The organism is Mesorhizobium sp. P2_F5 (assembly GCF_056403715.1).
The window spans coordinates 1-57,671 of record NZ_JBFUEY010000037.1 but is presented as its reverse complement, the minus strand read 5'-3'; the positions used below and the strand labels follow the sequence as shown (position 1 = coordinate 57,671).

Sequence of the window (57,671 nt, the reverse complement as noted above, 5' to 3'; positions counted from 1 at the left end):
CTGGCCGGCCTCGTGCTGACGGATCTCGATTTCGCCTCCAAGGCGGCGATCTCGGAAATTGCCGCGCGCGTCGGCGTCAGCGAACCGACGGTCACCCGCTTCTGCCGCAATCTCGGCTGCGAGGGCTTGCGCGACTTCAAATTCTATCTGGCGCAGGCGATCGCCATCGGCGGCCAGTATCTGTCGCCCGAGCCGCTGAACCGCGACGCACGCGAGCAGCGCATCGCAACCGCCATCACCGAGGCGGCAATCGCCGCCATCCAGCGCGCCAGCGAAAACCTCGACATGAAGACGCTGGTCGGCGTCGCCGCGCGCATCGTCAATTCGGGCAATGTGCTGTGCATCGGCTCCGGCGGCATTTCCTCGATGATGGCGACGGAAATGCAGAACCGGCTGTTTCGGCTGGGCGTGCCGGTGCTGGCGCAGGTCGATGGGCAGTTGCAGCGCATGTATGCCGCGGTCGCCACGTCAGAGACCACGCTGATCGCCTTTTCCGTCTCCGGCTATGCGCGCTCGGTCATCGACGCGGTGCAGGTCGCCCAGCAATATGGCGCCACCACAATCGCCATCACCCCGCCGGAATCGGCGCTGGCCAAAGCCGCCAACACCGTCATCCAGTTCCAGTCGCTGGAGGACGGCAACATCTACAAGCCGACCTCGTCGCGCTATGCGCTGCTGTCGATCGTCGACATGATCGTCACTTCGGTCGCCGAGACGCGCGGACCCAGGGTTCTGGAAAATCTGCGCCGCATCAAGCAAAGCGTGAGCACGCTGAAGGTCGACGATCCCAAGCTGCCGCTGGGCGACTAAGGCTAGCTGGCGAAGTTACCGATCTCCCCCCGCGTGGGGGAGATGTCCGGCAGGACAGAGGGGGGCGCTGTCCCGCCGACAGGTCTCCTTGCCGCACAAGCGCTGGATCTTCGATCAGCCGCTGAGCGCCTCAATGCCCCTCGCCAAAACCGCCGGCTCACCCTCGATACGCAGCGTCTTCAGCCGTGATGTATCGCCCGCAACAACCGACACCGCCGATGCAGGAACGCCCAGTGCCTTGGCGACAAGTCTTTGCAATGCTTGATTGGCCGCGCCGTTCTCCGGCACGGCGCGCACCCGGGCTTTGAGATGGCAGCGCCCGTCGGCCGCCATCTCCGCGCCTTCAAGCCTGTCCAGCGCGGCCTTGGGCGTCAGCCGGACAAACAGGTCGATGCCGTCGTCACGCAGACGGAACGGCGCGTCGCTCGCCCTGGGACGTTTAATTGAAGAGCGACCTGACCGTGCTGTCGAGGAACCGTTCCAGGAAGAACAGGATCACCAGCGCGACGATCGGTGAAATGTCGACGCCGCCAAGATTGGGCATGTAGCGGCGGATCGGCCGGTAGACCGGCTCAGTCAGCCGGTACAGCATGTTGCCGACGCTGCCGACAAACTGGTTGCGCGTGTTGACGACATTGAAGGCATACAGCCAGGAAAAGATCGCCGACAGGATGACGATCCATCCATAAATGCTCAGCGCGTAGATCAGCGTATCGATAAGCGCGTTCATTCGAGGCTCCGTTGAATTGCGCGACATGTAGCCATTGAACGCCGAACCGGCAAGGCCCGCCTTGTGCCGCATGCCGGCAGGCGACGGCCGCCGACACGCGGTTTCAGCAAAACCGCGCCTTGACAGGAAAGCGCAGCCTTCGATAAATGCGCCATCCGCTGGACGGGGCTGTAGCTCAGCTGGGAGAGCGCGTCGTTCGCAATGACGAGGTCAGGAGTTCGATCCTCCTCAGCTCCACCAGCGGAATTTTTCCCATTCCTCGCGCGTCCCGAAGAGATCCGGACTCTGCGCCTGCGTCAAAGGCCGAGCCTGGGGGCGAGATAGGGCGCGAGCGCAAGCGAATAGGTGGCCGTCAAATGACCAGTGTCGCGCCAGACGATCATATTGCCGACAACCGCCGGGCATAGTTCGGGCCCGCACAAGGCATCGATCATATCGACGACGCGCACGTTTTTCTGACCCTCCGCCGCAAGCGCCAATACGTTGCTGACCTCGGCGTCGCTTCTTTTGGTGAAGCATTTTGCAGGCGTCGCGCTCAGGCAATCGCCGGGCTCGAATCCCATCATGGGCGTGTTGCGGATGACGATGATTTGGGAGCCCGCTTCCGTCAGTCTGCTCCAGACCTCGCGCAGCCCCTCGACCATCAGGTCATCGGGAACGGACCCAGCATTGGACTGGCTGGTGACAACAGCGAACGGTTTGAGTTTTAAGATCTCAGCCAGCACTTTCTCTCGCCACTCGTAGCAAGATGGATACGGCTTGCCGTCCGACATGGTGGGCGCACGCGCGAATGCGCAGGCGGATTTCGAGAAAGACACCAGTTTGAATTTGCGGTCCTTGGCGATCTTGTTCAGGGCTGGACCCCACTGGGCAGCGTGAGAATCTCCGACGAGGACGATGGTTTTCGTGCCGGCAGGGTCGCCCAGCACGCATCCCACTGGTTTGGCGCCTCTCAGATTCTGCTGACATCCCGCCGAGAACAAACCCGACACGTCCCGCCTTAGCCGGGCCAGCGGCGGCAGCAGGTCCACATCGTCCGGAACCGCGGCGCCGGTCAGCAAGGCGGCTGGCCCGGGATAGGCAGCCGTGCCGATCAGCGTGATGTCGGTGCGTTGCGTCGTCACGAAATGCAGCAGCCCCTCGGATGCCGCCACGCATGCCAGGACCGCGACGGTGCCGTATCCCAGCGGCTTCCACCACGCGCCACCCCGGATTTGCCGATAGGGTTGTTCAACATAGCGATAAGACAGGTCCGACAGGACCAGGGTCAGCGCAATCAGGCCGACACCACTGGCAAATGTCAGCGAATAGCCCTGCCCCAGGAAGAATGTGATCAGCGGCCAATGCCATAGATAGATCGAGTATGACCGATCGCCGATGAAGCGAAGCGGCCACAAATCGGGCCCACGAAATCGACCGGCTTGGACTTCGCCAGCCAGGATGACGAGCACGGTGGCCAGGGTTGGCAACAACGCACTAACGCCAGGGAACGGCGTCGCTGCGGAAAACAGAAAAGCGGATGCGAGGATGCCGGCGATGCCGGCAAGCGCCAGCAGCCGCCTCGCACCCGTGGCCAATCGAAACCGGTGCTCGACAAGCACCAGCAGGCCGCCCAGCGCCAATTCCCACAGGCGTGTATGACTGACGAAATAGGCTTGGGCGGGTTCCGTTTTCGTCAGGACAACCGAGGCGACCAGAGATGCCACGAAAGCGAGCGACAATGTCGTCGCCAGGCATCGTCTCAAGGAGAGCTGCCATCGCCGCGCCAGCCAGATCACGCCGATCATCAGCACCGGCCAAACTATGTAGAACTGCTCTTCGATGGAGAGCGACCAGTAATGCTGCACCGGGCTCGGCAGGCTGTCGGCGTCGAGGTAGCTGACAGCCTCGTGGGCCAGACGCCAGTTCTCGACATAGAGCGCGCTGGCCAGGATCTGCTTGGCGGTTTCCTCCCAGCGCGCCTTGGAAATGAACAGCAGCGTGCCGAGCAGCGTCACCAGAAGCACCAGGATCGCAGCCGGCAGAAGCCTGCGGACCCGTCGCGAATAGAATTCTATCAGCGAGACGCGGCCGTCGCGCAGCCCCATCTGCGCTAGCAGGCCGGTGATCAGATAGCCCGAAATGACGAAAAAAACATCGACGCCGACATAGCCGCCGGGAAGCACACTGGGCCACAGGTGATAGATGACGACCAGAGCGACCGCCAGTCCACGCAAGCCCTGTATTTCAGGCCGAAACCGACGTTCCTGATCGATTGTCACGGAAAATCCCTAATTGTTTCAGCCGACCTGAATCAACAGGGCATTTCTGGCCGCGATCTTCATAAGAGCAGAAATCGGCGAGGCAAAGAGGCGATCGCCGCAGCTCATTCTCTTTCCGTCTCCAGCCCGCTCACCATCGTGTCGACGAAACCCAGCAGCTCGCTTTCTAGATCGGTTGGCGCCAGGCCGATGAAACGGTCTTCGAGCGAGATGGCGACGATGCCATGCACGGCGGAGAACAGCGTGCGGGCGCGGGCCAGCAGGTCCGGCGTGTCCCGCGCGGGAAGCAGTTGGGCAAGCGGCTCGACCAGATGCTGGATCAGCACCGCATGTTCGGCCAGGTGCCATTCGGGCACCGCCACGCCTGGCGCCATTCGGTGTTCGAACAGCGCCTTCCACGCCATGCGGTTATCGCGCGCGAAGCCGAGATAGGCTTTGGCCAACGCCTTCAGCTTGGCCCTTGGCTCGGCCGCGCCGATCGCCTCCTGCTGCAAGGCCGCACCCAGCCTTGCCAGCGTGATCGAATTGACGTGCAGGATGATCTCGTCCAGATCGGCGAAGGCGGTGTAGAGCGCGCCGAGCGCGCAGCCGGCATCCGCCGTGATGTCGCGTGCACGCAGGCCGGCGAGCCCCGAGGCTTGAATGCGCGCCTGCGCGGCCTCGATCAGCCTGCCCCTCAGATCCTCGCGTTTGGCGTCCCGTTTTGCCGTCATTAACCTTCCTTGCGCGAAATTTATGAACATCGTTCATTTTTCTATTGAACGCCGTTCACGATGTGTTACGTTGCATTCGTGAACAACGTTCATAGAGGAGAAACGGAAATGTTGAAACAGTTTTTTGCCCTCGTCCGCGGCCGAAGCTACGAAGCGGCCGAGACGGTCGTCGACCGCAACGCGCTGGTGATCCTGCGCCAGCAGATCCGTGATTGCGCCGACGCCATCGCCGCTGCCCGCCGGGCGGTCGCCATTGCCATCGCCCAGAACGAACAGGAAGTCTCGCAGTTCAAGAAGCTGGTCGTCCGCATCGACGATCTGGAGAAGCGCACGATCGCCGCGATCGAGCAGGGGCAGAATGAACTGGCCCGCGAAGCCGCCGAAACGATCGCCATGCTGGAAGCCGAACGCGATGCCTCCAGCGAGGCGCAAAAGAGCTTCAGCACCGAGATCGAGCGGTTGAAGCGGATTATTCGGGTCTCTGAAATGCGGCTGCGCGAATTGCAGCGCGGCCAGCGCATCGTTGCCGCCGTCGACTCGACCCAGCGCCTGCGCGAAAGCGCACCCGGCTCCAGCCTGTCGGCGCTCAAGGACGCCGAGGAGACGCTGCTGCGCCTGCGCACACGGCAAAAACAGATCGACGCCACCGCGGCGGCCATGGCCGAGATGGAGCAATCGGGCGATCCGGCCGCGGTCAGCGAAAAACTTGCGGCCGCCGGCTGTGGCGCGCCGTTGAGAAGCAGCGCCGACGCCGTGCTCGAAAGGCTCACGAAGACCATGACCAAGTCGGCCTGATTGTATCCAGCCTGAAACAGACCCACGCCCAACCAACCTAACCCTGAAACGAAAGGACCATACCGATGACCCCGAACGCCTATTCACCCAAGGACTCAAGCGCCTGGAAGACCTTCACCATGGCCAGTTTCGTCGTTGCCGCAGCGATGATGGCCGGCGGCATCTACTTCATGGAGGCAAGCTTCGCCGCCAAGGGGTTCTACGCCATGGCCGCCATCATGCTCGTGCACACCTCGATCACCATCACCAAGACGCTGCGCGACTCGGAAGAAGCAAGCCGTTTCATCAACCGGCTGGAAGACGCCAAGACCGAGAAGTTGCTGATGGAAGTCAGCCGCAGTAACGAAGTGTAATCGGGTTCCCGCTAAACAAGGATCAAACCGCGCAAGACCGCTGATCAATCCAGCCAGGATTTTCAACGGTCTTGCCCAATGGAAGCCGCCGCTATGGAAATCGCTCCGATCAATCGTCCCACAGCTCATCTGATGACGTCCCGGCGCTTTGCGCCTTTGTTCTGGACGCAGTTCCTGTCCGCCTTCAACGACAATTTCCTCAAGAACACGCTGGTGTTCCTTATTCTGTTCACGCTGGCGGCGGATCAGGCGGCGTCCCTGGTCACCCTGGCAGGGGCTGTGTTCATGGCCCCCTTCCTGCTCTTGTCTGCCCTTGGCGGCGAGATCGCCGACCGCTTTGACAAGGCCCTCATCGCCAAGCGTCTGAAATTCGCTGAGATCGCCGCCGCGGGTGTCTCCGTCGTCGGCATCGCGCTGTCGTCCATTCCTGTGCTGATGGTGGCGCTGCTGATGTTCGGCATCATCTCGGCCCTGTTCGGGCCGATCAAATACGGCATCCTGCCCGATCACCTCGAGCGTAAGGAACTGCCCAAGGCCAACGCCTGGATCGAGTCCGCCACGTTTGCCGCAATCCTCGGCGGCACCATTGCCGGCGGCATCGTTTCCGCCGATGGCATCGGCGTCACGGTGTTCGGGCCGATCATGATGGCCTTGGCCGTCGGCTGCTGGCTCGTCAGCCGCTACATTCCGTCCACCGGCTCGGCGGCGCCCGACCTCGTCATCGACAAGAACATCTTCCGCTCGACCTGGCGCCAGGTCTCGGAATTGCGCACCGACATGCGCATCTGGCGCGCCGGCCTGATGACCTCCTGGTTCTGGCTGATCGGCGCCATCGTGCTATCCATCCTGCCGACGCTGATCAAGGATTCGCTCGGCGGCAACGAGATGGCGGTCACCGTCTATCTCGCCGTGTTCGCCGTCTCGATTGCCATCGGCTCGGCCATCGCCGCCTGGATGTCGCAGGGACGCATCGTGCTGTTGCCGGCACCTGTCGGCACGGCGCTGCTGGCGCTGTTCGGCCTGCATCTCGCCTGGACGATCTGGAGCATGCAGCCTTCGCCCCAGGCAGCAACCCTTGGCGCATTCTTCGCTGGCCCGAACACGATCCGAGTCGCGATCGACCTCGCCGGCATGGCCATTGCAGCAGCCTTCCTGGTGGTGCCGACCTTCGCTGCGGTGCAGGCCTGGTCGCCCGAGGCGCGCCGTGCCCGTGTCGTTGCTGCCGTCAGCATCGTCAATGCCGGTTTCATGACTGTCGGCGGTATTATTGTCGCCTTGATCCAGACGAAAGTCTCCACCGGTGGCATTCTGTTCGGCCTCGCCGGAGCCAATGCGATTGCCGCCTGGCTGATGTTGAAATTCCTGCCGACCAATCCCTTCCGCGATTTCGTCTCCATCCTGTTCCGCGCCTTCCTGCGCCTGGAGGTCGAGGGCATGGACAACCTCAAGGCGGCCGGCAAGGCGCCGATCCTGGCGCTCAACCATGTCAGCTTCCTCGACGGTCCGCTGGCGCTGACGCTGACCGACGAGGAGCCGGTCTTCGCCATCGACTACTTCATCGCCCAGGCCTGGTGGATGAAGCCATTCATGAAACTTGCCCGCGCTTTGCCGCTCAATCCGGCCAAGCCGATGTCGACCCGCACGCTGATCAAGGTCGTGCAGGGCGGCGACCCGCTGGTCATCTTCCCGGAGGGCCGCATCACCGTCACCGGCGGCCTGATGAAGGTCTATGACGGCGCCGCCATGGTCGCCGACAAGACCGGCTCGATGGTTGTGCCGGTGCGCATTGACGGGCTGGAGAAGACCTATTTCTCGCGGCTGAGCTCGCAGCATGTGCGCCGCCGCCTGTTCCCGAAGGTCAAGGTGACCATTCTGGAACCGGTCAAGCTCGAAGTGCCGCAGGAACTGAAGGGCCGCAAGCGCCGCGCCGCAGCGGGGTCTGCCCTCTACCAGGTGATGTCGGATCTCGTCTTCCGCACCCAGGACATCGACAAGACCGTGCTGGAAAAGATCATCCAGACAGCCAACGAACGCGGCATGAAGCAGCTCGCCGTCGAGGATCCGGTCACCGGTTCGCTTAGCTACGGCAAGCTTTTGACGGCCGTTGCCGTGCTCGGCGAGAAGTTCCAGAACATGTATGCCGACCAGCAGACGCTGGGCATCATGCTGCCCAACGCCAACGGCGCCTGCGCCGCGCTGCTCGGCGTCATGTCGGCGGGCAAGGTCCCGGCGATGATGAACTTCACCGCAGGTGCCGCCAACATACTCTCGGCCTGCAAGGCGGCCGAAGTCCGGACTGTGCTCACCTCCCGCGCCTTCGTCGAACAGGCAAAGCTCGGCGCTGTCGTCGAGGAGCTCGGCCGCTCGGTCGAGATCGTCTGGCTCGACGATCTGCGCAAGACCATTGGTCTCAAGGACAAGCTGCTCGGCCTGTTGCGCAAGTCGACGCCACGTGCACCGCGCAAGCCTGACGATCCGGCGGTGATCCTGTTCACCTCGGGTTCGGAGGGCACGCCGAAGGGCGTCGTGCTGACCCACCGCAACATCCTGGCCAACGCCGCCCAGGCGGCGTCGCGCATCGACTTCCATTCGGGCGACAAGGTGTTCAACGTGCTGCCGATCTTCCATTCCTTCGGCATGACCGCGGGCACCGTGCTGCCGCTGATCTCGGGCGTGCCAGTCTATTTCTACCCTTCGCCGCTGCACTACCGCATCGTGCCGGAACTGATTTACGCCTCGAACGCGACGATCATCTTCGGCACCGATACGTTCCTCTCGGGCTATGCGCGCACCGCGCACCCTTACGACTTCCGCTCGATACGCTATTGTTTTGCCGGCGCCGAACCGGTCAAGGCAGCGACGCGCATGACCTATATGGAGAAGTTCGGCGTGCGCATCCTCGAGGGTTATGGCGTCACCGAGACGGCACCGGTGATCTCCATCAACACGCCGATGTACAACCGCTCCGGAACCGTCGGCAAGATCATGCCCGGCATGGAATATCGTCTCGATCCGGTGCCGGGCGTCGACGATGGCGGACGGCTGTTCGTGCGCGGCCCCAATGTCATGGCCGGCTATCTCCGGGCCGAGAAGCCCGGTGTGCTCGAACCGCTCGAAGACGGCTGGCATGATACGGGCGACGTCGTCGCCATCGACGAGGGCGGCTTCATCACCATTCGCGGCCGCGCCAAGCGCTTTGCCAAGATCGGTGGCGAGATGATCTCCCTGGCCGCCGTCGAAGCCTTGGCCGGCGAATTGTGGAAAGGCACGCTTTCGGCGGTCGCCACCGTGCCGGACGCGCGCAAGGGCGAAAAGCTGATCCTCATCACCGAGGCGCCCGGCGCGACCCGCGCGGAATTCCTGGCTTTCGCCAAGGCCAACGGCGCCATGGATCTGATGGTGCCGGCCGAAGTGCGGGTGGTCTCAAAGGTGCCCGTGCTCGGCTCCGGCAAGCTCGACTTCGCTGCCGTCACCAAAATGGTGCGCGACGAAGAGGCCCTGAAGACCAAGGCCGCCTGATCTGGAAATGACGAACGGGCTGGCGCAAAACGCCGGCCCGTCTTCTCCTTAAGTCATCGCTTCCCGTTGCGCGATCAACATGGCCATGCGCTGGACGGCGCGCAGTTCCATTTCCACACCCGGCGACGACGCCAGTGCCGGCATGTTGAGCGCGACCACGGTCAACGGATTGAGCGTCGCCAGCAGCACATGGGTCGCCTCATACTTCTCAAACAGCCATGCCAGCTGTTCACGGATGTCGTGGTCGACAAGCGATTGTGGCTGCACATCGGCGATGGAGCGCACGGGGGCCTGTTCGAGGGCCCGGGTCAAAACGTTCAGGTCGAAATCGCCAAGCTCGGCCGCCGGCAGGATCAAGGCGCCGTCGACAAGGATATGGTTCTGCAGGCCGCGCAGGAAGCGCGCCGAATCCGTCAAATCGCCCTCGGCCATGTGCCGCAGCAGCGAGTCGCGACGTTTTTCGGCGGCAAGGCTGACGCTGTCATTGTAGATGACCGCTAGCAGCGTGGCGGACAGCACGATCACCACGCCCTGCACGCTTCCCCGCCAGCCGATATGATCGATGCCGCCCAACGCAAGACCGGCAAAGACCGAACTCAGAGCGATGACGGCGAAGGCGCCGATCGTGTCGCGATGGCTAGGGCTCGGCCGGCCAAGGCCGATCGTCAGCCAGCACAGGAACAGGATGGCAATGCCGCCAAGCCGCACCGGTACCTCGAACAGGCCGGGCCGATAGTCGGTGATCATGAACGGAATGATCAGCAGCAGCGAAAGCGCCATCCGCTCGACCGTGCGGTTTTCGGCAGCCGACAGGCCGGTCCGGTCGCGCATCACCACCAGCCAGCCAATGGCAAGAAAGCCACCAAACTGGAAAAGCAGAAGTGCCGCCATTCGCCACGGCTCGGCGAAGCGTTCCGGGATCATCGCCAGCAGCAGGAACGCTGCGGCGCCGCCGGCGGCGAGAAACTTGAGGAAGAAGGGAGCGTGCCGGCGCAGCAGGCCCTCGGTCAGCAGCAGCGCCGCCAGCGGCAACAGCCCTGCGGCCACGATTGTGACGAGCCGGAAGATGCCAAAGCCGCTAACCCAGTCGAGGATCCGGCAGGCAAGCAGCACGGCCAGCACCCTGAGGCCAAACAGAAAACGCCGCGACAGCGGATCGCCGGTGTCGCGCCCGCCGACGACCGCTATGACGATCAGCAACCCGGCCAGCGCCGCCAGCGAGGTGATGGTGTCGGCGACAAGCGTGTTGTCAAAAGTCATGCACTCTTGTCCATCAGCTTGAATCGGCGCACGGGAACAAAATAGCTAGCGTGTCCATGGTCGCAACACGTCCCATTGCCGGCCAGAGTCGGCCCAGTGAACCACCGGCAGGATGAGTCGCTGCAAAGTGGCCGCTGTGCCCGCAACCGCCAGGGCAGCAAGTGAGCCACGCGGAACGGCATCGGCGAGATAGATGCGCGCGGCCTGAAAATTCATCTGGCCGATCTGCAGCACGTCATCGCCGCGCCCGTAATCGAGCTCTTTCTGACAGAATTCGCTATAGGTCTCATCCCGATGCTTGGCCGCCTCGTTGAAGGTCTTCTTCAGATCGTCCGAACCACCGGTATAGGCATTGGTGATGACGAAGCGCTCCTCGTCGAAACCCGCTTCGGGGCCGACGCCGAAGACATGGCGGTGACGCACCATGATCTGCCGCGCCAACAGCACATGGGTGAGCGAGCGCCGCGCGCCGGCATGCGGCCCGGGAAACACATTGCTGAAGGCTTCCGCGACCATGCCGACGACGGCCGGCACCTGGGTGACGTTGGAGATCCAGATCGGCCGCAGCTGATTGCGCAGGAACATCAGGAAACAGGTCAAGCCGTAGAGGATCCAGCTGAGGCCGCGGCTGCGCTCGTCCGGATCGACCATGACGAGACCCAGATGCAGCACCTCATAGGGCTTGCCGGCCAGCGAAATCTCCATCAGCGCCAGCGCGTTGAAGGCGATCGGCCGCCCGTCGCTGCGGCGGTAGACGATGGTGATGATGGAATGTTCCAGCCGGCTGCGGTCGCCGGAAAAGACGCCATAGGTCAGGCTGCCGTCCCTAAGCGTCTTCGACGCCACCAGCCGCAGATCGCTGCTCAGCTGCTCCAGTTCGGCAGCCTTCATCCAGCGCCCGGGCCGCTCGACGACCCGCGTCTCATAGCCGTCGGACGCGCGCATGCGCACATCCATAAACCGACCCGGCAGCAGCTGCAGAACCGCCTTGAGCACTGTTTTCCCTCGAGGCAAGAACGCCGACCGTATAGTGGTCGTCGTCCACCTAAGACGCGGTAAACCCGAGACGACAAGTCTTGGTTGTGCTTAACAAGGTAAAAGAACAGCTGCAATCGCCAGCCCGTGCGGGCTCAGCTTTCTGCAGCCACGAGATGGCCGCCGCCGACATCGTTCAGCGCCAGCTTCAGCGGCGCCTCGCCGATCCTGCGGGTCGCACTCGGGATTTCCTGGTCGAGGCGGGCGAAGCGGCTTCTGCGCTGCGCCGGATCGGGCACCGGCACGGCTTCGATCAGCCGCCTGGTGTAGGGGTGGCGCGGGTTGGAAAACACCTGGTCGCGCGTGCCCATTTCCACGATCTGGCCGAGATACATGACGGCGACGCGGTCGGAGATGTTTTCCACCACCGCCATGTCATGCGAGATGAAGAGATAGGCGACGCCGAATTCGCGCTGCAATTCCTTCAGCAAATCGAGCACGCGCGCCTGTACCGAGACGTCGAGCGCCGAGACGCTTTCATCGGCGATGATCAGTTTTGGTCGCAAGGCGAGTGCCCGCGCAATGCAGACGCGCTGGCGCTGGCCGCCGGAGAATTCGTGCGGATAGAGCTCCATCTGATCGGCCGACAGGCCGACGCGCTCGAACAGCACCGCCACACGGTCGCGGCGCTCTTCCTTCGAGGCGATGCCATGGATAACCAGTGGCTCGGCGACGAGGTCGCCGACACGCATGCGTGGGTCGAGCGAGGCGAAGGGATCCTGGAAAATCATCTGCACGTCGCGGCGCACCGCCTTGCGTTCGTCGCGGCCAAGCCCCGACAGATTGCGCCCGCCGATGACGATGTCGCCGCTGTACGGCACCAGCCCGGCCAGCGCCTTGGCCGTGGTCGACTTGCCGCAACCGGACTCGCCGACCAGTGCCAGCGTTTCGTTGGGCGCGATGGAAAAGCTGACGCCCTCGACGGCATGCACGCGGCGGGTGACCTGGCCAAAGATACCGCCGCGCAGATCGAAGCGGACATGCAGGTCGTTAACCTCGGCAACGCTGGCTGGCTTCGAAAGTTCGGTCGCATCCCTGGATTTCTGCCGGCCGACACCGCTGCCGATGCGCGGCACGGCGGCCAGCAGTTCGCGCGTGTAGTCGGCCTGGGGCTGAGCAAAGATATTGGCGGTCGTACCCTCTTCGACCATGCGGCCATGCCGCATGATAATGACGCGGTCAGCCATTTCGGCGACCACGCCCATATCGTGGGTGATCAGGATGACGCTGGTGCCGTGCTGGCGCTGCAGGTCGCGCAAGAGTTCCAGCACCTCGCCCTGCACAGTGACGTCGAGTGCTGTCGTCGGCTCGTCGGCGATCAGCACGTCGGGCTCGAGCGCCAGCGCCATGGCGATCATCACCCGCTGGCGCATGCCGCCGGAGAGCTCATGTGGAAATTGTTTGAGCCGGCTTTCGGCTTCCGAAATGCGCACCGCCTTCAGTGCCTCGATAGCGCGCTGGCGGGCCTCGCTTTGTGACAGGCTGGTGTGCGCCTCGATGGATTCAGTCAGCTGCCGGCCGATCGACAGCACCGGATTGAGCGAGGTCATCGGCTCCTGGAAGATCATGGCGATGCGATCGCCACGAATGCGGCGCATCTGCCGCTCGTCGAGCGTCGCCAGGTCGGTATCGCCAAGGTGGATCTGGCCTGATGATATGCGCGCGGCCGGCTGCGGCAGAAGCTGCATGATTGCCAGCGCGGTCATCGATTTGCCGGAGCCGGATTCGCCGGCAATGCAGAGTGTCTCGCCACGCGCCAGCGTCAGCGACAGATTGGAGACGACCTCGCGTTCACCGTCCTCGCCGCGCACGCTGACGGAGAGGTTGGCGATGGAGAGGATGGGTTCGGGGGTCGAGGTCATCGCGGGAGCGGGGTTCTGAGAAGTTTATTCCGGCACACCCCCCTCTGTCCTGCCGGACATCTCCCCCTCAAGGGGGGAGATTGGCTGTCACGCCGCGCGGCATTTCTCTTTGCGGCATTGAAGATTGGCGAACGCCGATGTGACATCTGATCTCCCCCCTTGAGGGGGAGATGCCCGGCAGGGCAGAGGGGGGTGCAGCGTCGACCTACGCTCATTCAAACACGCAGCGCGGAAAATAGAACGACACCACCCAGTTCGGCATATCGACGATCTCGCTGATGCGCAGATCGCCGCACACCGAAGCCAGCATGTAGGCCTCGACCGGATCGATCTTGTAGCGCCCGGCAAGCAGATCGACCATCTGCGCGACCGCCTCCTTCGCGCCCGCCATCAGGTCCGGCCCGATACCCGTCGTCACCTCATAGCCTTTGGCGTCGAGATGACGCGCGACCGGGCCCGACGTGGTGAAGCGCGGCGTCTTCAGCCTGGCGTCCTTGACCAGGTCGAGCTTGAGCACGACGTCCATCGGGCTTTCGATCGCCGTGCCACAGACCTCGCCATCGCCTTGCGCGGCATGCGTGTCGCCGACCGAAAGCAGCCCGCCCGCCACCTCGACCGGCAGATAGAGCGTCGTGCCGGCGGCGAGGTCGCGGATGTCGAGATTGCCGCCGACGCGCCGCGGCGGCACCACCGAGTGAAGCCCCATCTCAGCCGGCGCATTGCCGATGGTGCCGGCAAAGGGTTTCAGCGGCACCCGCGCGTTCTTGCCAAACAGCGCCGGCTCAAGCGAGGCGGCGTCGTATTTCCAGATGTGCAGCGCCGGCTCTTTAAAATCGTCGGCGAGCAGGCCGAAACCCGGAATGTTCGCCGTCCAGCCGAAGCCGGACGGTTTGAACATCTCGATCGTCACCTTAAGCGCGTCACCCGGTTCCGCGCCCTCGACGAAGATCGGCCCGGTCACCGGGTTGACCTTGGCGAAGTCGAGCTTGGCGACGTCGGCGACCGTGCTGTCGGCATTCAACTGGCCGCCGGCGGCATCGAGGCACTGGAACTCGATGGTCGAGCCGGGCGCCACCCGCTCGGCCGGGGCAAAGGAATTGTCCCAGCCGAAATGGTGATGGCGCCCGTGGATGGTGTAGTCGCAGTTATTGCACATCTTTTACGTACACATTGTCGTAGTTGATCGGGATATGGACCGGGTCGACATAGAGGTTGTCGGCGCCGCCCATGCGGGCGGATTTCATGGTGAAGCGCTGTTCGTTGAACACCGGCGCCCAGGGCGCATCTTCCATCACCTTGTCATAGATGGCGCTCCACATCTTGTCGCGCTCGCCGGCCTTGGCCGGATCGACCACCGAGTCGGCCGCGGCCGCCTTGGCGTCCAGGTCCTTGTTGCAATACCACGACCAGTTCCAACCGCCCGGCACAGCACCGGCGCAGCCGAGGATCGGGCCGTAGAAGTTCGATGGATCCGGGAAGTCCGCGATCCAAGCCATGCCGCCTGACCAGATCATCGGCGCGCCGGCCTTGTCGCCGCCAGCGGCAATGACATTGGCCTGCGCCAGCGACTGGATGCTGGCCTTGATGCCGATCGCCGCAAGATCCTGCTGGATCGCCTGGGCGATACGCGGATTGGGATCGGTGTTCATGGCAAAGAGCTGCGTGTCGAAGCCGTCGGGATGGCCGGCTTCAGCGAGCAGCGCCTTGGCCTTGGCGACGTCATAGGGATAGCCCTTGTATTCCTTGTCGTAGCCCGGCATCGACGGCGGCAGCGGCTGGTTGGCCGGCACGGCGCGGCCGTTGATGATCTGGATGATGCGCGCCTTGTTGAGGGCCATGTTGACGGCCTGGCGCACCTTCACATTGTCGAACGGCGCCATGGTGGTGTTCATGGTGACATAGCCGGTGTGCAGCTGGCCGCCTTCGACAACGCGCGCCTTCTGCTCGGGATCGGCCATCACCTCCTGGAATTTTGCCGGTGGGATGCCGTCGCCGGGCACATCGATCTCGCCCTTCTGCAGGCGGAGCAGCGCCACGATCGGCTCCTGGCCGATCTCGAAGGTGATTTTGTCCAGATGCGGCAGGCCCTTGTGCCAATAATCCGCATTGCGCTCGAAGACGATGCGCTGGCCCAGCGTCCATTCGGCGAGCTTGAAAGCCCCGGTGCCGACCGGATGCTTGCCGAAATCGGCGCCATATTTCTCGACCTCTTCTTTGGGCACGACATGGGCAAAGTTGATGGCCATGACGTGCAGGAAAGTGGCGTCGGGCCGGGTCAACTCGAACTTGACCGTGTAGGGGTCGACAACGGTGACGCCCGACAGGCCTTCGGCCTTGCCGGCGGCGACATCGTCATAGCCCTTGATCGAGCCGAAGAAGCCGGCGCCGGGGCTCTGCGTCTTCGGATTGGTGACGCGGTCGAGCGAGTATTTCACATCGTCGGCCGTCATCTCGCGGCCATTGTGAAACTTCACGCCGTGGCGCAGCTTGAAGGTGAAGGTCTGGCCGTCGGGTGCGATCTCGTAGCTTTCGGCGAGGTCGGGCTTGAGGTTGGTGGTGCCCGGCTCATAGTCCATCAGCCCGTCGAACAGGCTCTTGATCATCGACCAGTTCTGCCAGTCATAGCCGATCGCCGGATCGAGCGTGGCGACATCGTCCTTGTAGGTGATGGTGATGGCGCCGCCCTGCTTGGCGTTGGGGTCGACAGCGTCTTCGGCGCGGGCGCTGGCCATGCCGAGCATCAGCGCCAAGGCCGATGCCGCGACGGTGGATGCGAGAAACTTTTTCATTGTTATGTTCCCTTTCTCTGTTCGGTTTTCATTTTCATCTGAGCTTGATGCGGGGGTCGATGAACGGCGCGATGATGTCGGCTAAGAGATTGCCGAGCACGATGGCAAAGGCTGACACCAGCGTGACACCCATGATGATCGGGATGTCGACGCGCTGGATCGCCTGCCACGCAAGTTGGCCGATGCCGGGCCAGCCGAACACGCTTTCGACGACGACGATGCCGCCCATGAAGATGCCGATGTCGATGCCGATCATGGCGATGACCGGCAGGATGGCGTTGGGCAAAGCATGGCGGAAGATGATGGCGCTGCGCGCCAAACCCTTGGCGCGAGCGGTGCGGACATAATCCTGGCGCAACACGTCGATCATCGACGAGCGCATCATGCGGGCGTACCAGCCGGCGCCGAGTATGCCCATGGTCAGCGACGGCAGCACGAGATGGCGCCAGGTGCCGTAGCCGCCGATCGGGAACCAGCTGAGCCTGACCGCAAAGACGTAGAGCAGCAAAAGGCCGACGACGAATTGCGGCGCCGAGACGCCGACGAAGGAGGCGACCATCAGCGTCTGGTCGGTGGCGGTGGCGCGCTTGACGGCGGCAATGAGGCCCATGGAGAGCCCAATCAGCAATTCGCAGAGGATGGCGCCGACCATCAAAAGCAGGCTCGCCGGCAGCCGCGAGACGATGAGCTCGGTGACTTCGGAGCGCTGGATATAGGAGCGGCCGAGATCGCCACTGACGAGCTTCGTCAGGTAATGCCAGTACTGGACGACGAAAGGCTGGTCGAGACCGAGCTGCTGGCGGATGTTTTCGACCGTCTGCGGTGTGGCGCTGCGGCCGGCGATCTGGCGCACCGGGTCGGCCGGCAGGAGATAAAGCAACGCGAAGGTGATCAGCGAGACGCCGAGCAGGATAAGCAGCGACTGGATTAGGCGGCGACCGAGATAGGCGATCATGCCCGGCCCCTTTGCGTCGGATCGAGGATGTCGCGCAGCGCATCGCCGATCAGGTTGAAGGCCAGCGCCAGCGCCAGGATCGCGGCACCCGGGAAGAACACCAACCAGGGTGCGGCCTGGAAATAGGTCTGGTTCTCGAAGATGATGTTGCCCCACGACGCCGTCGGCGGCTGCACGCCGATGCCGAGGAAGGACAGCGTCGCTTCCAGCAGCACCGTGGTCGAAATACCGAGCGTACCCCAGACGATGATGGTTGGCAGAAGATGCGGCAGGATGTGCCGGAACAGGATGCGCGGCGCGCTCGCCCCGATGGTGCGCTCGGCATCGATGAACTCGCGCTCGGCGAGCGAGGACGTCTCGGTGTAGATGACACGCGCCGTCTGTACCCAGTTGACCAGCGCGATGACCATGGCGACGATCCACAGGCTCGGCTGGAAAACGGCCGCCAGGCAGATGGCGAGCAGCAGCGCTGGAAACGCCATCATCAGATCGGTGAAGCGCATCAGCGCGCTGCCGATCCAGCCGCGGAAGTAACCGGCGGTGACCCCGACCAGCGTGCCGATCAAAAGCGCTACGCCATTGGCAACGATGCCGATGATCAGCGAGGTGCGGGCGCCATAGAGAATGCGAGTCAACAGGTCACGCCCGAGCAGGTCGGTGCCCAGCCAGTACTGGGCGCTCGGCGGCAGCGGCGAGCCTTCGATGGTCAGGCCGTCGAACATCTGCTCGTTGGGATCATAGCCGGTCAGCCATGGCGCCAGCACGGCGCCGGCAACGACGATGGCGACGATGACCAGCCCGAGCAGCGCCAGGCGGCGCTTGACCAGCCGGCGCCAGACGCCGGCGCGCGGCTTGGCCGGCATGCGCACAGGCAAATCAGGCGCGATGGGACTGGTCATCACCGCCTTCTTCCTCGGTCATCGCCACGATCCGGCGCGCCGCATCCTCGACGCTGATCTGCCAGCTCATCGCCAGCGAGCGCAGCTGCGCGTAGGCACGCTCGTCATCCGAGCCTTTCGACAAGGCCGTCACCGCGCGCACGATGGTCTGGCGCTCGGCAACACGCTGGCGCAGCGACGCAATCTCGCCGGCTAAATGTTTTCGCGCCTCGAAACTCTGCCGCGCGATCAGCAGCGCGCTGTAGACACCGGCATTGCCGACCGGCTTCAACAGCTGGGCGTCGGCCTTGTGCGACAGCGCCCATTCGATGCGGCCCGGCGCCTCCGAGCCGATCAGCGCCACCAGCGGCATCGGCGCCTCGCCCGGCTTCCACGGAAATTGCTCATCGAAGCCGAGATCGGCGTCGAAGAAGACGAAATCGGCGGCGAGCGCCTCGGGCGGCAGTTCCGGCCAGCAGTCCAGCGTGATCAGGCCGATGGCCGACAACTGCCTGGTGATCGCCTGCACCGTTGGATGCGGGCGATGCAGGATGAAGGCCCTGGCGCCGCCGAGATTGGGGATGCGTGGCGTCCTCGTCACGACACCACCCTCAGGCGCGGGCGACCGAACGTCTTGGCGGGGTCGTAGCGCGACAAATACGGATCCGGCGCCACCTCATCCTCACGGCTGACGACCTCGAAGAATCCGTCGGCGATCCGTCCGATGATCACCGGCAGCGTCGCATGCTGGGAATGGGCATCGATGGCGATCGGCCCGAGCCGCGTCGAGAAGCTCCGCTCGGCGAAAACCTTGGAAAACTCCGCCGGACCGGCGTCGGCGTCGCGCGACAGCACGTCGGCCATCACCTGCACCGAGGCATAGGCGGAGGCCTCGAAAGACGAGGCGAAAGCGGCCGGCCGCGGCGCGAAATACGGCCCGACCGACAGATGCCCCTTGCCTGTCTCGCCGATCGCCGGCAGCTCACCCTCGGTGAGGTTGCAGGAAATGACCGGGCAGTTTTCCGGCCGGAAGGCGGCATCCTCGTCGCCCAGGTCGCGATAGGCGGCCAGGAAGGCATAGGACGAAGTGCCGATCAGATTGTTGAGGATGAAGTTCGGCCGCGTCGCCCGGATTTCCGCGATCAGCCGCGACACGTCGGTCTCGCCGATGCGCAGATAGCGCTCGCCCAGCACCTTGCCGCCGGCATCCGCAATCAGGTCGCGCGCCACCCGGTTCATCTCCCAGCCCCAGATGTAGTTGGACCCGAGCAGAAAACCGTTGGCGCCGAAGCGCGGCACGACATACGCCATCAGCGGCACCAGATGCTGGTTGGGGCAAGCGTGCATGTAGACGACATGCTCGTTGGCCTCGAAGCCTTCATAGGGGCAGGCATACCAGAGCATGCCGCCGGCCTTCTCCAGCACGGGAATGGTCTCCTTGCGGCTCCACGAGGTGACGCAGCCGACGACATGGCGGGCGCTGCTGGTCCTGAAAATGTCCTCGCAAAGCGTCGCGTAACGATCGGCATTGCTTTGCGGATCGCGCTCGACCGGCACCAGTTCGATGCCGTAGCTGCGGTCGGCATTGATGTCGGCGATGGCGCGCATGGCGCCCATCCTGCACGCATCGGAGACCAGCTGATAGCTGCCCGAGCGGGAATACAGGATGCCGATTTCGATGCGCCGTTTCAAACACAACCCCAGAAATGACAATGCCCCGCAGCCAGCGCCGGAGGGGCGAGGCATACGAGGCATATTTGCCGCCCGGCGATCAGAGCCGGTATTTTGCGCTAGCGTATTCGGTCCGGCCGGTCAGTCAAGCGAGAAAGTGGGCGCCGCCGCGAACGGACCGCGCACGAGGCAACGTCTTCAGTCCCGCAGGGTGAACACCAGAGGCGCGACGATGCTGGTGCCGACCTGGTCAGCAGGCGGTGTGGGCGCCGTTGCACCTTGCAGCGCGCTGAGCGCGGCGCGATCGAGATCGGCATCACCCGAAGATGCCGCCAGCCTGGCGGATGTCACCTTGCCCGAGGCATTAAGGACGAAAGCCACTCTTGCGGTCCCCACGGCCCGTCTCGGCCTCGCTCCGGGCGGATAGTGCGTACGCCGCTTGATCCACGCGCCCAGCTGAGACTTCCATCTGTTGGAATTGCCAGACCGCGCACTGGATTGGGACGCGTTCGGTGCCGACGCTTTTGCAGCCGCCTTCTCATCGACACTGGCGGTCACGACGGCTTTCACCGGCGCGACCTTTTCCTTCTTCTCTTTCTTCGGCTTCGGCTTGGGCTTTTCGACCGTCTTCTTCGCCTTCTCGACCGGCTTGTCCTCGACCGGTTTCGCTTGCGGCAACGGAATGACCACGTCAGGCGCAATCGCCGGGACGATGTCGGGCACCATCTCGTCCAGCGGCGGCGGCTGGTCGGGTTGTTCGGCTGCGGCTGTCTCGATCGGGGCGGTCTCGTCGGGTTGCACCGCTTCCCTCTCCTCGGTGACCGGCTCCGGCTTGTCGACTTCGGGTTCCACGACGGGCTTTGCGTCGGCAACCGTCTCCTCGACCTGGTTCGTCGGCTCCGGCTTCACCACATCGGCCATCGTGTCCTCAGGCACCGCCGGTGCGACCATCATCGGCGACAGTTCGATCGCCACCGCCGGCGGCGGGCCGCCATCCATAGCGTTAGCCAGGCTGAAGCTCTGCACGGCATAGGCGATCGCCACATGCGCGCCGACAATGAGCACGGCGGCGACCGTCCACAAGCCGATCTCGCGCGCGCCAATGCGCGGCGGATCGGCCATGGGAACGGCGGCGGCCAGATGCGTCATGGGGCGGCGCCTGGTTGCGACGGCGTGGACGCATCCGCCGGCACTGTCTCCAGTCCGACCAGCGCGATTTTGAGATAACCGGCGCCGCGCAGGAGATTCATCACCTCCATCAACTCGCCATAGCCGACCGCCTTGTCAGCGCGCAGGAAGATGCGGTTCTGCTTGTCGCCCTTGGTCTTGCCGTCGAGCACGGCGGCGAAAGCCTGGCGCGGAACGCTGTCGTTGCCGATCGCCAGCGTCAGATCGTCTTTCAACGTCAGGAACAGCGGGGTTTCCGGCCGCGGCGCCGGCGTTGCGGTCGAACCCGGCAGGTCGACATTGACGTCGACCGTCGCCAAAGGTGCCGCGACCATGAAGATGATCAGCAGCACCAGGATAACATCGATGAACGGCGTGACGTTGATCTCGTGGTTTTCCTCGAGATCGCCGTCGATATTCTCGCGAATTCTAGCCGCCATAGCCCATCACTCCGCCGCCAGCGCGGTTGCCGGCGGCACCGTGCGGAAATCCAGATCGCGGCTGACCAGCCGCTCGACGCCGGCCGAGGCATCGGCGAGGATCTGCCGGTAGCCGGATATCGAGCGCGCGAAGACGTTGTAGATGACCACTGCGGGAATAGCCGCGACCAGGCCCATCGCGGTGGCCAGCAGCGCCTCGGCGATGCCGGGCGCGACGACGGCGAGGTTGGTGGTCTGCGCCTGCGAGATGCCGATGAAAGCGTTCATGATGCCCCAGACGGTGCCGAACAGGCCGACGAAAGGCGCCGTCGAGCCGATCGTCGCCAGCACGCCGGTGCCGCGCGACATGCGCCGCGCCGCGGCCGCCTCGATGCGCGACAGCCGCGACGTCACGCGTTCCTTCAGCCCGTCGCCGGTCACGTGGTCGAGCGCGCCAGCCGAAAGGGCTGCCTCTTCCTCGGCCGCCTGCACCAAGAGCGTACCGGGGCGGGCGCGGCGCGCCGCGCGCCGAGCTTGCCGAAGAGGATTTCCAGCGATTTGGCCAGCCACACCGTCCAGGTGACGAGGGAGGCGAAGGCGAGCCCGATCATCACCGCCTTGACGATGATGGCGGCGGCCATGAACATGCCCCAGGGCGACAGATCGTGCGGCAGGGTCAGCGATATTGCCGAAGGCTCGATCGGCGCGGTTGCACCGGGCTGACTGACCGAAAGCGGCGAAGCCGGTGCGACTTGCCCGGCAGCTGACGCGGCCGGCGCGACAGGCACAGTCGGTGCCGCCTGTTCCACTGCCGCTGGCGGCGAGACTGGCGCCGGCTGGGCGGTTGCGGCCGGTTCCGTCGTCACCCGGGGTTGGGTAGTCGGCTGCTCTTGCGCAGCAACGCTGCCGGCCGACAGCATGAGTGCGGCCAGCGCCGCCAACAAACCATTTCTGGACACGCGTCGTCCTCGCTTCGTCATTGCACGTAACCGATGGGTTGGCCGCTGACGGGATGCGCAACCACCCCCATCTCGACCACGAAAAGTCCAGCCACGGATTCTGGCCCTCTCTCAAACGCGGCACAGCCGCTGGAAAACAATTCAGGTGGCCGTGCCCTCGCCTGACTATAAAACATGAGTTTACTAGTCAACAAACAAGATGGCCTTTTTGGCCAACAGTCTTTGGCGCGATGTCTCAACCGGCGCACCGTCTTGGTGTCGGTCTACCTGGCGTCGTCGCACTGAGGGGTGGACGGCGACGCGAGTCCTGGGCCACGATGACGTGGCAGCAGGCGAGGCAGCCGATGATCAAGGCGACACCGTTCGATTTCCCCTATGACGGCCGGCTGGTGCCGGCAAACACCGCGCTCGTCGTCATCGATCTGCAGGAGGACTTTCTCTCGACATCGGGCTATTTCGCCAGGAAGGGGTATGACCCGGCGCCGCTGCGCGCCATCCTGCCGACGGTCAACCGGCTGATCGCCGCCGCACGCTCGGCTGGTCTCACCGTGATCCACACCAGACAAGGCTACCGCGGCGACATGGCCGATATGACGCCTTACGAGAGATGGCGCCGCAAGCGGGCTGGCCTGGAGGGCACCGACGTGCTGTTGCGCTCCGGCCCTGGCTTCCAGATCGTCGCCGACATCGAGGTCGCGCCGCACGACATCATCGTCGACAAGACCTGCAACAGCGCCTTCACCTATACCGATTTCGAACTCGTGTTGCGCGCACGAGGCATCACGCATTTGATGTTTTCCGGCTGCACCACCGATGTCTGCGTCCACACCACGCTGCGCGAGGCCTGCGATCGCAATTTTCAGTGCCTGACCATCGCCGACGCCTGCGCCAGCGGCGACAGACAAGCGCATGAGGCGGCGCTGCATATGGTGACGGTGGAGGACGGCGTTTTCGGCGCGCTGGCGGAGTCGGGGGCTGTGCTGGAGGCGTTGGCGCGGCTGGGTGGGAAGGTTGGCTAGACAGGCCGCGTCAGAGTGAAGAAGTTTCGCCGCGATCCTTCACGCCCCCCTCTGTCCTGCCGGACATCTCCCCCACTTGGGGGGAGATTGGCAGCTCCGATGGCGGCACCATTCTGCGTTGGTGAGTGGCAAAAGCGACGGCGACAGCTGATCTCCCCCCTCGTGGGGGAGATGGCCGGCAGGCCAGAGGGGGGCGCTGTCCCTCCAGCATCACCGATCTGCAACGGTAGCTACCCCGCGTGAATGTCCGACCCGCCTCGCGATGCAAACGCGCCGGGCTGTGGCACCTCGGCCTCGCGGCGTGCCAGCGAGTTGCGTAAGAGCGCGATCGTCTCGCGGCCGATGCTGGCGATCTCGCGCGGCCGGTCGATGCCGACGATCATGAATTCGCTGATGCCGAGCGCCGCATAGGGCAGCAGCGACAAGGCGACCTGCGCCGGCGGTCCGGCAAGCTCGACCGCCTTGTGGCCGCCGGTGGAGACTCCGCCTTCGGCACGAATGCGGACCGGAAGCGCAAAACGCAGCTTGCCCGCCCGGCCATGCTCGGCGGCGGCGCTGCGCGCCCGTTCCATCAGCTGGCGGATTTCGTCGAGCGAACCCAGCGCCAGCTCAAAGACATCGGCATGCCGTCCAGCGACCTTCAGCGCCGTGCCGGACTGGCCGCCCATGCGGATCGTCACGTCGACACCCTGTGGTTGTTTGCGCGGCACATAGCCGCCCTTGATGCTGTAGAAGGCGCCTTCATGATCGAAGGGCCTGTCGTTCGACCACAGCCGCTTCAGCAGCACCAGATATTCGTCGATGCGCTGCCAGACCACGGTGTGCCCGACCGGACGCGTTTCGGCATCGTCGTCGTCCAGCGGCTCGCTCAGCATCCTCAGCGACAACCGGCCGCCGCTCCTGGCGTCGAGCGCCGCCAGCTGCCTGGCCGCGACCGCGGGCGCGATCACACCGGCCCAATGCGTCAGCACCACTTCCAGCGACGAGGTGCGGTCGAGCGCCTGGGCGGCAATGTCCATATTGGTCAACAGCCCGGCCTGGTCGTCGACGACGATCTTCTGGAAGCCGGAATCCTCGATCAGCGACAGCTTTGTCGCCGTCTCGACGAAATCATAGAAGAAAGGTACGGCCGAGCCGGCGTCGGCTGACTGCGTCTTACCGGGAACATGCGTGAACTCGATCGGCATTGCCATCTCCTCCATCACGTTGGGTGCATGTCGCCCAACAGCGGCCCCAGTTTTGGGACAACGACATGCATAAACAAAGCGGTCCGCGCCCAAGCGCATCCGCGTTCGGTTCAACAACTCCGGTCACTCACTGAAAGCGATAGGTCGCCACCCTTCGTCCTGATCGCTCAGGGAATAAGGCCGAGCACGACTGCCCCGGTGAACACAAACGCAAGGGCAAAGACGAGATAGGCGAAAGCGCCCGCATAGGCCGGGCGGAAAGCCTGGGCATTGGCCAGCCGCTGGCTGGTGCGATCCGTCTCGGCGTTCTGGATATAGGACATATCGACCTCCGTCTCGCCGGTTAATCTATAAAATCAGTAGACTTTGTCGAGTGCTATTTTTCGGCAATATGTAGAACGATTTTCCCACATAGCGCAGAAAATTAGAGTCACTTTGCTATGGGGACTCCGTTGGCAGCAATCGGCGGGTTGGCTTGGCCGGCCCGTACATAGGAGATAGCATCGTCGTTCCGGCGCAAGAGCTGGGGCTATTGAACAGGGTATGGGGGAGCAGAACATGGGTTCAAGACTGGCCGGCAAGGTCGCCATCATCTCGGGCGGCGCGACGGGAATGGGCGGGGCGGCGTCGGAATTGTTTGCGGCCGAAGGCGCCAAAGTGGCGATCGTCGACCGTAATGGCGATGCGGCGGCCGCCACCGCTGCCGCCATCCGGGCGCGCGGCCATGTCGCCGAGCATTTTGTCGCCGACGTCTCGGACGAAGCGCAGGTCGAGGCGGCGGTGAAGGCGGCGACGGCCAAGCTTGGCCCGGCCACGGTGCTGTTCAACCATGCCGGCACCATCGTCATAAAACCGTTCCTGGAGACGACGGTGCAGGAATGGGACTGGCTGCATGCCGTCAATGTCCGTTCGATGTTCCTGATGACCCGCGCCGTACTGCCCGGCATGATCGCCGCAGGTGGCGGTTCGATCGTCTGCACCTCGTCGATCTCGGCAGTGGCGGCGACGCCGATGGAAGTGCTCTACGACACCACCAAGGGCGCCTGCCACATGTTTGCACGGGCCATTGCCGTCGAGTTCCGCGACCGCAACATCCGCTGCAACGCCGTCTGTCCCGGCTTCATCCGCACACCACACGGCCTGCGCGAAGTGGCGGATCTCGGCAAGCTCGGCGTCGATGTGTCGGACGCCGCATTGGCGGCCCAGCAGGGTCGCATCGGCGAACCGGAGGAAGTGGCCAGGGCGGCGCTATACCTCGCCAGCGACGAGTCCAGCTTCGTCAACGGGACACATTTGTTCGTGGATAACGGCTTTACCGCAATGTGAGGCATCCCAAGGTCCAGGTTCTTCGCCCCAGGGACAGCTTGGCGCCCTTCCTCTACCCCGTCGATCGGGGGAGAGGTGTCGAGCGCAGCTCGACGGAGTGGGGGTCGACACTTGGCGCGGTGCAGGAGGATTCTTGCGCATCCATTGGCGACGGTTGCCAGTGGTTCCCCCACTCCGTCGCTGCTTCGCAGCGCCACCTCTCCCCCCTCCGGAGGGAGAGGAAATGATGCCAAGCCTTGCTACCGCTCTTCCCGCCGAAACGGCTTCAGCAGCGCTGACGGCGCCACCGCATTGCGCGACATCACGGCCATCGCGACAATGGTGAAGATGAACGGCAGCATCAGGAACGCCTCGTAGGGGATGTGGCCGAGCCCGCTTGCCTGCATGCGCAGCTGCAAGGCATCGACGAAGGCGAACAGCAGCGCGGCACCCGCCGAGCGCCATGGGTCCCAGCGGCCGAACACGACCAGCGCAATCGCAACCCAGCCGCGTCCGGAGACGACGCCGAAGGTGAAGGCGTTGAACTGGGCCATGGTGAGGAATGCACCGGCGAGCCCCATCAGCGCGCCCCCGAGAATGACCGCCTGAAAGCGCGTGGCAATGACGCTGACGCCGGCGGAATCAGCAGCGCGCGGATTTTCGCCCACCATGCGCACCGACAGCCCCCAGGGCGTGCGGTAAAGCACGAAAGCGGCGAGTGGGATGGCGATGATCGCCATGTAGACGAGCGCAAACTGGTTGAACACCGCTGGTCCCAGCACCGGAATGTCGGACAGGAACGGGATCGGCAGCGTCTGAAAGCCCTTGATGCTCGGCGGCACCGATTGCTGGCCAAAGATCAGCCGGTAGAGGAAATAGGCGAGCCCCGACGAGAACAGGGTGACGCCGATGCCGCAGACATGCTGGCTCAAGCCCAGTGCCACCGTGAACAGTGCGTGCAGCGCGCCCATCAGCATGCCGGTCAGCACCGCGGCCAATATGCCGAGCCACAGGCTGCCGCTCAGGCTGGCGGCGGTGAAGCCGGTCATTGCCGAGAGCAGCATGATGCCCTCGATGCCGAGATTGAGCACGCCGGCCCGTTCGGAGAACATTTCGCCGAGCGTGGCAAAGGCGAGCGGCGTGGCGATGCGGATGATGGCGGCGAGGAAGCCGACCTGAAAAATCTGTTCGAACACCGCGCTCATGAACCGGCTCCGACGCGGCGGATGCGATAGGCCGTGAACAGCAGCGCCACCAGCATGGCCAGCAATGCGGTGCCCTGGATGACATCGCTGAGGAAGGCGGGCACGCCGGTGGCGCGCGACATCGCCTCCGCCCCGGTCATCACGGCGGCCAGAAAAATCGCCGCCGGCACGACGCCGAGCGGATTGAGGCGTGCCAGCATGGCAACGACAATGCCGGAATAGCCGTAGCCCGGCGAGATGTCGCTCATCACCTGGAAATGCACGCCGCCGACTTCGCCGACCCCGGCGAGCCCGGCCAGCGCGCCCGACAGCAGCGCCGTCGAGATCAGCACCCGCTCGACATGGATGCCGCCATAGCGGGCGGCTTCGGGACTCTCGCCGGTGACCCGGATGCGAAAGCCGAGCGTGGTGCGCACGATCAGGAACCAGATCAGGGGTGCGGCGACCAGCGCAGCAATAACGCCGAGATGCAGCCTTGTGCCTTCGAGCAGCACCGGAAAATTCGCCGAATCCTCGATCGGCGGCGAGATCGGATAGCCACTGAAGGAGTCCTTCCACGGCCCTTCGATCAGCGCCATCAGCGCGTAGTAGATGACCGAGTTGAGCAGCAACGAACTGACGACGTCATCGACCCTAAATTTGACCCGCAGCGTGGCGGGAACCAGCGCCACAGCCGCACCGGCCGCTGCACCCGCCAGCGCCATCAACAGCATGGCGAGCGCGCCCGGCATCGGAATGGCGCCGACGAAGCAGCTGGCGACCGCGCCGGCCAGCAATTGGCCTTCGGCGCCGATGTTCCAGAACTTTGCCCGGAAGGCGACGGCGACCGCCAGCCCGGTGAAGATCATCGGGGCTGCACGCACCAGCGTTTCGGTGATGGCATAGCTGTCGCCAAGTGAGGCCGTGAACATCACGCCATAGGCTTCGAGAACGCCGGCGCCGGCCAGCGCGATGAGGCCGCTGCATAGGACAAGCGTGGCGCCGATGGCCAGCAGCGGCAGGGCTAAATTGAACCAGGCGGGCGTTGACGTCCGGGCTTCCAGGCGGAACATCAGCTTTGGCCCTCCGCCCCGGTCATCAACAGCCCAAGCTGCGCGATCGTGGCGTCGGCGCTATCCAGCGTGCCGGCGATGCGGCCCTCATACATCACCGCGATGCGGTCGCAGAGCACGAGCAATTCTTCGAGATCCTCGCCGATGACGATGATGCCGCAGCCCTTGGCGCGCATGTCGAGGAACTTTTCGTGGATGAAACGGGCGGCGCCGATGTCGAGGCCACGCGTCGGCTGCGACACGATCAGCACCTTCGGGTCGAAGGCGAGTTCACGCGCCAGCAGTGCCTTCTGCAGATTGCCGCCGGACAGCGCGCCGGCGCGGGTCATCGGCCCGGGGCACCTGATATCATAGGCCTTGATCTGCTCTTCGGCGAAAGCGCGGATTGCGTCGGGCTTGAGCAGGCCCTTGCTGCTGAACGCTGCCGTGCCGATGCGCGGCAGCACCATGGAATCGGCGAGTGGCAAATTGGTCACCAGCCCCGTAGTCATGCGGTCTTCCGGGATGCGGCCGAGGCCGAGCGCCTGCACCTCGCGCGGTGAGAACCGCGTCACCGGTTTGCCGGCTATCGTCATCGCGCCGGCATCAGGCATCCGTGTGCCGGAAATCACCTCGGCCAGCGCCCGCTGGCCATTGCCGGAGACGCCGGCAATGCCGAGGATTTCGCCGGCGCGCACGGCAAGCGACACATCGCGCAGCAGCGTGCCCGAGTGCCGCGACGTGGAAATGCCATCGAGCGTCAGCACCGCTGCACCCGGCGTCGATGGCCCTCTTGCCGGCGGCACGATCTCATGGCCGCACATCAGCTGCGCCATTGCCGCTGACGTCGTGTTGGCCGGATCGTCGACGCGGCCGGCGACGCGGCCATGCCGCAACACCGTGCAGCGATGCGTGAGCGCCCGCACCTCGTTCAACTTGTGCGAGATGAAGATGATGCCGAGGCCTTGCGCCGCCATCGAGCGCAGCGCCGAAAACAGCCCGTCGACCTCGCTCGGCGCCAGCACCGCGGTCGGCTCATCGAGGATCAACAGTTTCGCTCCGCGAAACAACGCCTTGACGATTTCGAGCCGCTGCTGCTCGCCGACCGACAGCGCCGAGACCGGCAAATCGGGGTCGAGCGTCAGCCCGTGCTGGCGGCTGATGTCGGACAACCGGGCAAGCCCGCCGGCGCGGTCGATGCGGCCGGATTTGCCTGATATACCGATCAAAAGGTTTTCCAGCACCGTCAGCCGCGGCGCCAGGTGAAAATGCTGGTGCACCATGCCGATGCCTGCGGCCAGCGCATCGGCCGAACTGGTGATCCGCACCGGCTTGCCCAGGATGAGTATCTCGCCGGCATCCGGCGCATAGGCGCCGAACAGCACATTCATCAGCGTCGTCTTGCCGGCACCGTTCTCGCCCAGCAGCCCGAGAATTTCACCCGGCGCGACGCTGAGATCGACGGCCTCGTTCGCCTTGACGGCGCCGAAGCTCTTGGTGATGCCGCGCATTTCGATGAGAGGGGCGGACAAGGATGCTCCTGCGGAGATACCCCTCCCCCTCGAGGGGAGGGTGCCGAGCGAAGCGAGGCGGGTGGGGTCGCCTCAACTGCCTCAACCTATGACTTAGCAGGATGGAGCACTTCGCGGAGGACCCCACCCGGCCCTGCGGGCCACCCTCCCCTCGAGGGGGAGGGGTCCGCTGGCTCTAATCCGAAACCGGCGTGTTCTCGTCGACATCCACGCGGAAATTGCCTTCGAGTATCTCGGCCTTCTTCTTCTCGACCAGGTCCTTGACCTCGGCCGGCAGCGTCTTGTCGAATTTGTGGTAGGGCGCCAGGAACGAACCGCCCTTGGCCATGCGCGAGAAATCGCCGTAGTCCTGCGCGGTGAAGACACCGGCCTTGACCAGTTTGATCGCCTGCTCGACCGTCGGGTACATGTCCCAGACCGGGCCGGTGATGACCGTGTCGGGGCCGAGGCTCGACTGGTCGGACATGTTGGAGATGGCGAGGATCTTCTTGTCCACCGCCGCCTCGATAACGCCGAAGCGCTCGGCATAGATGACGTCGACGCCGGCATCGATCTGGGCGACGGCCGCTTCCTTGGCCTTGGGCGGATCAAAGAACGAGCCGATGAAGGCGACCTTCTTCTTGATGTTGGGATTGACCTCTTTGGCGCCGGCAAAGAAGGCGTTGACCAGCCGGTTCACCTCCGGAATGCCCATCGCCGCCACAGCGCCGATCGTGCCCGATTTCGACATCTTGCCGGCGATCATGCCAGAGAGATAGGCCGGCTCGTGGATCCAGTTGTCGAAGACGCCAAAATTGGGTTCGGCCGGGCCGGCGCCGGAGCCGAACAGCCAGGCGGTCTTCGGGAACTGTTTTGCCGTGCGGCGCGATTCACGCTCGGCGGCGAAGGCATCGCCCAGCACCAGCTGGTAGCCGCCCTGCGCATATTCGCGCATGACGCGGCTGAAATCGGCGGTCTGCACCTTTTCCGACCATTTGTATTCGATGCCGAGTTCCTTCTCGGCCTTCTGCAGAGCGACGTGGATCTGGTTGTCCCACGGCTCCTCGATCGGCGTGGCGAAGATCGCCGCCACCTTCAGCTTCTTGTCCTTGGCGAAAGCTGCACCTGGCAGCATGGCCGCGGCCAGGCCGAGCGCGCCGAGCTCCAGTACGTTGCGCCGCGACAGGCCTGTCGATTGAGATTTGTTTTTCCGGTTTTCCATCAAGTGCCCCTCTGTTTGACAGCCGTGTCGAGCCGGCTGTTCTGAAATCAGACGCGGAACTATGGAACGGGTGTGGACTTTTGTCCACATGGTCAAATTTGGCGGGTGTCGCTGGCGGAAGCCGGCCCTAGCGTACTGCCTTTTCGCCACCGGCTACGGTGATGACACCGACGATGATCAGCCCGGTCAGCAACAGGCGAACGCCGGCGCTGACGCCGAATGTGTTGAGCATGGTCAACAGCAGCACCAGGAACAGGGCCGCGCCCCAGACGCCGGGAACATTGGCCTTGCCGCCGGCAACCGAGGTGCCGCCGATGACGACGACGGCGATGGAGGCCAGCAGGTACTCATTGCCGATATCGACATTGGCCCCGCGGAAATAACCGGCGAGCAGCGCGCCATCGATGCCGCCAAGCGCGCCCGACAGCGTGTAGGTGAGGAAGCGGGTGCGGCCGACATTGACGCCGGCGAGCCACGCCGCACGGATGTTCTGGCCGATCGCCAGCACCGAGCGGCCATAGATCATGCGCTGCAGTGCGATGGCAGCACCGATGGTGAACAGCACGGTGAGGATCGCCAGCACCGGAATGCCCAGGATTTGCCAGTTGGCGAAATCGGCGAAGCCCGGCGGCGGCTTGATCTGCAGACCACGCCCGTAGCTGATATCGATCGATTGGATGATGAAGCTGGCCGACAGCGTGGCGATGATCGGCGGAATCCTGAGTGCCCATATCAGCAGATAGTTGACGGCGCCGATCGCCGCGCCGCAGGCGAGCGCTGCAATTAGCCCGACAACGATCATGGAATCGCTGCCATCCATCACCTTCATGGCGACGGCGCTGGCGAGCCCGATATTGGCCGGCAGCGACAGGTCGACATTGCCGGGACCAAGTGTGATGACGAACATCTGGCCGACGCCGACGATGACGGTGAACACCGCCAGCGACAGTGCCGCCGTGACCATGCCGCCGCCACCGTAGCCGCCGGTGAAGGAGATCGTTGCCAGCCAGACCAGCAGCGCGCCGAGGAACGACCAGATCCAGGGTTTGGCGGCTAGCGATTTCACAAATGTCATCGCTACCTCTCCCTGCGGCTGATCAGCACCCGAGCCGCCAGCACGATGATCAGAATGGCGCCGTTGGCGGCGACCTGCCAATCCGGCGGGATGTGCATGAAGGTGAGCAGCGGTGACGCCGCCAGCGCCAGCGTCAGCGCGCCGAGCACGGCGCCAATCGGTGACACCCGGCCGCCGACAAATTCGCCGCCGCCGAGAATGACGCCAGCGATCGCCAGCAGCGTGTAGCCATTGCCGATATTGGCGTCGGCCGACGTGGTGATGCCGATCAGCGCCATGCCGGAGAGCACGCCGAACAAGCCGGTCAGCGCGAACAGCACGATCTTGGTCCTGAGCAGCGACCAGCCGGCGCGCCGCAGCGCCGCCGCATTGCCGCCGGAGCCGCGCAGGATGACGCCATAGGAGGTGCGCATCAGGCCGAAATGCACGACCGCCGCGATCACCAGCGCGGCAATGATCGGGAACGGAATGAAGGGCGGCTTGAACGACATCAGCGACAGCAGCCAGTCCGGCGCCTTGCCACCCGGCTTGGGCAACACCAGAATTGCCAGCCCCTGCCAGACGAAGCTCATGCCCAGCGTCACCACGATCGATGGCAAATTGCGCAGATGGATCAGCGCACCAAGCAGCGCATAGACGCCGATAGCGCCTAAGAGGACAATCACGCCGAGCAGCGGCGCATCCTTCAACCATGTCGCGGTGACGCAGCCGACGAAACCGACAAAGGTGCCGATCGACAGATCGAGCTCATTGCCCGCGATGACGAACATCTGCGCGATCGTCGCCAACGCGATCGGGATCGCCAGGTTGAGCATCAGGCTGAAGCCGAAATAGCTGATGGCGCGCGGGTTGAGCCAGGCAATGGCGAGCAGCACCAGCGCCAACGACAGCGCCGGCAACAGGCTGCGCAGCAGGCGGGCACGGGCAGCACTGCTGCGCGGCGAGGAACTTGGGGTCGTGCCGGGAGCGATTGCCGTCATCTCAGGCCGCATCGCCGAATGAGGACTGGATGATCTTTTCCTCCGTCAGTTCGTCGCGCCTGAGGTTGGCGACGATGCGGCCGTTCTTGAAGACGTGAATGTGGTCGCAATTGTCGAGCTCTTCGGTCTCGGTGGTGTACCAGAGGAAGGTACGGCCCTTCGCCGCTTCCTCGCGCACGAGGTCATAGACTTCGAGCTTGGTGCCGATGTCGACCCCGCGCATCGGGTCGTCCATCAGCACGATCTCGGCATCCGAGCCGAGCGCGCGGGCAAACAGCGCCTTCTGCTGGTTGCCGCCCGACAGCGAAAAGATGTTGTTGGCCATGTCAGGCGTGCGGATGCCGATCTTCTGCTTCCAGAACTCGGCAAGCTCGGCCTCGCGCTGCGGCGAGATCAGCAGCCCTTTTTGCAACCGCGCCAGCGAACGGATGCCGATATTTTCCGCGATCGACCATTGCGGAAAGATGCCGTCCGACTGGCGATCGCCGGCCACCAGCGCCACCGGCGCGGTCACCTCTATGCCGGTCCTGGCGCGCTGGGCGGCCTTGAAGATCGCCAGCAACAAATCCGTCTGGCCATGGCCGGCAAGCCCGGCAAGGCCGATGATCTCCCCGGCATGCGCGACGAGCTCCTTGCCGTCTTGCTGCCGCTCTGGCCGTGCCCTTACCCTAAGTGGGCCGGCGGCGGGCCTCGTGGCGGCGATCTTCGCCGCAATCTTCTCGCGCGCTTCCGCGCCTCCCATTGTCGCCACCAGCCTGTCGCGATCGAAGGCCTTCGCGGCGTCGGCGGCGACCACCTTACCGTCGCGCATCACCACGATGCGGTCGGCATTCTGCAGCACCTCGCCCAGCACATGCGAGATCAGGATGCAGCTGCCACCGCCGGCGACGAAACGGCGCACGAAGGCTAGCAGTTGGCCGGCCGTGTGAGCGTCGAGCGAAGAGGTCGGCTCGTCGAGAATGACCAGTTCGAGCGGATCGCCCGTCACCGTGAAGGCCCGCGCCACCTCGACCATCTGCCGCCGGCCGATGGACAGATCGCCGGCAATGTCGTCAGCCGAGATGCCGTGGTCCGGGAAGATTTCGTCCAGCTTGGCGGCGATGAGAGCCGCCGCCTTGCGTCGCCAGCCGAAGCCGGTCAGCGCCGGATGATTGATGCGCGTATTCTCGGCGATGCTGAGGTTGGGGCACAGCGACAGTTCCTGGAACACGCAGCGTATGCCGAGTTTTAGCGCGCGCGCCACCGAGTAGTCGATTTCCGCATTGCCGCGCACCGCGATCTCACCGCCATCGGGCCGCAGCGTGCCGGCCACCATATGCATCAGCGTCGACTTGCCGGCGCCGTTATGGCCGACCAGCCCGACGCATTCGCCTGATACAACATGGAAGTCGACGCCGTTAAGCGCCCGAACGGCGCCGAAATGTTTTTCGGCGCCGTTCAGTCTGATGATGTCCGTATTGGCCTCAGGCATGCCCAACGATATCCGGTCGATCATGCCACTGGCAATGAATGCAAAGCATCACTTGATATTGGCTTTGATCGCCGCGAGGGCGTCTTCCTGTGTGTATTCGTGCGTGGCGACGCCGCCTTCCTTGATCTTCGGCAGCGCTGCCTCGAAATCGTCCTGGGTGAAGGCGAGATAAGGCACCAGCAGATCGTGCGGGATGTCGGTGCGGCCATCAAGCACCTGCTGCGCCACCCAGAAGGCGAGCGACGATACGCCCGGCGCGATCGACGCCGACCAGGTCTGGTAGCCGTCCTTTTCCTTCTGCTCCTTCCACCATTTCAGCTCGTCCTGGCGGTTGCCCATGATGATGGTCGGGCGCGGCTTGCCGGCGGCGGCGAAGGCTTGTGCTGCGCCATAGCCGTCACCGCCCTGGTCGACGATGCCGGCGATGTCGGGCAGCGACGGCAGGATGGTCGCGACCGCCTTCTGCGCCGTGGTCTGGTCCCAGTCGCCGGTCACCGAGCCGACGATCTTGAACTCGGGATGGGCAGCGACGCCTTCGAGGATGCCGGCATGGATGGCATCGTCGATCGAGGTGCCGGCAAGGCCGCGGATTTCCAGCAGATTGCCGCCCTTGGGCTGGAACTTGGCCATCTGCTCGACTTCCTGCTTGCCCATGTCCTTGAAGTCGACGACGACGCGGTAGGCGCAAGGTTCGGTGACGGTGCCGTCGAAGGAGACGACGACGATGCCGGCGTCGCAGGCCTGCTTGATGGCGCCGTTGAGCGCATCCGGCGAGGCGGCATTGATGACGATGGCGTCATAGCCCTGCAGGATCAGGTTCTGCACCTGGGCCGCCTGGGTCGGCACTTCCTTGTCGGCCGTGGTGAAGATGTCGGCGGCGCCCACCACCTTGTCGGCGACCGCCTTCTTGGTGACGATGCCGTAGCTGTCGAGCATCGCCTGGCGCCAAGAATTGCCGGCATAATTGTTGGAGAAGGCGATCTTCTTGCCGCTGGTGTCGGCCAGTGCCGTGCCCGAGGCAAGCATTGCCGCCAGAGCGCTCAGAACGAGCAGTTTCTTCATATGATATTCCTCCCTTGGTTGTCAGATTTGTCGACTGCTGCTGATGATTGTTGCGTTCGCATCCTGTTTTTTATCTATTGTCAGACAATTGCAGATGGACGCGCTTGTCAACTGCGATCGATGACGCTTTGCCGATCAACTTCAGGTGCGATGATTGAAAAGCCTTCCTATGCTGGTCTAGGGAAGGGTCCAGGAGACCATGCATGGCAGCGACGCCGACCCTAGCCGAAGGCGCGCCCGGAATTCCGGCGCGCTGGACGTCGAGCGCCAAGAGCGGCGTTGGCGCGGCGCTGTCGCCGGCGAGCCGTGTCTGGTTCACGCTCAGCCACGGCATCGTCAACGAAGTCTATTATCCCGGCCTCGACAGCGCCTGCACGCGCGACATGGGGTTGCTGGTCACCGGCCCCGGCGGCTGGTTCTCCGAGGAGAAGCGCGACGCCATGCACGTCATCGAGCCATTCGAGCACGGCGTGCCCGCCTACCGGCTGGTCAACACCACGGCCCGCTACCGGATCGAAAAGCGCATCCTGGCCGATCCGGCGCGCCCGGCTCTTTTACAGGAAACCAGTTTTACGGCGCTCGAAGGTAATGCCGCTGACTACCGGGTCTACGCGCTTTTGGCGCCACATCTGGTCAATGCCGGCATGGGCAACACCGCCTGGGTCGGCGACCACAAGGGCAAGCCGATGCTGTTCGCGTCAGGGCGCGGTGTTTGCCTGGCGCTGGCCTCATCGCTGCCCTGGGGCGACTGCTCCGCCGGCTATGTCGGCTTTTCCGACGGCTGGCAGCAGCTCAACCGCGACGGCCGGCTCGATCCGGCCTGCCAAAGGGCCGAGGACGGCAATGTCGCGCTGACCGGCGAGATCGGCTTTTCCTCAGGCAACAGCAAGGTCTTGCTGGCGCTCGGTTTTGGCGCGACATCATACGAAGCCGCCGAACACGCCGCCGCCAGCCTGAAGCGCGGTTTTGAGCCTGCGGCAAGGACCTATGTCGCGAAATGGCGAAAATGGCAGTCCGGCCTGCTGCCGCTCGACCGCCATGATGCATCCGGCCTCAACAGCTACCGCGTCAGCACCGCGGTGCTGGCGACACACCTGTCGCTGGCCAGGCCCGGTGCGGCCGTCGCCAACCTCTCGATCCCTTGGGGGTTCAGCAAGGGCGACGACGACCTTGGCGGCTATCATCTTGTCTGGCCGCGCGACCTTGTCGAAACCGCGGGCGGCTTTCTGGCCGCCGGCGATCCCGGACAAGCGCTGGAAATCCTCACCTATCTCCGCTCGATCCAGCAGCCGGATGGCCACTGGCCACAAAATGTGTGGCTGGACGGATCGCCCTATTGGCCGGGCATCCAGATGGACGAATGCGCCTTTCCGCTGCTGCTTGCCGATGCGCTGCACCGCGCCGGTCACCTGCAGCGCGCTAAACTCGCGGCATTCATGCCGATGATCGAGAAGGCGGCGTCCTATGTCGTGCGCAACGGCCCAGTCACCGGGGAGGACCGCTGGGAAGAAGATTCCGGCTACAGCCCGTTCACACTCGCCGTCGAAATTTCGGCACTGCTCGGTGCCGCCGATCTGTTCGACGTTTTCGGCAGGCCAGAGCCGGCTAACTATTTGCGCGAGATTGCCGACTGCTGGAACGATCAGATCGAGCCCTGGACCTATGTCTGCGGCACACCGGAGTGCCAAAAGGTCGGCGTCGACGGCTATTATGTCCGCATCGCGCCGGCTGACGATGCCGAGGCGGCGTCACCAAAGGACGGTTTCGTGCCGATCAAGAACCGGCCGCCGGGCGATACCGACAAGCCCGCCGAGGCGATCGTCAGCCCGGACGCGCTGGCGCTGGTCCGCTTCGGCCTGAGGGCCGCGGACGATCCGCGCATCGTCGACACGGTCAAGATCATCGACGCGCAACTGCGCTGCGACTTGCCGCGGGGACCTCTCTGGTACCGCTACACCAGCGACGGCTATGGCGAGCACGCCGACGGGGCGCCTTTCGACGGCACCGGTCAGGGCCGGCCATGGCCATTGCTGGCCGGCGAACGCGCCCATTACGAGCTGGCCGCCGGAAACAAGGACAATGCGGCAGGCCTGCTCAGGACATTCGAGGCGTCCGCCGGGCAAGGCGGGCTGCTGCCGGAACAGGTCTGGGACGGCGCCGATTTGCCGGAGCGCGAATTGTGGTTGGGCAAGCCGTCGGGCAGCGCCATGCCGCTGGTCTGGGCACATTCCGAACACATCAAGCTGTTGCGCTCGCTGCGTGACGGCGCCGTCTTCGACATGCCGCCGCAAGGCGTCAAGCGCTACATCGAGGGCAAGACCGGCTCGCCGCTGCGGATATGGCGCTTCAACAACAGGCTACGCACCGTGGATGCCGGCAAGACGCTGCGCGTGGAACTGCTGCAGCCGGCGCTGATCCGCTGGAGCAGCGACCATTGGCAGACCACCTATGAAATCAGCACCGCCGAAAACGCGCTTGGCGTTCATCTGGCGGATTTGCCGAGCTCCGATATTCCGCCAGGTAACACGATCGTCTTCACTTTTTTCTGGCCCGACGGCGACCGTTGGGAGAATGTCGACTTCACCGTGGACATTGAAGAACCAGCTCGCACATAGTTTTCCTTTCCTCCAGCGACTAGGACAAGACCATGCAGATCGGAATGATGGGACTGGGCAGGATGGGCGCCAACATGGTGCGCCGCCTGATGCGCGACGGCCATGAATGCGTCGTCTACGACATCAGCCCGGCAAGCGTTGCCGCCCTGGTTGCCGACGGCGCCATCGGTGCCGCCTCGATGGAGGAGTTCGTCGGCAAGCTGTCCAAGCCGCGCAGCGCCTGGCTGATGCTGCCGGCGGCGATCACCGGCAAGATCGCCGACCAGGTCGCGGCGCTGATGGAACCCGGCGACATCATCATCGACGGCGGCAATTCCTACTATCGCGACGCCGTCGACCAGGCCGCCGAACTCGCTCCCAAGGGCTTGCATTATGTCGATGTCGGCACCAGCGGCGGCGTCTGGGGCCTGGAGCGCGGCTACTGCCTGATGATCGGCGGCCCCGACACGGCGGTCAAACATCTCGATCCGATCTTCGCCACGCTGGCGCCCGGCGCCGATGCCGGCGCCACACCGGACAAGGCGGGCGGAACCGCACCGTTCGGCTATCTGCATTGCGGACCGAGCGGCGCCGGTCACTTCGTCAAGATGATCCACAACGGCATCGAATATGGCGTCATGGCCGCCTACGCCGAAGGCATGAACATCCTGAAATCGGCCAATGCCGGCAAAAGGCAGCGCACCGCGGATGCCGAGACCAGTCCGTTGGAAAACCCGAAATACTACCAGTTCGACATCGACCTGCCGCAGGTGGCCGAAGTCTGGCGCCATGGCAGCGTCATCGGTTCCTGGCTGCTCGATTTGACCGCCGGCGCGCTGAAAAGCGACCCGGGACTTGCCCAGTTCGGCGGCCGCGTCTCGGATTCGGGTGAAGGCCGCTGGACGCTAAAGGCGGCGATCGACACCGGCGTGCCGGCGCCGGTGCTGTCCTCGGCGCTGTTCGACCGCTTCTCCTCGCAAGGCGAATCCGAATTCTCCGACAAGCTGCTGTCGGCCATGCGCTATGCCTTCGGCGGCCATGTCGAAAAGCCGAAGGCCGGCAAGTGAAAGCGGCAGGGGAGACGCGCAAAATGAGCCCGGAACGGTCCGACACGCTGGTGCTCTTCGGGGCGACCGGCGACCTCGCCCACAAGAAGATATTTCCGGCCCTCTACCAGATGGTCGCCAAGGGGACGCTGACCGAGCCGGTGATCGGCGTCGCCTTCGACGCCTGGGACATCAAGCAATTGCAGGCGCGCGCCCGCGATGGCATCGTCAACGCCGTCGGCAAGATCGACGAAAAGGTCTTCGCCAAATTCGCCAATCTGCTGCGCTATGTCAGCGGCGACTATCGCGACGGCGCGACCTTCGAAAAGCTGAAGACCGCGCTCGGCTCGGCGCAGCGGCCGCTGCACTACATGGCGGTGCCGCCGACCATGTTCGAAACCGTGGTCCAGGGCCTGGAACAGTCCGGCACCGCACATGGCGCGCGGCTGATGGTGGAAAAGCCGTTCGGCCACGATCTGCAATCGGCGCGCTGGCTGAACCGGGTGCTGCATCTGGTGTTCGACGAACAGTCGATCTTCCGCATCGACCACTATCTCGGCAAGGAAGCGATCCAGAACCTGCTCTATTTCCGCTTCGCCAATGCCTTCCTTGAGCCGATCTGGAACCGCAACTTCGTCGAAAGCGTGCAGATCACCATGGCCGAGGATTTCGGCGTCGAGGGCCGTGGCAAATTCTATGACGATGTCGGCGCTATCCGCGACGTGATCGAAAACCATCTGCTCAACATCCTTTTGCTGCTGGCCATGGAGCCGCCGGTCGGCCGCTCCGCCGACGATCTGATCGACGAGAAGGTGCAGGTGCTGCGCGCCATCCGCACGCTGACCAAGGACGATGTCGTGCGTGGCCAGTTCACAGGCTATCTCTCTGAGCCCGGCGTGAAGCCGAACTCGCCGGTCGAGACCTTTGCCGCGGTGCGCTTCATGGTCGACACCTGGCGCTGGCGGGACGTGCCGTTCTTCATCCGCACCGGCAAGAACATGCCGGTGCATGTCACCGAGGTGATCGTGCGGCTGAAGCGGCCGCCGCTCGATGTCTTCGATCCGATCAAGCCGGGCGACGCCAACTATGTCCGCTTCCGCATCGATCCGCAGGTGGCGATCTCGATCGGCGCCCAGCGCAAGGCCCCCGGCGACGACATGGTCGGCGAGCAGGTCGAACTCACCGCGCTGGACGACTCGAAGGGCGACATGCCGCCCTATGAGCGGCTGATCGGTGACGCCATGAACGGCAACGGCCAGCTGTTCACCCGCCAGGACGCCAGCGAGCTGGCCTGGCGCATCGTCGGCCCGGTGCTCGGCGACACCACGCCACCGCACATCTATGAGCCGAAGACCTGGGGACCGGCCGAGGCGATGGCCTCATTCGGGCCGCCGAACGGCTGGATCAATCCGGCCAAGTGAGCGGGGGAGACGACATGGCCAAGGCAGCCAGGCCCGCGACGGCCAAGGCCGAACCGATCGTGCTGACGATCGATGTCGGCGGCTCGCATGTTAAGATCCTCACCAGCGCCGGCGGCGAGCCCCGCCGCGCCGATTCCGGACCGGACCTGACGCCGCAGCAGATGGTCGCCACGGTGAAGACGCTTGCCGAGGGGCTGGCCTATGATGTGATCTCGATGGGCTATCCCGGCCCTGTCAGAAACAACAAGCCGTCGCTCGATCCCGCCAATCTCGGCAAGGGCTGGGACGGCTATGACTTCGCAGCCGCCTTCGGCAAGCCGGTCAAGGTCGTCAACGATGCGCTGCTGCAGGCGATCGGCAGCTACGATCGCGGACGCATGCTGTTCCTCGGCCTCGGTACCGGCCTCGGCGCGGCGATGATCCTCGACAATGTCGGCCAGCCGATGGAGCTGGCGCATTTGCCTTACCGCAAGGGCCGCAGTTTCGAGGACTATATCGGCGAGCGCGGCCTGGAGAAATACGGCAAGAAGAAATGGCGCAAATACGTCTTCGACGTCGTCGATCGGCTGCGTGCGGCCCTGCAGCCGGATTACATCGTCATCGGCGGCGGCAATGTCGACAGGCTGGATGAATTGCCCGCCAAGTCCAGGCGCGGCGACAATACGCGCGCTTTCGAAGGTGGCTTTCGACTATGGCGCGACAGGGCGCTCATCGTCTGATAGTATTAAGATTCAGTATAGTTGTTCAAAATGACGTGTAGCGCGACACGAAGTCATTGCGTTACGCAGATTTGGCGATTAGAGCGATTGCACCGGATGGAATCATCTGGCGCAACCGTACAAATGCAGCAAGACAAATGACTAGAGCGGATTTCTGGCTCCGCCGGGACAGCTCTGGAAGTTTCCGCCACCCCCCTAGCGACGGAGAGATAAATTGGCCGACGACAGCAACGACTCTGACAAGGACATCGACCTGCTCGAACTAACCGCCCATATCGTGTCCGCTTACGTCGAGAAGAACCGCTTGCCCGTTGCCGGCCTGAGCGATCTCATCGCCAGCGTTGCGGCGTCGATCGGCGGGCTCAGCCAGCCGCCGGCTCCAGTGGCGCCGCCGCAGGTCCCAGCCGTCAATCCCAAGCGGTCGGTGACGGCGGACTACATCATCTGCCTCGAAGACGGCAAGAAGTTCAAATCGCTGAAGCGCCATCTCGGCGTCCATTTCAACCTGACGCCGGAAGCCTACCGCGCCAAATGGGGCCTGCCGGCCGACTATCCGATGGTTGCCCCCAACTATGCGGCGTCGCGCTCCGAGCTTGCCAAGTCGATCGGCCTCGGCCGCAAGGCCGCCGCGGCCGCACCGGCGAAAGCCAAGGGCCGGAAGGCCAAGGTCCCGGCCTGATCATCAGCGGCTCGGCGCTGAGCCAACAGTTTGGACGACTGGAACAGAAGCCTGCCGGCGAATGAGCTAGAGCATGATGCCGAAAAGTGCGAAGCGGTTTTCGGACGACATCATGCTCTCTCTTTGATTTAGAGACGGATTCAGATTTCAGGTCGAACAGACCTGAAATCATCCGGCTCTTGGCAGGCTTCGTGCTTTTATGGCTTGTACCTCTGAAATGTCAGGACTTTGGGGGAGCGGCCATGAACTACGCCAGAATGGTGATCGAGAAAGAGGCGCCGGAGGAATACGGTTACGACCGCATCCGCTTCAACCTCTCCGAAAGCTCGATCGCCGACCAGAAACTTTCCGACATCGGCCTGTCGCTGCCCGACCTGACGCTGTTCTACGGCGAGCATCGCGGCGACAAGGAGCTGCGGGCGCTGATCGCGGCGCAGGATTCCGGCATATCGCCTGACGACGTGCTGGTGACGGCCGGGGCGGCGGGCGCCCTGTTCATCATCTCGACCTCGCTTTTGTCCGAGCGCGACCATCTCGTCGTCGTCAGGCCGAACTATGCCACCAACATCGAAACCCCGAAGGCGATCGGCTGCGCCATCTCCTATGTCGATCTCGATTTCGACAAAGGTTTTGCCGTCGATGTCGACCGCGTCGCCGCACAGCTGCAGCCGAACACCAAGCTGATCAGCGTCACCTGCCCGCACAATCCGACCGGCACGATGATGGACCGGGCCGATCTCGATGCGCTGATTGCGCTCGCCGAAAGCCGCAACAGCCATCTGCTGGTCGACGAGACCTATCGCGACCTCTCCTACGGACAGCGCCTGCCGGCGGCGGCTTCTCTCAGCCCCAAGGCGATCAGCGTCTCGTCGCTGTCGAAAGCCTTTGGCATTCCCGGCATCCGCATTGGTTGGCTGATCACCAGGGATACGGAACTGCAGGAACGGTTCCTCGCCGCCAAGGAGCAGATCGGCATTTGCGGCAGCGTCATCGACGAAGGCATTGCGCGCGGCATGCTGGAGCGCCGCGACGCTTTCCTGGCCGCACTGTTGCCCGACATGGCCAAGCGCCGCGACATCGTCCAGGCCTGGATCGACCGCGAGCCGCTGGTCGACTGGGTGCGGCCGCAAGGTGGCGTCGTCGGCTTTCCCAGGCTGAATGTCGACGCGAGCTTCGACCTCGACCGTTTCTACGTCAATTTGCTGGAAAGCCACGGCACCTATGTCGGCCCCGGCCATTGGTTCGACATGCCGAAGCGGTTTTTCCGAGTCGGTTTCGGCTGGCCTAAAGAGGCGGAATTGCAGGGCGGTCTCGAAGCCATCTCGGCAGCGCTGAGGCAACAACTTCCGCGTGCAATTGGATAGTCGGGTTGAAAACCGCTTGATCCAGGCCCGATTTTACCGCATACGCGCCCCGAACTTTGATCAAGTCTCATTGGCCGGAACAGCGCCCATTCGGGAAGTGCCCCGCCGGCTAATGCCAAGTAAACGGGGCCATATCCATGACATCCCATTCCCATACGCCGCCAGAGCAGCGCTACGCCGCTTTCCGCCACCGCTCCTTCCTGAGCTACTGGGCAGCGCGTTTCCTCACCACCTTCGCCACCATGATCGTGTCCGTCGCCGTTGGCTGGCAGATCTATGATCTGACGCGCGACCCCTTCGATCTCGGCATTGTCGGCATCGTCCAGTTTCTGCCGTCGCTGCTCTTGGTGCTGGTCACCGGTGTCGTCGCCGATCGCTTCGGCCGCCGCCTGATCATGGCGCTGGCGACGGTGACCGAGGCGGGCTGTGCGCTCGTTCTCCTGTATTTCACGCTGCGCGGTCTCGTCAGCCCGCTGCCGATCTTCATCGTACTGGCGCTGTTTGGCATGGCGCGCGCCTTTTACGGACCGGCCTCGTCGTCGCTGTTCGCCAATTTGGTGCCGCCGGAGGATTTCGGCAATGCGATTGCCTGGAACTCATCCGCCTGGCAGACGGCAACCATCGTCGGCCCGGTCGCCGGAGGCCTGCTCTATGGCGTCTCGGCCGAAGCCGCGTACGCCACTGCCTCCGTGCTGATGCTGGCGGCCGGTCTGCTGATCTTCACCATTCCCAAACCCGCCCAGCAGAGCGCCACCGACAAGCCGACGATGGAAACGCTGTTTGCCGGCTTCCGCTACATCTGGAGCGAGAAGATCGTGCTCGGCGCCATCTCGCTCGATCTCTTCGCCGTGCTTTTGTCCGGCGCCTCGGCGCTGCTGCCGGTCTATGCCCGCGACATTCTGGAGCTCGGCCCCTGGGGCCTAGGCCTCTTACGCTCGGCACCTGGCATCGGCGCCATCTGTGTCGCGGTCTGGCTCGCCGGGCACCCTCTGCGCGACAATGCCGGCAAGATCATGCTCGGCTTTGTCGCAGGGTTCGGCGCCTTCACCGTGCTGTTCGGCGTTTCCACCATCACCTGGCTGTCGATCCTGGCCCTTGCCGGCCTCGGCGCCACCGACATGTTCAGCGTCTATATCAGGGAGACGCTGATCCAGCTGTGGACCCCGGATGAGGTACGCGGCCGCGTCAACGCCGTCAACCAGGTCTTCGTCGGCGCCTCCAACGAAGTCGGCGAATTCCGCGCCGGCACCATGGCGGCGCTGATCGGCACCGTGCCGGCGGTGGTGATCGGCGGCATCGGGGCGATTGCCGTCGCCGGCCTATGGGCGGTGCTGTTTCCACAGCTACGCCGGGTGCGGCATCTCAACAGCCGCAACTGATTGAGTAAGCCGCTGGATCCGGCGCTCGGTCCAAATCAGTTTTGCGCCGACAACGGCCGAGATGGGCCGGTAGCGGACGGTCCGGTTCTGGGACGAACTAGCCAGGTGGCGGGGCAGCCACAGGGTGGACATTTCAGCCCACATGGAAAATGATCATGTTGCCATGCACAACACTGCAGTGCTCTGATCTCGACGAGAAGCCTTAAGCGTAGAAGCGGATCAACCGACCTCCGGGTCCAGCGAGCGAGGACGCAAATGGACACCCCAGGGAATGGGCAATTGCATCGCGACGCGGGCGGTCGACCCCGTCGATCGGCCGGCTGGCTTGCCGTGTCGGCGGCATTCCTGCTCGGCATGGCTTTCAGCAGCACCGCATTTGCGCAGGACCAGCAGCTGCCCGTGGTGACGGCGGCCAAGCCGGTGGTGCGCGAAATCGTTGAAGACGACGAGTTCGTCGGGCGCTTCGAAGCCGTCGACCAGGTCGCCATCCGTTCGCGCGTCAGCGGCTATCTGGACAAGGTCAGCTTCCAGGACGGTGCACTGGTCAACAAGGGCGACCTGCTCTTCACCATCGACCAGCGTCCGTACCAGGCGGCTTATGATGCCGCCAAGTCGCAAGTGGACGTCGCCAAGTCACTGCTCGAATTCTCCAAGATGCAGCTGGATCGCGCCGACGAACTTGCCAAGACCGGCAATATCTCAACCGCGACGGTCGACGACCGCCGGCGGGAATACCTTTCGGCGCAGGCGCAGATGCAGGGCGCGACGGCTGCGCTGACGACGGCCAGCCTGAACATGGAATTCACCGAGATCAAGGCACCCTTGTCCGGCCGCATCGACCGCCGGCTGGTGTCGGTCGGCAACCTCGTGCAGCCGGATTCCACCTTGCTGACGACCATCGTTACGCGCGATCCGATCGACTTCTATTTCGACGTCGATGAGCGCCTGTATTTCAGCTACGCCCGCGACGCGAAGGAGCGCGGCGGCAGCATGCAGGAAGGTGCCGGCGGGCTCGAGGTGGCGGTTCACGTCGCCGACCGCGCGGAGGCGGTATTCAAAGGCAAGCTCGATTTTGCCGAGAACCGGATCGACAACGCGACCGGCACCATGCGGGTGCGTGCAACGTTTCCCAACGCCGACGGCGTTCTCCAGCCAGGCATGTTCGGGCGCATCAACGTGCCGGGGTCGCTGCCGCATAGCGGCGTGCTGGTGCCCGACGAGGCGATCGGCGCCGATCAGGATCGCCGCATCGTGTTGCTGGTGGATGAGGCCGGGATGGTGTCGGCGAAGCCCGTGCGCACCGGCCCCCTCCTCGACGGCTACCGGGTGATCCGCCAGGGCCTGACCGGCGACGAGACGATCATCGTCAACGGGCTGATGCACGCCAGGCCCGGCACCAAGGTGAAGGTCGAGATGGTGACGTTGCCGCCCAAGGTCGAGACCGCCGGGTTGCAGCAATGAGGTTCGCACATTTCTTCGTCGACCGTCCGATCTTCGCATCGGTCGTTTCGATCGTCCTGCTGATCCTCGGCGGGATTGCCTATACCCAGCTGCCGGTCGCCCAATATCCCGAGATCGCGCCGCCGACCATCGTCGTTCGCGCGCAATATCCGGGCGCCGACGCCGAGACGGTCGCAGCGACGGTGGCAACGCCGATCGAGCAGGAGATCAACGGCGTCGAGGGCATGCTCTACATGTCGTCCTATTCGTCGGGCGACGGGGCGATGGCGCTGACCATCACCTTCAAGCTGGGCACCGATCTCGACCAGGCGCAGGTGCTGGTGCAGAACCGCGTGTCGGTCGCCGAGCCGCGCCTGCCCGAAGAAGTCCGCCGCCTCGGCATCACCACCACCAAGAGCTCGCCCGACCTGATGATGGTCGTGCACATGCTGTCGCCCGACAATACCTACGACCAGCTCTACGTCTCGAACTACGCCCGCTCGCGGGTGCGCGACATACTGCTCAGGTTGGACGGCGTCGGCGACCTCATCATCTTCGGCGAACGCGAATATTCGCTGCGCATCTGGCTCGATCCGGAAAAACTGTCCGCCCTGGGGATGACCTCGGGCGATGTGGTGCAGGCGCTGCGCGACCAGAACGTCCAGGTGTCGGGCGGCTCGATCGGCGCGCCGCCGACCAACATGGGCACGGCGTTCCAGTACACGGTCACCACGCAAGGCCGCTTCAACGACGCGCGCGACTTTCGATACGTGATCGTCAAATCGACCGAGGACGGCCGCCTGATCCAGCTTCAGGACGTGGCGCGCATCGAGCTCGGCGCCAAGGATTACGTCACCAACTCCTATCTCAACGGCAAACCGGCGGTGGCGCTCGCCATCTTCCAGCGGCCGGGCACCAATGCGCTCGCCGCAGCCGCCGAGATCCAGGACAAGATGAAGGAGCTGTCCCAGGATTTCCCGAAGGGGTTGAGCTACGACATCGTCTACAATCCGACCGAGTTCGTCGCCGAGTCGATCCAGGAGGTCTACAAGACGATCCTCGAGGCGATGGTGCTGGTCATCATCGTCATCATCGTCTTCCTGCAATCGTGGCGCATGGCGATCGTGCCGATCGTGGCGATCCCCGTGTCGCTGATCGGCACGCTGGCGGTGCTTTACGCCGCCGGCTTCTCGCTCAACATGCTGACGCTGTTCGGCCTCGTTCTGGCGATCGGCATCGTCGTCGACGATGCGATCGTCGTGGTCGAAAACGTCGAGCGCAATATCGCCAGAGGGCTGGCGCCCAATCCGGCGTCGCACCTGACCATGGACGAAGTCGGAACGGCCGTCATCGCGATCTCGCTGGTGCTGATAGCCGTGTTCGTACCGACGGCCTTCATCCCCGGCATTTCCGGGCAGTTCTACCTGCAGTTTGCGATCACCATCGCGGTGTCGACGGCGATCTCGGCATTCAATTCGCTGACGCTTTCGCCGGCGCTGGCCGCACTGCTGTTCAAGCCGCACCACGCCGCGGCGGCGCCGCCGCGCTTTTTCCTGGCGCGGTTCGGACGGGCGCTCGCCGACGGCTTCAATCGCGGCTTCGACAGGCTCGCCCACTGGTATTCGAGCATCATCCGCGTGCTGGTCGGCTCGCGGATAACGATCGCCGCCATGCTGGCCGTTTTCGTGGCTCTCATCTGCGCCACGGTCTACATGGTGCAGACGGTGCCGCGCGGTTTCATTCCGTCGCTCGACCAGGGCTATGCGATCGTCGTCATCCAGTTGCCGGACGGCGCCTCGCTGTCGAGGACCGATGCGGTCATCCAGCAGGCGTCGCAGATCATCCAGAAAACGCCAGGCGTCGACTACGCAGTCGCCTTCGCCGGCTTCTCCGGCGCGACCTTCACCAACGCCAGCAACGCGGGCGTGATCTTCGCCAGGTTCAAGCCGTTTGACGAGCGGCTGAAAGCCGGCCAGTCGGCGACCCAGGTCATCGGCAATCTGTTCGGCAGCCTGCAAAGCATCAAGGAAGCCTTCATTATCGCACTGCCGCCGCCGCCGATCCGCGGCGTCGGCAATGCCGGCGGCTTCAAGCTGCAGATCCAGGAGCGCAACAGCGCCGACATGCGGCAGATCCTGGCGCTTGCCTACGAAATCGCCGGCAAGGCCAACAAGACGCCGGGGCTGACGGGCGTGTTCACCACGTTCTCCGCGTCGAGCCCGCAATTCTTCCTGGCGATCGATCGCGACAAGGCGCGCATCCTGAACGTGCCGATCCCCAACATCTTCGAGACGCTGTCGATCAATTTGGGCACCGCCTACGTCAACGACTTCAACGCTTTCGGGCGCGTCTACCAGGTGCGCGCGCAGGCCGACCAGGCGTTCCGCCTCGATCGCGCCGACATCTTGAAACTGAAGGTGCGCTCGGCGACCGGCGCGCTGGTTCCGCTCGGCACGTTGATCGAGATCCGCGACGTCACCGGCCCGGCGCTGGTCCAGCGCTACAACATGTACGTCTCGGTGCCGCTGCAGGGCAACGCCGCGCCCGGCGTTTCCACGGGCGACGCGCTGGCATTGATGGAAGGGATCACGGCAAAGACACTGCCGGCCGGTACCTCCTATGAATGGACCGAGCTCGCCTATCAGGAACGCAACACCGGCAATGCCGCTGTCTATATCTTCGGACTGTCGGTGCTGTTCGTGTTCCTGGCGCTGGCGGCGCAATATGAAAGCTGGGTGCTGCCGTTCGCCATTGTGCTGGTGGTGCCGCTCGGCGTGCTCGCGGCGTTGCTCGGCGTGTCTTTGCGAGGGCTGGACAACAACATCCTCGTGCAGATCGGCCTCATCGTGCTGATCGGGCTTGCCGCCAAGAACGCGATCCTGATCGTCGAATTCGCGCGGCAGGCGCAAGAACGCGGCCTGTCGGTCGCCGAGGCTGCCGTCGAAGCCTGCCGGCTCAGGCTGCGGCCGATCCTGATGACCGCCTTCGCGTTCATCCTCGGCGTCGTGCCGCTGATGATCGCAACCGGCCCGGGCGCGGAAATGCGCCAGTCGCTCGGCACCGCGGTGTTCTCCGGCATGCTCGGCGTCACCTTCGTCGGCCTGTTCCTGACGCCGGTGTTCTACGTCACGCTCAGGTCGCTGGTTTCACGGCGCAAGCCCCGTGCAGAGGCCGAGCCTTCGGCGCCGGCAGAGGCGCCACCGGAGACGGCCGCCGAGTAGGGTCACGAATTCGCGGCGTCGGGGTAATGGGATCTTATTCTATCCCGCAGCCGGCTTGCCGAAGATCAGGCCCAGGAATTCGCTCAGCCAGCGCTTGAGGTGCATGTCCCAGATCAGCCGGCCGCCGAGATGATCGCGGCCGGGCTGCGCGCCGGGTAGTTCGAAACGGTGCGCGCCGCGCACCACCCAGCGCTGCATCATCAACCTTGTCAGCTCACCATGGAACTGGATGCCCCAGGCATTGTCGCCATAGCGAAAGGCCTGGTTGGGGTAGGTTTCGGCGGTCGCCAGCAGGGTCGCATCCCCGGGCAGGGAAAAGCCTTCACGGTGGAACTGGTAGACCATGTCGGGCCAGTGCATCAGCTTTTTGCCGGCTTCGGTCGGCTTCAGCGGATACCAGCCGATCTCGACCAGCCCCTCGCCATGCCCCTCGACCTTGCCACCGAGATGGTTGGCCAGCATTTGCGCGCCAAGGCAGATGCCAAGGAAGGGCCTGTTCTCGCGCAGCGGTACGTTCAGCCAGTTGGTCTCGCGGCGGACGAATTCGTCCTCGTCATTTGCGCTCATCGGCCCGCCGAACACCACGGCGCCGGCATGCCCCTCGAGCGTTTCCGGCAGGCTGTCGCCCAGCGGCGGTCGGCGGATGTCGAGATCAAAACCCTCTTCGAGCAGCATGTGGCCGACGCGACCGGGGCTCGAATTTTCCTGATGCAGCACGATCAGGATCTTTGGCTTCGAACTCGGTCTGGGCGGCATGGGAAGGCGGGATCCTATTCGTCGCTCGACGTTCCGCTGGCGCCGGGCGCTTCAGCCGCCGCTTTGCGGCGCGCCTCGACACGATCGCGGCGTTCGACGCCAATCAGTTCGGCGACGCGCCAGACGGTGTTGTCCTCCAGCTCATGCAATTCGCCGTCGGCATAGACGATTTCCCACATCAGGCCGATGAAAGCCTTGCGCGCATCGGCGTCGAGGTGACGCTTCAGCACGCTGGTGAAGGCATAGAGATCGATCGCCTCATTGTCGGCGCGCTCGCCGGCGGCAGCCAGCGCATCGAGCTCGTCGCCGCTGATCGAATAGCTCTCAGCCAGCACCTGCTTGAACCGCTCCCACTCGACATCCTGGCGCACGCCATCGGCGTTCATCACATGATAGAGCAAAGCCGACGCGGCGACGCGCGGATCGTCCGCATTGGCGCGAGCCCCGGCCCCGGAGGGCAGGTCTTTCAGAAAGGCCAGAACGCGTTCGAACATGGTGCTCACATCAGGTCAGGGATTAGAACAGGCGGAACCGGCGCGGTGATTTCTCTGCTTCGTCTTCAGGGTCGACGCCGGGATCATCCGGCAGTCGTGTCAGTTCTTCGGCAGGCTCGACGGGCTCGGCATCCGTCGGCACCGCGGCGAATGCAGCGGCGGTGATCGGCGTGACATGGTCGTCGCCCATAGCAGGCTTCGGCTCGGTCGGCGCCTCGCTGATCGTCTTGGCTAGGGCCGGATGGTCGATCACCTCGGCTTCCTTTGCCGGCTTGGCGGGTGCCTCAAGCACCGGCACTTTGGCCGCCGGCGTTTCCTCATGGCTGTCGATGAGCTGGCCGAGCCGTTCCATCGGCGCGCGCCAGGCGAAGGCGTCGAGCTTGCCGCTGACCGGCGACACCGGAGCCCAGCGTTCGGAGACGACGCCGTCGGCGACCCAGGCCGGATCGCGCGGCGCCCTGACGGCCTTGGACAGCAATTGCCTGATCTTGCCCTGGTCGCCGGTCTCGGCCTCCTCGATGTCTGCCAGAAGCAGGTAAGCGCCTTCCCGGCGATCCATGCGGATCGCCGCTTCCGCCTCGCGGCGGGCGGTGGAAAAATCCTGCGCGTCGAGCGCGGCGCGCGCCACCGTCATCGACGATTCGGCGTTGTTGCGCTTCAGCTCCTGCAGCTTCTTCGCCCGGTTGAGGCGGTCAACCACCGCATCGCCCGGCCTTGCATGGGTGTAGAGCTCCGATATTTCCGGATGCGGCTCGGCCTTCCACGCCGCTTCGAGAATCTTCGAGCCCTTGCGAACATCATTCTGCTTGAACAGCAGGTTCGCGGCCGCAACCGCGGCAGGTGCAAAATCGGGCGCCAGCTTGTTGGCCTCGAGCGCGGCTGTCTTGGCCGCGTTGGGATCGCTGTCGGTCAGCGCCTGCGCCTTGGCGGTCAAAAGCACGGCGCGGCGGCGGTTGGCGGCATCGCGCTCGATTTGCCGCGTCGACTTCTGCGCCTCGACCAGCTTCAGCGCGCCGTCCCAGTCGCCGCGCCCGGTCAGGTCCTCCAGCGTCGATTCCGCGGCCCAGGCCAGTTGCGGCGCCACGGCAGCGGCGCGGCCGGCATAGTGGCGCGCCGCGTTGCGGTCGCCGAGCCGTTCGGCTTCGAGATAGAGCCCGCGCAGGCCGAGCAGCCGCATTTCGGGATCGTCGAGCATGGCCTCGAACTTTTCGCGCGCGCCCTCATGGTCGCCTTCGAGCAGCGAGGCCTGCGCCTCGAGCAGATGGATCAGCGGTTCCTGGTCCGAGCGGATCAGCTTGGCCGCTTCCTTGGTCTTCTTGCGCGCCAGTGCGCCGTCGCCGGCGCCGGCGGCGATCATGCCGGTCGACAGCGCCTGGTAGCCGCGGTCGCGGCGGCGCACGCGAAAATAGCGCGAGATCGTGTAGGGGCTGTTCCACAGCGACTTGATCAACCACCAGACGATCATCACCGCGGCGACGACGGCAACGATGGCCACCGCCGCCACCATCAGGCTGACCTGATACAGGTAGCCGTTGAAGGTGACGACCATCTCGCCGGGCCGGTCGGCCAGCCAGGCAAAGCCGAGGCCGAGCGCGAAGACGGCGGCGAGGAAGATGAGAATGCGGATCATCGTGTCGTCCTCATGCCTTCATCGCGCCCGCAATCAGCGCGTCGACCTGCGTCTCGACCTCGATGCGTGCCTTCAGTTTGCCGGCAAAGTCGACGCCCGCCGCCTTGACCGCATCCGGAAGCGTCGCATATTCGCTGAGCGCCTTGGCGTAATCGCCCTGATTGACCGCCACCTCCATGCGCGCCACGGTTTCGGGCGCGCCGGCGCCTTCGACGGCGCCGATCGGCCGCACCTTGACCAGCGATTCGGCGCTCGACAAAAGGTTCTGGAAGAAGCCGGCATTTTCGTCGACCGGCGTCGCGGCAGCGACCATCGCATTGGCGGCAGCATCGGCCTCGCCGGCGATTTCGGTGCGGGTCGGTACGCCCTTTTCGGCATAGGGACGCAGCGCTGCAATCTGCGGCGCATCGGGCGAGATCGCCGCGAACGTCTCCAACTCGGCGGCGAACGGCGCGCCGCGGTCGAGCGCCGCCTTCAGGGCCGAAGCGGCGATGGCCATTGCGATCTTCGGCTGCGAGGCCTGCGCATCGACCTTGCCGGAGAGCTGCGTCACCGACTGTTCAAGTGCAGCGATCTTGCCTTCCTGCGCCTTGGCCGCCTCGTCGGCCGATTTCACCAGCGCATCGAGACTCGAAAGCTTTTCGTTGAGCGGCGCGAGATCGACCGGCGCCGTGCTGCCAGCCTGGCCGAGGGCGGCGACGGCCGTCTCTATCTGCTTGACCTTGTCGCCAAGCGCGGCAAGCCCGGCATTGTCGCCGGCGCCGCCTTTTTCGACCGCCGATTTCAGCGATGCGACATCGGCTTTCACCTGATCCAGCGCCGACGACAGCCCGTCGACCTTGGCCGCCGCATTGCCATTGCCGCCGGCTTCCCTGAGGTCGGCGATTTCGCTCTTCAGCGAGGCGATCTCGCCATTGACGCCGTCGAGCGAGACCGCGCCACCGCCCGACCCCGGAGTGCCGAGTACGCCGGCAAACTGTAGCCCGCCGGCGGCGGCCAGCGCAATGACACCGCCAATGATGCCGGCAGCAATACCGCTCGTGCGCTTCGGCTGCGCTGCCATGGGCTGGTTCCCGGCTGTCTTTGGCGTTTCCTTAGGTGCACTCGGCTTGGGCGAGGCATCCTCGAAACTGTAATCGGAGGTCCTGGCGCGCGGTGGCGCGTCCGAGGCGGCGGGATAAGGCTGCTCGGCTTGGGCGGACGCTTTGGCATCGCTCTCCGGCGCGGCAGCGTCGGAATGCTCCCACGGCTCGAGATCGGCCTGGTCGGCATGAACGGGCTCGTCAGGCGTCTCCGCCTGCGCATCGGCCATGGTAGCCGCTTCCTCGGCCGTAACCGAATCGGCCGGGGCCTCGACTTCATCCGCATTGGCGGCATCCGCGTCGACAATGCGCGAGACGGCGCCGGGCTCGAGTTCGATGGTCACCGGCTCGCGGCGATTTTTCGAATGTCGCATCTTCGGCGTCTTGACCATGCCTGGGCTCCGCAATCCTGCTTCGTCTGGGCGCCCGATGGCGCGTGATGGTTTGAAAAGTGGTCTAGCACATCATCATCAGGTGAAAAGGGGCGGCGTGATGACACGGGGCTCAGTCGCCGTCACGCAACAGCTCAAGCAGCGCCTCCTCCCGCGGTTCCCGCGCAACCTGAATTTTTTTGCCGGCGCCACCGCCAAGCGACGATGCGATGCGCTCGGACAGGGCAAAAATTCGCGTGGTTTCAAAGAGATCGCGCAGTTCCGCACGGTTGGCCAAGGCGTGCAACGCCGCCGCCGCCTTGGCTGAATAGAGCAGCACCGCATTGACCGCCTGATCGGACAGGCGCGTACGGATTTCATCGTCGGAATAGTCGAGCGAAATCGTATCATAGGTCTCGATGGGGCGGACCTCGACCCCGGCCTCCCGCAGCCGCGTCTCGAAGGCCGGAAACCGCACAAGCCCGCAGAGATAGACGATCGCCTTGCCGGAAAGGCCGGCGCCAATCGCTTCCGCAAGCTTATCGGCGTCGCCCGGCCCCTCACTGACCGACAAAAACCCTGCCGCACGCGCCGCTTCAGCCGTCCTGTGGCCGACGGCGTGGCAAGGCAAGGCAGCAAGCGCGGCGATGAGCTCTTTCGGCGCATGGCGAACGGCATTGGCGCTGGTGATTGCAACAGCCGCGACGTTGTCGCCTTCGGCGTTTGCAGCGACTGGCAGCGCCACCGTTTCGGTCAATGGCAAAAGAATCGGCTCAAATCCCAGCTCCTGCAGCCGTCGCATGGTACGCGATGCCCCGGGTTGTGGCCGCGTCACCAGGACACGCATGTCAGACCCAGCCGTCGAAGAAGGTTTCGCCGGCCTTGACCCGTACCATCCTGGCAGCGTCCGTGCCGATGTCAGCGGCATCCAGCGCCAGGCCTTCGGCCTTGACCTCATGCGATTGCGTGCCATCGGGCGAAATGATCAGCCCGGCGAAAACCAATTTTCCGCCCGCTACGGTCGCATAGCCGGCGATCGGCGTGCGGCAAGAGCCGTCGAGCGCCGCCAGGAAGGCGCGCTCGCAGGCCAGCGCCTGGCCCGTTGGCACGTCGTGGATGGCCACCAGCATCTTTTCGACCTTGCTGTCGCCAATGCGGGTCTCGATGCCGATCGCGCCTTGCCCCGGCGCCGGCGGAAAGGCATCGAGCGGCATCAGATCGGTAATGACGTGGCCGAGCCCGAGCCGTTTCAGCCCGGCATGGGCGAGGATAGTGCCTTCGGCGACGCCTTCTTCCAGTTTACGCAGCCTGGTCTGCACATTGCCGCGGAACATCACGACATCGAGGTCCGGCCGCATGCGCCGGATCAGCGCCTGGCGCCGCAGCGATGACGAGCCGACCTTGGCGCCCTGCGGCAGGTCGATGATCCTTTTCGCCGCCTTGCCGATAAAGGCATCGCGCGCATCCTCACGCGGCAGGAAGGCGGAAAGCTCAAGCCCATCCGGCAGCACCGTCGGCATGTCCTTGGAGGAATGGACGGCGATGTCGATCGTGCCGGCCAGCAGCGCCTCTTCAATCTCCTTGGTGAACAGCCCCTTGCCGCCGGCTTCCGACAGCGGCCGGTCCTGGATGCGGTCGCCGCTGGTCGAGATGACGACGACCTCGAACGCTTCCGCCGGCATGCCGTGCGCTTCCATCAGCCGCGCTTGCGTTTCATGCGCCTGCGCCAAGGCCAGCGGGCTGCCGCGTGTTCCGATTTTCAAAGTTTGCATGGCGCGCGGTCCGTGATAACCCCCGGCTAGCTTTGCGTTTCCGGCACTCTCCCTAACGAGGCCCGCCTCTACTAACTAGGAAAGTCCGGCGACACAATCTCTGGAGACAGCGACGAATTGATCCGCGTTCTGGGCATTGAGACGAGTTGTGACGAGACCGCCGCCAGCGTGGTGACGCTGGATGGCGCTTCCGCGCCGGTGATTTCGTCCAACATCGTGCTCAGCCAGATCGAGGAGCATGCCGCCTTTGGCGGCGTCGTGCCGGAGATTGCCGCGCGCGCCCATGTCGAGGCGCTGGACGGCATTGTCGAGGCAGCCCTTGCCGATTCGGGCACAACGCTTGCCGACATTGACGCCATTGCCGCCACCGCCGGCCCCGGCCTGGTCGGCGGGCTGATCGTCGGCCTGATGACGGCCAAGGCGATTGCCGCGGCGGCCGGCAAGCCGCTGATCGCCATCAACCATCTCGAAGGCCACGCGCTGACCGCAAGGCTGACCGACGGGCTCGACTTTCCGTATCTGCTGCTACTGGTCTCCGGTGGTCACACCCAGATCGTCGCCGTGCGCGGCGTCGGCGACTACCAGCGCTGGGCGACCACCATCGACGATGCGCTCGGCGAAGCTTTCGACAAGACGGCGAAAATGCTTGGCCTGCCCTATCCCGGCGGTCCGAATGTCGAGAAAGCTGCGGCCACGGGCGATGCGACGCGCTTTGCCTTTCCACGGCCGATGAAAGGCTCGGCGCAGCCTGATTTCTCCTTCTCCGGCCTCAAGACCGCCGTACGCCAGGCCGCAACAGCCATCCAGCCGCTGAGCGAGCAGGACGTCGCCGACATCTGCGCCTCGTTCCAGGCGGCGGTGGCCGATGCGCTGGGCGACCGCGTTTCACGCGCGCTTGCCCGCTTCCGCCAGGAGTTTCCGGATAAGGCCACGCCCTCCCTGGTCGTTGCCGGCGGCGTCGCCGCCAACAGCACGATCAAGGCGACGCTGCAGAAGCAGTGCGCCGAGGCCGGCTTCGCCTTTGTCGCGCCGCCGCTGAAACTATGCACCGACAATGCAGCGATGATCGCCTGGGCAGGCATCGAGCGATGGCGGGCGGGCATGGCCGAGGAAAACGGCTTCGATTTCGTGCCGCGCTCGCGCTGGCCGCTGGACGGCATTTCGGCGCCAATGGTCGGCTCCGGCCGGCGCGGAGCGAAAGCATGAGCGCCAGCAAGACAACAGATAAGACCGGCTGGCGCGTCGCCGTGCTCGGCGGCGGCGCCTGGGGCACCGCGCTGGCGCTAGCCATACTGCGCGCCGGTCACGATGTCAGGCTCTACGCCCGCGATGAAGAAACGGTTTCCGCGATCCGCCGCGGCGAGAACCCGCGTTATCTCCCCGGCATCGCCATCGAGCCCGGCATCGTGGCGACCAGCGATATCGCCACAGCCCTTGACGACGCCGATTGCGTGCTGGCGGTAGCGCCGGCGCAAGCGCTGCGCGCCATGCTGACGACGGCAAAGCCCCATATGCCGCAAGGCGTCCCGCTGGTTCTCTGCGCCAAGGGTATCGAACGCGACACCGGCGCGCTGCTGTCGGCAATCGTCGCGGACATCCTGCCGGGCGCTCCGGTCGCGGCCCTGTCCGGTCCGAGCTTTGCCACCGATGTCGCCAGGGGTCTGCCGACCGCTGTCGTGGTCGCCGCCCGCGACGATGCCTTGGCGGCCGAGCTTGCCGGCCGCTTTTCGGCGCAAAACCTGCGCTGCTATTCCAGCGACGATTTGATCGGCGTCGAAATCGGCGGCGCCTTGAAGAATGTCTTTGCCATCGCCGCCGGTGCGGTCACCGGCGCCGGGCTCGGCGCCAGCGCACAGGCCGCCATGGTGACGCGCGGCTTCGTCGAACTGCGCCGCATCGGTGCGTCCTTCGGCGCCAGGCCGGAAACGCTGATGGGGCTTTCCGGCCTCGGCGATTTGCTGCTCACTTGCTCGTCCGCCCAATCGCGCAATTTCGCCTACGGCTTGGCCTTGGGACAAGGCAAACCCCTGGCCGGCCTGCCGCTGGCCGAAGGCGTGCCGACAGCGGCAATCGCCGCCCGCATCACCACCGAGCGCGACATCGACGCCCCGATCATCGCGGCAGTGTCGGCGATACTGGATGGCACGATCACCATTCGGCAGGCTGTGACGGCATTGATGACCCGGCCACTGAAGACCGAAACCGATATCTAGAGCAATTCCAGGAAAAGTGTGCGCGGTTTTCCGTCCGGAATTGCGTAAAAACAAAGGGCTAGAGCGGTTCGCCGTTTCCGTGAAACGGGGAAACGCTCTAGTTGTTTAGTCCCGGCATTTGCTGGAGCGGATCAAGCTTGAAGCGTTCTGGCTGTGCAGCCCATGCCTTGCAAATGAACTCGTAGGGCGTGAGGCCTTTGAGGGTCTTGAGCCTGCGGGCGAAGTTGTAGGCAGCGACGAAGTCGG

48 protein-coding genes, 1 tRNA gene and 2 pseudogenes (1 of these 51 running past the window's edge) are annotated in these 57,671 nt (G+C 64.4%); 18 read left to right on the top strand and 33 right to left on the bottom strand.

Translation table 11 applies throughout. From position 1 onward, the window contains the following. A protein-coding gene (locus tag AC1DYO_RS30580) for a MurR/RpiR family transcriptional regulator (protein ID WP_477268192.1) crosses the window boundary here: on the top strand, positions 1-810 show its 3' portion. Its footprint begins 72 nt before the window's first position; the window shows 810 of its 882 coding nt (coding positions 73-882); its start codon lies off the left edge, out of view; the stop codon is at positions 808-810. 114 nt (positions 811-924) lie between these two features. On the opposite strand, the gene AC1DYO_RS30575 is transcribed toward AC1DYO_RS30580, so the two are convergent. Both AC1DYO_RS30575 and AC1DYO_RS30570 read right to left on the bottom strand, forming a co-directional pair. Further along, positions 925-1,254, bottom strand: coding sequence for a DUF167 family protein (locus AC1DYO_RS30575; RefSeq protein WP_477268228.1), 330 nt, complete (start codon positions 1,252-1,254; stop codon positions 925-927). After that, positions 1,250-1,540, bottom strand: a complete 291-nt coding sequence (locus AC1DYO_RS30570; RefSeq protein WP_477268190.1) for a YggT family protein — start codon at positions 1,538-1,540, stop codon at positions 1,250-1,252. The genes AC1DYO_RS30575 and AC1DYO_RS30570 overlap by 5 nt, the downstream gene beginning before the upstream one ends. 164 nt (positions 1,541-1,704) lie before the next feature. On the opposite strand from AC1DYO_RS30570, the gene AC1DYO_RS30565 reads away from it, so the two are divergent. Then, positions 1,705-1,780: transfer RNA gene (locus AC1DYO_RS30565), tRNA-Ala, on the top strand. A gap of 56 nt (positions 1,781-1,836) precedes the next feature. Here the strand turns inward: AC1DYO_RS30565 and AC1DYO_RS30560 are convergent. Further along, a complete protein-coding gene (locus AC1DYO_RS30560) occupies positions 1,837-3,801 on the bottom strand; it encodes an acyltransferase family protein (protein ID WP_477268188.1) in 1,965 nt (654 codons plus the stop codon). A 104-nt stretch (positions 3,802-3,905) separates the two neighbouring features. After that, on the bottom strand, positions 3,906-4,514 hold the full coding sequence (locus tag AC1DYO_RS30555; RefSeq protein ID WP_477268186.1) for a TetR/AcrR family transcriptional regulator: 609 nt from the start codon (positions 4,512-4,514) through the stop codon (positions 3,906-3,908). Positions 4,515-4,622: 108 nt separating this feature from the next. Here AC1DYO_RS30555 and AC1DYO_RS30550 point away from each other — a divergent pair, with 108 nt between their 5' ends. From AC1DYO_RS30550 to AC1DYO_RS30540, 3 genes are all read left to right on the top strand, one after another. Then, the gene (locus AC1DYO_RS30550) at positions 4,623-5,309 is read left to right on the top strand and encodes a PspA/IM30 family protein (protein WP_477268184.1); all 687 of its coding nucleotides are present in this window, start codon (positions 4,623-4,625) and stop codon (positions 5,307-5,309) included. 65 nt (positions 5,310-5,374) lie between these two features. Next, the gene (locus tag AC1DYO_RS30545) at positions 5,375-5,662 is read left to right on the top strand and encodes a YiaA/YiaB family inner membrane protein (RefSeq protein WP_477268182.1); all 288 of its coding nucleotides are present in this window, start codon (positions 5,375-5,377) and stop codon (positions 5,660-5,662) included. Between the two features lie 93 nt (positions 5,663-5,755). Then, a complete protein-coding gene (locus AC1DYO_RS30540; RefSeq protein ID WP_477268181.1) occupies positions 5,756-9,181 on the top strand; it encodes an acyl-[ACP]--phospholipid O-acyltransferase in 3,426 nt (1,141 codons plus the stop codon). Positions 9,182-9,229: 48 nt separating this feature from the next. Here AC1DYO_RS30540 and AC1DYO_RS30535 read toward each other — a convergent pair whose 3' ends face one another. From AC1DYO_RS30535 to exbB, 12 genes and pseudogenes are all read right to left on the bottom strand, one after another. Then, positions 9,230-10,441, bottom strand: coding sequence for a hypothetical protein (locus tag AC1DYO_RS30535; protein ID WP_477268179.1), 1,212 nt, complete (start codon positions 10,439-10,441; stop codon positions 9,230-9,232). 45 nt (positions 10,442-10,486) lie between these two features. After that, positions 10,487-11,386: a hypothetical protein gene (locus tag AC1DYO_RS30530; RefSeq protein ID WP_477268177.1), complete on the bottom strand. Its 900-nt coding sequence runs from the start codon at positions 11,384-11,386 to the stop codon at positions 10,487-10,489. Between the two features lie 185 nt (positions 11,387-11,571). Beyond that, positions 11,572-13,338, bottom strand: coding sequence for an ABC transporter ATP-binding protein (locus AC1DYO_RS30525; RefSeq protein WP_477268175.1), 1,767 nt, complete (start codon positions 13,336-13,338; stop codon positions 11,572-11,574). Positions 13,339-13,549: 211 nt separating this feature from the next. After that, complete coding sequence (locus AC1DYO_RS30520; protein WP_477268173.1) at positions 13,550-14,494, bottom strand: acetamidase/formamidase family protein; 945 nt, start codon at positions 14,492-14,494, stop codon at positions 13,550-13,552. Further along, positions 14,484-16,127, bottom strand: coding sequence for an ABC transporter substrate-binding protein (locus AC1DYO_RS30515; RefSeq protein ID WP_477268171.1), 1,644 nt, complete (start codon positions 16,125-16,127; stop codon positions 14,484-14,486). The genes AC1DYO_RS30520 and AC1DYO_RS30515 overlap by 11 nt, the downstream gene beginning before the upstream one ends. Before the next feature lie 34 nt (positions 16,128-16,161). Next, a complete protein-coding gene (locus AC1DYO_RS30510) occupies positions 16,162-17,082 on the bottom strand; it encodes an ABC transporter permease (RefSeq protein WP_477268169.1) in 921 nt (306 codons plus the stop codon). Further along, complete coding sequence (locus tag AC1DYO_RS30505) at positions 17,079-17,981, bottom strand: ABC transporter permease (RefSeq protein WP_477268167.1); 903 nt, start codon at positions 17,979-17,981, stop codon at positions 17,079-17,081. Before AC1DYO_RS30505 ends, AC1DYO_RS30510 begins: the two co-directional genes overlap by 4 nt. Beyond that, a complete protein-coding gene (locus AC1DYO_RS30500; RefSeq protein WP_477268165.1) occupies positions 17,959-18,561 on the bottom strand; it encodes an ANTAR domain-containing response regulator in 603 nt (200 codons plus the stop codon). The genes AC1DYO_RS30505 and AC1DYO_RS30500 overlap by 23 nt, the downstream gene beginning before the upstream one ends. Beyond that, a complete protein-coding gene (locus tag AC1DYO_RS30495) occupies positions 18,558-19,652 on the bottom strand; it encodes a transporter substrate-binding protein (RefSeq protein WP_477268163.1) in 1,095 nt (364 codons plus the stop codon). Before AC1DYO_RS30495 ends, AC1DYO_RS30500 begins: the two co-directional genes overlap by 4 nt. A 177-nt stretch (positions 19,653-19,829) precedes the next feature. Further along, positions 19,830-20,780 (bottom strand): energy transducer TonB family protein, encoded by a 951-nt coding sequence (locus AC1DYO_RS30490; RefSeq protein WP_477268162.1) that lies wholly within the window; start codon positions 20,778-20,780, stop codon positions 19,830-19,832. Then, positions 20,777-21,238 (bottom strand): TonB system transport protein ExbD, encoded by a 462-nt coding sequence (gene exbD / locus AC1DYO_RS30485; RefSeq protein WP_477268160.1) that lies wholly within the window; start codon positions 21,236-21,238, stop codon positions 20,777-20,779. Before exbD ends, AC1DYO_RS30490 begins: the two co-directional genes overlap by 4 nt. A 6-nt stretch (positions 21,239-21,244) precedes the next feature. Beyond that, positions 21,245-22,176, bottom strand: a pseudogene (gene exbB, locus AC1DYO_RS30480) (tonB-system energizer ExbB). Between the two features lie 344 nt (positions 22,177-22,520). Between exbB and AC1DYO_RS30475 the strand changes: the two are divergent. Then, entirely contained in the window at positions 22,521-23,195 is a 675-nt protein-coding gene (locus AC1DYO_RS30475) for a cysteine hydrolase family protein (protein WP_477268158.1), read from the top strand. Positions 23,196-23,425: 230 nt separating this feature from the next. On the opposite strand, the gene AC1DYO_RS30470 is transcribed toward AC1DYO_RS30475, so the two are convergent. Further along, complete coding sequence (locus tag AC1DYO_RS30470) at positions 23,426-24,382, bottom strand: LLM class flavin-dependent oxidoreductase (protein ID WP_477268156.1); 957 nt, start codon at positions 24,380-24,382, stop codon at positions 23,426-23,428. Between the two features lie 167 nt (positions 24,383-24,549). Continuing rightward, entirely contained in the window at positions 24,550-24,705 is a 156-nt protein-coding gene (locus tag AC1DYO_RS30465) for a hypothetical protein (protein WP_477268155.1), read from the bottom strand. Between the two features lie 235 nt (positions 24,706-24,940). On the opposite strand from AC1DYO_RS30465, the gene AC1DYO_RS30460 reads away from it, so the two are divergent. After that, entirely contained in the window at positions 24,941-25,708 is a 768-nt protein-coding gene (locus AC1DYO_RS30460) for an SDR family NAD(P)-dependent oxidoreductase (protein WP_477268153.1), read from the top strand. Positions 25,709-25,947: 239 nt separating this feature from the next. Here AC1DYO_RS30460 and AC1DYO_RS30455 read toward each other — a convergent pair whose 3' ends face one another. The 8 genes from AC1DYO_RS30455 to AC1DYO_RS30420 form a co-directional block, all read right to left on the bottom strand. Continuing rightward, positions 25,948-26,892 carry an ABC transporter permease gene (locus AC1DYO_RS30455; protein WP_477268151.1) on the bottom strand — a complete coding sequence of 315 codons (945 nt, stop codon included), beginning with the start codon at positions 26,890-26,892 and terminating at the stop codon, positions 25,948-25,950. Continuing rightward, positions 26,889-27,944 carry an ABC transporter permease gene (locus AC1DYO_RS30450; RefSeq protein ID WP_477268149.1) on the bottom strand — a complete coding sequence of 352 codons (1,056 nt, stop codon included), beginning with the start codon at positions 27,942-27,944 and terminating at the stop codon, positions 26,889-26,891. Before AC1DYO_RS30450 ends, AC1DYO_RS30455 begins: the two co-directional genes overlap by 4 nt. Next, a complete protein-coding gene (locus tag AC1DYO_RS30445; RefSeq protein WP_477268147.1) occupies positions 27,944-29,455 on the bottom strand; it encodes an ABC transporter ATP-binding protein in 1,512 nt (503 codons plus the stop codon). The genes AC1DYO_RS30450 and AC1DYO_RS30445 overlap by 1 nt, the downstream gene beginning before the upstream one ends. A gap of 175 nt (positions 29,456-29,630) precedes the next feature. Next, the gene (locus tag AC1DYO_RS30440) at positions 29,631-30,656 is read right to left on the bottom strand and encodes a BMP family protein (RefSeq protein WP_477268145.1); all 1,026 of its coding nucleotides are present in this window, start codon (positions 30,654-30,656) and stop codon (positions 29,631-29,633) included. Between the two features lie 127 nt (positions 30,657-30,783). Beyond that, a complete protein-coding gene (locus tag AC1DYO_RS30435; RefSeq protein ID WP_477268143.1) occupies positions 30,784-31,731 on the bottom strand; it encodes an ABC transporter permease in 948 nt (315 codons plus the stop codon). Between the two features lie 2 nt (positions 31,732-31,733). Beyond that, positions 31,734-32,711, bottom strand: a complete 978-nt coding sequence (locus AC1DYO_RS30430) for an ABC transporter permease (protein ID WP_477268141.1) — start codon at positions 32,709-32,711, stop codon at positions 31,734-31,736. A gap of 1 nt (position 32,712) precedes the next feature. Continuing rightward, a complete protein-coding gene (locus tag AC1DYO_RS30425) occupies positions 32,713-34,182 on the bottom strand; it encodes an ATP-binding cassette domain-containing protein (protein ID WP_477268140.1) in 1,470 nt (489 codons plus the stop codon). 48 nt (positions 34,183-34,230) lie between these two features. Further along, positions 34,231-35,244 carry a substrate-binding domain-containing protein gene (locus tag AC1DYO_RS30420; RefSeq protein ID WP_477268138.1) on the bottom strand — a complete coding sequence of 338 codons (1,014 nt, stop codon included), beginning with the start codon at positions 35,242-35,244 and terminating at the stop codon, positions 34,231-34,233. 203 nt (positions 35,245-35,447) lie between these two features. Here AC1DYO_RS30420 and AC1DYO_RS30415 point away from each other — a divergent pair, with 203 nt between their 5' ends. The 9 genes from AC1DYO_RS30415 (at position 35,448) to AC1DYO_RS30375 (ending at position 49,107) form a co-directional block, all read left to right on the top strand. Next, complete coding sequence (locus AC1DYO_RS30415; protein WP_477268136.1) at positions 35,448-37,859, top strand: glucan 1,4-alpha-glucosidase; 2,412 nt, start codon at positions 35,448-35,450, stop codon at positions 37,857-37,859. A 32-nt stretch (positions 37,860-37,891) separates the two neighbouring features. Further along, a complete protein-coding gene (gene gnd / locus AC1DYO_RS30410) occupies positions 37,892-38,905 on the top strand; it encodes a phosphogluconate dehydrogenase (NAD(+)-dependent, decarboxylating) (RefSeq protein WP_477268134.1) in 1,014 nt (337 codons plus the stop codon). Between the two features lie 23 nt (positions 38,906-38,928). Then, the gene (gene zwf / locus AC1DYO_RS30405; protein WP_477268132.1) at positions 38,929-40,305 is read left to right on the top strand and encodes a glucose-6-phosphate dehydrogenase; all 1,377 of its coding nucleotides are present in this window, start codon (positions 38,929-38,931) and stop codon (positions 40,303-40,305) included. A gap of 14 nt (positions 40,306-40,319) precedes the next feature. Continuing rightward, positions 40,320-41,024 carry an ROK family protein gene (locus tag AC1DYO_RS30400; RefSeq protein WP_477268130.1) on the top strand — a complete coding sequence of 235 codons (705 nt, stop codon included), beginning with the start codon at positions 40,320-40,322 and terminating at the stop codon, positions 41,022-41,024. 214 nt (positions 41,025-41,238) lie between these two features. Next, positions 41,239-41,703 carry a Ros/MucR family transcriptional regulator gene (locus tag AC1DYO_RS30395; protein WP_477268128.1) on the top strand — a complete coding sequence of 155 codons (465 nt, stop codon included), beginning with the start codon at positions 41,239-41,241 and terminating at the stop codon, positions 41,701-41,703. Between the two features lie 242 nt (positions 41,704-41,945). After that, a complete protein-coding gene (locus AC1DYO_RS30390) occupies positions 41,946-43,067 on the top strand; it encodes an aminotransferase class I/II-fold pyridoxal phosphate-dependent enzyme (protein WP_477268126.1) in 1,122 nt (373 codons plus the stop codon). 137 nt (positions 43,068-43,204) lie between these two features. After that, positions 43,205-44,446, top strand: coding sequence for an MFS transporter (locus AC1DYO_RS30385; protein WP_477268124.1), 1,242 nt, complete (start codon positions 43,205-43,207; stop codon positions 44,444-44,446). A 354-nt stretch (positions 44,447-44,800) separates the two neighbouring features. Continuing rightward, complete coding sequence (locus AC1DYO_RS30380) at positions 44,801-45,907, top strand: efflux RND transporter periplasmic adaptor subunit (RefSeq protein ID WP_477268226.1); 1,107 nt, start codon at positions 44,801-44,803, stop codon at positions 45,905-45,907. Beyond that, positions 45,904-49,107 (top strand): efflux RND transporter permease subunit, encoded by a 3,204-nt coding sequence (locus AC1DYO_RS30375; protein WP_477268122.1) that lies wholly within the window; start codon positions 45,904-45,906, stop codon positions 49,105-49,107. The genes AC1DYO_RS30380 and AC1DYO_RS30375 overlap by 4 nt, the downstream gene beginning before the upstream one ends. A gap of 39 nt (positions 49,108-49,146) precedes the next feature. Here AC1DYO_RS30375 and AC1DYO_RS30370 read toward each other — a convergent pair whose 3' ends face one another. The 6 genes from AC1DYO_RS30370 to hemC form a co-directional block, all read right to left on the bottom strand. Further along, on the bottom strand, positions 49,147-49,863 hold the full coding sequence (locus AC1DYO_RS30370) for a glutamine amidotransferase (RefSeq protein WP_477268120.1): 717 nt from the start codon (positions 49,861-49,863) through the stop codon (positions 49,147-49,149). Positions 49,864-49,877: 14 nt separating this feature from the next. After that, the gene (locus AC1DYO_RS30365) at positions 49,878-50,357 is read right to left on the bottom strand and encodes a tellurite resistance TerB family protein (RefSeq protein WP_477268118.1); all 480 of its coding nucleotides are present in this window, start codon (positions 50,355-50,357) and stop codon (positions 49,878-49,880) included. A gap of 22 nt (positions 50,358-50,379) precedes the next feature. Next, positions 50,380-51,987, bottom strand: a complete 1,608-nt coding sequence (locus AC1DYO_RS30360; protein WP_477268117.1) for a heme biosynthesis HemY N-terminal domain-containing protein — start codon at positions 51,985-51,987, stop codon at positions 50,380-50,382. Between the two features lie 10 nt (positions 51,988-51,997). Then, positions 51,998-53,461: a COG4223 family protein gene (locus AC1DYO_RS30355; protein WP_477268115.1), complete on the bottom strand. Its 1,464-nt coding sequence runs from the start codon at positions 53,459-53,461 to the stop codon at positions 51,998-52,000. A gap of 112 nt (positions 53,462-53,573) precedes the next feature. After that, entirely contained in the window at positions 53,574-54,287 is a 714-nt protein-coding gene (locus AC1DYO_RS30350) for a uroporphyrinogen-III synthase (protein WP_477268113.1), read from the bottom strand. Between the two features lies 1 nt (position 54,288). Next, on the bottom strand, positions 54,289-55,212 hold the full coding sequence (hemC, locus tag AC1DYO_RS30345) for a hydroxymethylbilane synthase (RefSeq protein ID WP_477268111.1): 924 nt from the start codon (positions 55,210-55,212) through the stop codon (positions 54,289-54,291). A 120-nt stretch (positions 55,213-55,332) separates the two neighbouring features. Between hemC and tsaD the strand changes: the two genes are divergently transcribed. Then, a complete protein-coding gene (gene tsaD, locus AC1DYO_RS30340; protein ID WP_477268224.1) occupies positions 55,333-56,418 on the top strand; it encodes a tRNA (adenosine(37)-N6)-threonylcarbamoyltransferase complex transferase subunit TsaD in 1,086 nt (361 codons plus the stop codon). Next, complete coding sequence (locus AC1DYO_RS30335; protein ID WP_477268109.1) at positions 56,415-57,425, top strand: NAD(P)H-dependent glycerol-3-phosphate dehydrogenase; 1,011 nt, start codon at positions 56,415-56,417, stop codon at positions 57,423-57,425. The genes tsaD and AC1DYO_RS30335 overlap by 4 nt, the downstream gene beginning before the upstream one ends. 97 nt (positions 57,426-57,522) lie before the next feature. Here AC1DYO_RS30335 and AC1DYO_RS30330 read toward each other — a convergent pair. Next, positions 57,523-57,671 (bottom strand): annotated as a pseudogene (locus AC1DYO_RS30330) (IS481 family transposase); the annotation flags it as partial.

What these genes read in the sequence shown, in the direction of transcription:
- AC1DYO_RS30420 (WP_477268138.1), bottom strand. Translation starts at nt 35,244, where the DNA reads ATGAAGAAACTGCTCGTTCTGAGCGCTCTGGCGGCAATGCTTGCCTCG.
- gnd (WP_477268134.1), top strand. Translation starts at nt 37,892, where the DNA reads ATGCAGATCGGAATGATGGGACTGGGCAGGATGGGCGCCAACATGGTG.
- hemC (WP_477268111.1), bottom strand. Translation starts at nt 55,212, where the DNA reads ATGCAAACTTTGAAAATCGGAACACGCGGCAGCCCGCTGGCCTTGGCG.
- AC1DYO_RS30470 (WP_477268156.1), bottom strand. Translation starts at nt 24,382, where the DNA reads ATGCCGATCGAGTTCACGCATGTTCCCGGTAAGACGCAGTCAGCCGAC.
- AC1DYO_RS30415 (WP_477268136.1), top strand. Translation starts at nt 35,448, where the DNA reads ATGGCAGCGACGCCGACCCTAGCCGAAGGCGCGCCCGGAATTCCGGCG.
- AC1DYO_RS30450 (WP_477268149.1), bottom strand. Translation starts at nt 27,944, where the DNA reads ATGTTCCGCCTGGAAGCCCGGACGTCAACGCCCGCCTGGTTCAATTTA.
- AC1DYO_RS30555 (WP_477268186.1), bottom strand. Translation starts at nt 4,514, where the DNA reads ATGACGGCAAAACGGGACGCCAAACGCGAGGATCTGAGGGGCAGGCTG.
- AC1DYO_RS30505 (WP_477268167.1), bottom strand. Translation starts at nt 17,981, where the DNA reads ATGACCAGTCCCATCGCGCCTGATTTGCCTGTGCGCATGCCGGCCAAG.
- AC1DYO_RS30515 (WP_477268171.1), bottom strand. Translation starts at nt 16,127, where the DNA reads ATGAAAAAGTTTCTCGCATCCACCGTCGCGGCATCGGCCTTGGCGCTG.
- AC1DYO_RS30425 (WP_477268140.1), bottom strand. Translation starts at nt 34,182, where the DNA reads ATGCCTGAGGCCAATACGGACATCATCAGACTGAACGGCGCCGAAAAA.
- AC1DYO_RS30510 (WP_477268169.1), bottom strand. Translation starts at nt 17,082, where the DNA reads ATGATCGCCTATCTCGGTCGCCGCCTAATCCAGTCGCTGCTTATCCTG.
- AC1DYO_RS30550 (WP_477268184.1), top strand. Translation starts at nt 4,623, where the DNA reads ATGTTGAAACAGTTTTTTGCCCTCGTCCGCGGCCGAAGCTACGAAGCG.
- AC1DYO_RS30335 (WP_477268109.1), top strand. Translation starts at nt 56,415, where the DNA reads ATGAGCGCCAGCAAGACAACAGATAAGACCGGCTGGCGCGTCGCCGTG.
- AC1DYO_RS30535 (WP_477268179.1), bottom strand. Translation starts at nt 10,441, where the DNA reads ATGACTTTTGACAACACGCTTGTCGCCGACACCATCACCTCGCTGGCG.
- AC1DYO_RS30390 (WP_477268126.1), top strand. Translation starts at nt 41,946, where the DNA reads ATGAACTACGCCAGAATGGTGATCGAGAAAGAGGCGCCGGAGGAATAC.
- AC1DYO_RS30530 (WP_477268177.1), bottom strand. Translation starts at nt 11,386, where the DNA reads ATGCGCGCGTCCGACGGCTATGAGACGCGGGTCGTCGAGCGGCCCGGG.
- AC1DYO_RS30385 (WP_477268124.1), top strand. Translation starts at nt 43,205, where the DNA reads ATGACATCCCATTCCCATACGCCGCCAGAGCAGCGCTACGCCGCTTTC.
- AC1DYO_RS30525 (WP_477268175.1), bottom strand. Translation starts at nt 13,338, where the DNA reads ATGACCTCGACCCCCGAACCCATCCTCTCCATCGCCAACCTCTCCGTC.
- exbD (WP_477268160.1), bottom strand. Translation starts at nt 21,238, where the DNA reads ATGGCGGCTAGAATTCGCGAGAATATCGACGGCGATCTCGAGGAAAAC.
- AC1DYO_RS30400 (WP_477268130.1), top strand. Translation starts at nt 40,320, where the DNA reads ATGGCCAAGGCAGCCAGGCCCGCGACGGCCAAGGCCGAACCGATCGTG.
- AC1DYO_RS30545 (WP_477268182.1), top strand. Translation starts at nt 5,375, where the DNA reads ATGACCCCGAACGCCTATTCACCCAAGGACTCAAGCGCCTGGAAGACC.
- zwf (WP_477268132.1), top strand. Translation starts at nt 38,929, where the DNA reads ATGAGCCCGGAACGGTCCGACACGCTGGTGCTCTTCGGGGCGACCGGC.
- AC1DYO_RS30355 (WP_477268115.1), bottom strand. Translation starts at nt 53,461, where the DNA reads ATGGTCAAGACGCCGAAGATGCGACATTCGAAAAATCGCCGCGAGCCG.
- AC1DYO_RS30460 (WP_477268153.1), top strand. Translation starts at nt 24,941, where the DNA reads ATGGGTTCAAGACTGGCCGGCAAGGTCGCCATCATCTCGGGCGGCGCG.
- AC1DYO_RS30365 (WP_477268118.1), bottom strand. Translation starts at nt 50,357, where the DNA reads ATGTTCGAACGCGTTCTGGCCTTTCTGAAAGACCTGCCCTCCGGGGCC.
- AC1DYO_RS30570 (WP_477268190.1), bottom strand. Translation starts at nt 1,540, where the DNA reads ATGAACGCGCTTATCGATACGCTGATCTACGCGCTGAGCATTTATGGA.
- AC1DYO_RS30430 (WP_477268141.1), bottom strand. Translation starts at nt 32,711, where the DNA reads ATGACGGCAATCGCTCCCGGCACGACCCCAAGTTCCTCGCCGCGCAGC.
- AC1DYO_RS30465 (WP_477268155.1), bottom strand. Translation starts at nt 24,705, where the DNA reads ATGTCCTATATCCAGAACGCCGAGACGGATCGCACCAGCCAGCGGCTG.
- AC1DYO_RS30435 (WP_477268143.1), bottom strand. Translation starts at nt 31,731, where the DNA reads ATGACATTTGTGAAATCGCTAGCCGCCAAACCCTGGATCTGGTCGTTC.
- AC1DYO_RS30380 (WP_477268226.1), top strand. Translation starts at nt 44,801, where the DNA reads ATGGCTTTCAGCAGCACCGCATTTGCGCAGGACCAGCAGCTGCCCGTG.
- AC1DYO_RS30370 (WP_477268120.1), bottom strand. Translation starts at nt 49,863, where the DNA reads ATGCCGCCCAGACCGAGTTCGAAGCCAAAGATCCTGATCGTGCTGCAT.
- AC1DYO_RS30360 (WP_477268117.1), bottom strand. Translation starts at nt 51,987, where the DNA reads ATGATCCGCATTCTCATCTTCCTCGCCGCCGTCTTCGCGCTCGGCCTC.
- AC1DYO_RS30490 (WP_477268162.1), bottom strand. Translation starts at nt 20,780, where the DNA reads ATGACGCATCTGGCCGCCGCCGTTCCCATGGCCGATCCGCCGCGCATT.
- AC1DYO_RS30375 (WP_477268122.1), top strand. Translation starts at nt 45,904, where the DNA reads ATGAGGTTCGCACATTTCTTCGTCGACCGTCCGATCTTCGCATCGGTC.
- AC1DYO_RS30455 (WP_477268151.1), bottom strand. Translation starts at nt 26,892, where the DNA reads ATGAGCGCGGTGTTCGAACAGATTTTTCAGGTCGGCTTCCTCGCCGCC.
- AC1DYO_RS30475 (WP_477268158.1), top strand. Translation starts at nt 22,521, where the DNA reads ATGATCAAGGCGACACCGTTCGATTTCCCCTATGACGGCCGGCTGGTG.
- AC1DYO_RS30520 (WP_477268173.1), bottom strand. Translation starts at nt 14,494, where the DNA reads ATGTGCAATAACTGCGACTACACCATCCACGGGCGCCATCACCATTTC.
- AC1DYO_RS30440 (WP_477268145.1), bottom strand. Translation starts at nt 30,656, where the DNA reads ATGGAAAACCGGAAAAACAAATCTCAATCGACAGGCCTGTCGCGGCGC.
- AC1DYO_RS30540 (WP_477268181.1), top strand. Translation starts at nt 5,756, where the DNA reads ATGGAAATCGCTCCGATCAATCGTCCCACAGCTCATCTGATGACGTCC.
- AC1DYO_RS30350 (WP_477268113.1), bottom strand. Translation starts at nt 54,287, where the DNA reads ATGCGTGTCCTGGTGACGCGGCCACAACCCGGGGCATCGCGTACCATG.